Source organism: Pseudomonas sp. CC6-YY-74, from assembly GCF_002025205.1.
Classification (GTDB): Bacteria; Pseudomonadota; Gammaproteobacteria; order Pseudomonadales; family Pseudomonadaceae; genus Aquipseudomonas; species Aquipseudomonas paeninsulae.
Genome location: NZ_CP019947.1, coordinates 3,384,725 through 3,442,395, shown reverse-complemented (window position 1 = coordinate 3,442,395; position 57,671 = coordinate 3,384,725). Strand labels below are relative to the sequence as shown.

Here is a 57,671-nt window from a genome sequence, read left to right as displayed (position 1 = left end):
GACGACTGGAGGGGCTGGCCGGTTTCTACCGGTTGTCACTGGAAACCTTGGGTCGGTGCTGCTGGTTGCGAATAGCCCTAACTGTAGTGGTCAAATTCTGCCCAGGGTTGTGTGAAAACAACAAAGTGCTCCCCTCTGGGGAGGGTCTCAACTAGCCATGTATTTATGAAAGACTTCAGTCTTCGTCAATTTTTAAAGCGGCGAATTAATCTGAAACGATCAGATCACCCGCTCACATCTTGGTTTTTAGTCGCCGCAGCTCTCGCAGCGGCAATTCCCCGCATTCCAAGCGCACCTCTCCTGCGTTTGTCAGTAAATACCGGCGTGCCATACACGGGTTTGACCGCGCGAACATCATCAGTTGCGCCGTGTTCTTGGCCAGGATACGGAAGCGCACCGTCACATAGCCGAGCTGGCACAGCGTTTTGCAAGGTTGTTGTCGTGTCAGCCGTGGCTCTTATGTCGCTGTTCTCTGTGCCGGTTGCAGACTCTCTGGGTTGAGTGTGACAGCCCCGATAGCTCGCCAAGTAAATCAGGCTGGCCGAAACCTCGGCGCCGTGTATCTCCTACACGTACGCCTGAGTCCACGCCCTGTCATGTCAAAGGTCTTAAGCGAAAGGGCCTTGTCGTCGAGGCGCTGTCCAGGGCGTCTCGACGATCTGCGCCTGAAAAGCGCTAAGCAATCGCGCGGCACCTCGATTGCGCGAGAAGGCAGGTGGATCAACGGTTGTTGACAAGTTTACTGGAAGGGGGTTTCATTCAATATATTAAAGATATATTCTGAATATTACCTAACAAGTGAGCGTTGAGATGACCTACACGAGAAATCTTCCCGCGGGATTCAAGGCCGACCTGAACTGCTTTGGTCACTTTGACGTAGTGGTAGTGGGCGGCGGCCCTGCGGGCATTGCCGCGGCTGTCACCGCTGGCGAGCGCGGACTCAGCGTGCTGCTCATAGAACGCCTGGGATTCTGCGGTGGCGCTGCCGTGGCAGGCCTGTCCGGCACCATCTGCGGCCTGTACATGACGGTCCAGGACCCACATAAAGCAACGCCCGAACAGATTATTTTCGGCTTTGCCGAACGCTTTCGCGATGCGCTGTACCGCGAGGGCGGTCTGACCGAGCCGCAGATCTATGGCAAGACTTGGGTCGCCACCCATGACTGCGCTAAATACAAGAAAGTCGCCACCGACTTGCTGCGGGCGGCCAAGGTCACCGTGCTTTACCACACGCAGATGATCGATGTGATCGCCGAGGAGGAAGAGCTCAAGGGCATGGTGTTGCACACCAGCGCGGGGTTCACCGCGGTCTATGCCAAGAAGGTCATCGACGCTAGCGGCGACGCTGATGTGGTCTACAAGATGGGGCTTAAGACCACTAAGGGTAATAACGGAGTCATCCAGAACCCGACCATGATGTTCAAGGTAGGCAACGTAAATCTGCTGAAGTACCTGGCCTACTGGGGTGAGGACACCATCTCGCCGCCCAAGGTGGTGAGCATGTTGGAAGCTAGGGACGAATTGCTGCGCAAGAAAGTCTGGCTATTTCCCACCGTGAACCCGGGTGAACTGCTGGTCAATGCCACCAAGATCACCGGTTTCGACAAGCGCGCGTTAGATGTCACCAATCCGGTCGATCACACCGAGGCGGAGCAGTTTTCCATCTATCAGGCCAAGGCATTCTTCGACTTCATGAAGGCAAACGTGCCGGGCTGCGAAGACAGTTACTTCATTGACTACGCCACTGAAGTCGGCGTCCGCCAGACCCGTTCCATCGATGGAGTGGCGCGTCTAACCAATGACGATGTCATCAACAAACGCAAGTGCAGTGATGCTATCGCAAAAACATCCTGGCCGATCGAACTGCACTACGGCGCCAAGCCGAAGACCGAGTGGTTAATTGACGACTATTACGAAGTGCCATTTCACACCCTGGTGCCCAAGGTCGGTAAGAACATCATCGTCGCGGGTCGTTGCCTGAGCAGCGAACACGAGGCGCTGGCCAGCTGCCGGGTGACGGCGCAGTGCTTTGAGTATGGCCGAGCGGCTGCCCTGGCGGCTGAGCTGGCGATCAAGGAAGACCTGACGTTCCAGGTGATCGAAGGTGGACATATGGCCTATCTGATGCAGCAAGCCAATTAGTTGGCTTGCTGCTGTGGACTCATTTAACCCGTGGCAATTACAACAATAAGAGGTGACTTAATGAATATGAAAGCAGCGGATATTCCAATGGAGGCCGGTGTGCAAAAACGCGTCGTCAAGCCCATCGAAACTGATCGAAAAATGCAGATCATCAGCCTGCTGATCATCTGTGCCGTGGCGATGACTCTTGTGCTTTTCCCGGAGGACAGCGCAACCAGTATCAACTCCATTTTTAAGTGGATGACGCACACTTTCGACTTTATCTACCTTGCTGTCGGCCTTAGCGCGCTGATCTTTCTGGTGGTACTGGCCTGCTCCCGTTTTGGTGACATCAAGCTGAGTGCCGATAAGGATGCTGCCCCGGAGTTCACCAAATTCGGCTGGGGCTCAATGGTTTTTCTCGCCGGCATTGCGTCCGGTCTGATGCTCTGGGCAGGAACTGAGTGGGGCTATCATTTCGCCTGGACCCCTTTTGGCCTGGAGGCCAAGAGCAAGGAGATGTACACCGTTGGCCAGGCTTACGGCATCTTCCATTGGGGGCCGACTGCATGGGCCATCTATTGCGTGCCTAGCATTGCAATGTCGTATATCTATTATGTGCGGCAGAAACACATCTACAAGATCAGCGAGGCTTGCCGCGGTGCACTGGGCAATTTGGTCGATGGCCCTGTCGGTACGGTCATCAACTATTTGTTCATTCTCGGCGTGCTGGGGGCTTCCGCAACCTCTCTGGGTCTGGGTACGCCGATGATCGGTGGCGCCTTGGCTGAAGTGATGGGCGTTAGCAGCAGCGTGTATCTGGACATGGCGATCATCCTCACCTGCACCGCCGTGTTTACCGTCAGCAGTGGTTTAGGGTTGGCCAAAGGCATCAAGCGCCTCAGCACCTTTGCCACCGTGCTCACGCTTGCGATCGTGGTCTATGTCCTGCTGGTCGGGCCAACCAAGTTCATTCTGGGCCTGGGCATGGATTCGATCGGTTACGCGGCGGATAACTTCATCAAGATGAGCACCTGGACCGACAGCGTTAACGAGAGTGGCTTTCCGCAAGCGTGGACAGTCTTCTACTGGGCTTGGTGGGTTGCCTATGCACCGTTCATGGGCATGTTCGTCACCCGCATTTCTCGCGGTCGTACCATCCGCGAAGTGATTGTCGGCATGCTGTCCTACGGCACCTTGGGCTGTGCGCTGTTCTATGTCGTGCTGGGCGGTTATGGCATCAATCTGCAGCTCACCGAAACCCTGGCGATGTCCGAGTTGGTGAACACCCTAGGCGTTGCGCCGGCCATTATCGCGATGTTCAAGACGCTGCCTCTGAGTGGACTGGTACTGCTGGCGGTCGCTGTCTCCGGGATCGTCATGCTGGCTACCACCTTCGATTCCGCCGCCTATGTGATGGCCTGCGCGACCACCAAGGAATTGGGTGAGGGGCAAGAACCGCAACGTTCCAACCGCTTATTCTGGTGCTTTGCCATCGCAGTCCTGCCCGTGGCGTTGCTGTTCCTCGGCGGTTTGAAGACCATGCAGACGACCTCGGTAATAATCGGTTTGCCGCTGATGGTAATCCTGGTGCTGATGATGATCAGCACCGTCAAGTTCATCAAAGAAGATCACGCCTAAAATGACTCAGCCTATTGTGAAAAGCATTGAAATCTTCGCAATAGGCCCGGACGGAGAGAAGATCAGCTGGTCTTCGTTCCTCGGGCCGATGTACGAAGCGATGATCGTTGCCCGCCTGACCTTTGATAATGGACTGCAGGGGATAGCGGGCCTGACCACCTATACCGAACATGAGTTCGATCAGACGGCCTTCCACAGTCTGGCGCTGCTGGCGCCGTTCCTGTTGGGCAAAGGGCTATACGAGGCCCCGCAGATTGCCAGGGCCATGTCCGGCAAGTACGTGCCGCTCAAGCATCTATCCATGTCCTTGTTCGATATTGCCCTGCACGATGCCAAGGCCAAGGCGCTGAATCTGCCCATCTACCAGATGCTCGGCGCCGCCAAGCACAAGATACGGGCCTATGCCTCCAGCCCGGTAATGGCCACGGTCGATGACTACATCACCTACTGCCATCGGATGCTGGACCAGGGCTTCAGTGCCATCAAGATTCACCCGCGCTGTGTCTTCGCTGAAGACTCTGCGCTGGTCCATGCATTACAGGAAGAATTCGCGGGCAGAAATATTGGTTGGAGCCTGGATGTCGACGCCAATTACTCCTTCCAGGAGGCCCTGCAAATGGGCCGTTTGCTCGATTGCTATCAGTGGGAATTCTTCGAGGAGCCTTTGCCCGACTCGGATCTGGATGGCTACAAGAAACTGGCAGCGGCATTGGATCTGGATGTCATCAGCGGTGGCAACTCGCTGCCCAACCTGCAGTTGATCAAGCACGGCTTGCAGAACCATTGCTGGGACCGCAGCCGCTTCGATGTCACCAGCATTGGTGGCTTCATCGGCGCCACCCAGGTAATGGGCGTGACCCGCGCCCAGGGCTTGAAGGCCGAGGTGCAGTCCTGGGGCTATACCCTGACCCAGGCAGCCAACCTGCATCTGATGTTGGCCTATGACAACTGCGAATATTTTGAACAGGCCGCGCCTTACGAGAAATATGAAATTGGCGCCAGGCAGGTCTTCCGCCCCGACGCGCAGGGCTTCATCCACCCAACCGGTTTGCCCGGACTAGGCGTCGAGCTGGATTGGGACCTGTTGGAACCTTTCATCTACCAGAGGCGAACGTTCAGCCTGGATAGTGGGCGATGAGTGTCAGGATCGAGAGCGTCGAGGTCACCTGCCTGCAGGACCCGCAAGCGGACTTCGTCCGCTTTGAGGGTAGCTACCAGAATGCCCTGGTCGTGGTGCGCGGGGACAACGGCCTGTACGGCATCGGCGAAACGGACTCGCCACCGCAGGTGATCAAGGCGCTGATTGAGTCTCGACCCTACAATTACCTCTCCACAGGGCTGGCCAGCGTACTGGTCGGTGAAGTGCTGGATAACCCGGTCCGCTTGTGGAACAAGATGTACCAGAGCAGCAACTGGCATGGCCGCTACGGCGTGACCATCCATGCCATCAGCGCGCTCGATATTGCCTTGTGGGATCTGTTTGCCCGCTCCGAAAAACGACCGTTACACAGCTATTTCGGTGGAATGAAGCACAAGCACCTGCCGGCGTACGCCACCATCTACCCGATGCAGGCAGAGCAGGCACTGTTCCAGCAGCAAGTCAGCGCCTGTCTGGAGCAGGGTTTTAAGCGCATCAAGATCTGTGTAGAGCCGTGGTGGCAGGACGTGGAGCAGGCCATCGGGAATCTTCACTGCCTGCGTGAGTTTGTCGGCGCCGAGATCGAGTTGATGCTGGATGTGGCCATGGAGTTCACGCGTTTCGAGCAGCTGGAGCCGTTCCTCGGCACCTTGCAGGCGCTGGACTTCAAGTGGATCGAAGCCCCCTTCGATGCAGACAACCTGCAGGACCATCGTCGGCTGCGTTCCTCGACGGCAATCCCCGTGGGCATCGGCGATCTGGGCTTCACCACCTGCAAGGAGTTTCAACCCTACTTAGCGGCTGACGCGTTCGACATCGCTCAGCCGGATATCACCATGTTCGGCGGCGTCAGTGAGGTCATGAAGCTGCGTGATTTGCTCGCGCCCAAGGGCAAGCGAATCGTGCCCCACGCCTACAATACCGACCTGACCATTGCGGTAAACGCCCATTTTCTTTGTGCACAACAGCGGGTCGAGCCACTGGAGTATTCGACCAGCCCATCGATTCTTCGCCGGCAGTTGGTGGTCAACCCACTTCGCCTAGATGAGCAGGGTATGATCACGCTCGAGGACGGGGTACACGGTCTCGGACTTGAGCTCAACTGGGACTTGGTCAACGCATGCAGAACAACGTAGATAAACGAAGCAAAGCTGAAATTGCCCATGACGAACTTGAGGCGGCGATAGTCGATTGCCAGATTGCCCCAGGTTCGGTCATGACTGAAACCGAGATCAGCGAGTATCTAGGTCTGGGTCGCACTCCCGTTCGAGAAGCGCTGATGAAGCTTGCGAACGAGAACCTCGTGCGCCTGTCGCGCGCTGGTGTGGTGATCCCAGAGCTCAATCCGCTCACCATGCTGAAGTTGCTGGAGCCGCGAGTACTGATCGAGCGGTTGTGTATCGAGAAAGCAGTCGAGCGCCTTGTTGAAGAGGACAAGCCGCCAATCCTAGAGGTAATCCAGGTGCTTCAAAGCCTGGCGAGCGATGACCGTAAAGGTTTCATGGCATTGTTACGGCGCATGCACCACATTTTGGCGCGCTCTTCAAAGAACGAATTCATTCTCTCTACTATCAAAACTACTCAGGGTCTTTCCCGCCGTTTTTGGTGTTATTACGCGACGAGCGAAGATCAAGCCTACTGCACCCAGCTCTACATCAAACAGATGCAAGCCTTGGTCAATCAGGACAAAGACGTAGCCGTGGGTGCTTCTGCCGAACTCATGCACTACTTGCATGAGTTTACCAAAGCACATCTAGACCACTTTAAATGAACAGCGGTCTATCCGAAAACAGGTTGAAAAATAGTTAGGCGTTGTTGATCGCAGGTCACCGTTAAAATCCTGTCAGTGGATCTATCCAGTAATTTCTGCCAGTTTTGAGCGTAAGCTTTTGGCCGAATTTTGCCGTTTCTGACCGGCTGCTTCGGGTCGGTCCCGGTCGTTCGTGACCGGCAGCTACCGACCCGAAGCGGACTCTCAGAGAGGACTATGAAACTAGGGGCGATTCAGAGCAAGTCTTAATCTAACCGGTAATCTCTTTGAAGCTTACTGGTTAGATAATATTTTTTGTGTGTGAAATATCAAATAGTTTTTATCTGGATTAGCCCGCTGCTGTTTAACCACCCGAGATCTAAACTAAATCGAGTTGCGCCTGAGTCTGTGGCGCCTAAAAGTCGTTCATAGATCCTTCCAAGGGTTGGTAATCCGACTCCTCGATCAGCTCCCACCCCCGGGGCAATTACAACAACAGAACCTCCACTTCTCTGGAATCGTTCTCCTTCCACCACAATGATATCCAGCAACATTATACGTCTTGAATTTACAAGCAGTCTTGGTGAAATTTGGATAAGGCCAGAAGCTTGTAACATTAAGCTTTCTGCAATACAGAAATTATAACACCGTAAAATCTCTTCCTCTGAGTAGCCTTCATCAATCAAAATTAACCTTGCGCGCTCTAGCGATCCTTCAGCACGGAGTAGTGCATGCACAAAATCGAGAGGCGTTAAAAAGCCAATATTTTGTAACGTCCGGCGAAGTTTCACATGAGCCGTTCTTACTTGGATGAAGTCCGCAGTGGAGGGCATCTCAAGCATGTGCTTGAGATCTCGATAAAGACTCGAGTAATAGCCCGCACCATCCAAGTACTCAACAAATAGTGCCCTTGGGTATATTGCTCTAGTCAATACTCTAGATGAACGTGTTTGATCAACGACCTTGTGAGAAACACTGCCTGAATCACCAGCGTAAAACTGTGCTTGAATAAAAATGCGCGGTGACCAGCCAGGTGTTCTATACGGCAATACAAAATCATATGCTCGCGTTTTAGTAGGGTCGGCACTCAAGTCATCAATAATACGGCCCCCATTGTTATTCTCTTGTAGCTCAGCGGCGGCCTCAATAAGATCGTCTCGTTGCAGGTCGCTACCACTAATTACTACGTCATCAATATTGAAATCGATACCGGATTTTAAGCCCCACATTGTCATGCAGCTTCTGAGAATTTTCTCTGGCAGATGTCCACTCTGAGCTGCGACTGATCCGCGCACTTTAAAGGCAACGATAGGGGCCAACAGCTTGCCTTCAAAGCCAGGGTTTCTTACCTTTAGGGTAAAGTAACTAAATCCTAACGCCCAAAGTTGTTCAATGCTTTCATCGCTATTAAGTATACTATTGATGTAACCCTTTAGAAGCCAAACTGCTTCGGACTCTAGGTCAATTGCTCCAGGATATCTCGCTCGAAGAACTAATGCTTCGCCGATCAGCTTAGAGACTTTCTCCTGCTTAATTACTCGGCCTAGCTCTGCAAATTCAAAATTGACACGTCCATTTCCACGGCGGTTTACCATTGGGAAAACAGTTCTATTTTCGCTTTGAATTAGGTATACCGGAAATTGACACTTCATATTGTTATCAGACTTTCCAGTGACCAGGAAAAGCATTGATATCAATGAATCGAGTAGATCAATTGCAGCAGTAAGTGATAATTCAACTGTCTCAAATTCAGCTATAATTCGTTCTACTTGCGCGATGCAATAGATTGCCATCTGCTCAGGATTGCAATCTTCTACACGTTGAAATCCGTTGGTAGCGGCGCCGAGTGAATCTAGAATTAGGCTGATCTTTTCTAGTTCGCTGCGATAGGTTGCCGTGTCACTAACCTGCTGAATAGATGCAGTAATCCAATTTTCAAACTCGCTCAACTTCTCTTCTAGAGAAAGTTCTACTGATACCAGTTTCAATTTTCACTTCCTTGGACAAATACTTAAAAATTGCCTTTGCAAACGCGCGACCCACTGGTGGTGATACAGCGTTACCTACAAGCCTATAACCATCCACAAGTTCGCGTTCGCCACTTCCAAAAGTAAACAAGAAATCGTCAGGGAATCCTTGAAGGCGGGCACATTCCCTCAAGGAGAAAGGACGATTTGCCTCCGGGTGAAGGAAATATCTCGGATTGTGAAAATTTGTCAGCACTGTAGAGGAGGGAGAGTCCCAGCCTGGTCGTTTGTATAAGCCTGAGCAAAACATTGCCCCTTTTAAGTCAAACTTTCCTTCGACGTCTTTGAGGTAGCCTTTAGTCATAAGGCTATCTATATGACGGGTTACTGATTTTATTCCAGAAAGTTCTTTTATGACTTCGATTGAAAGAGGGTTTCCATTTGGAATGGAGCCATATTTTTTATGGCGTCTATTCTTCCCAATTGTTTCGAGAATATTTCTTTCTATGTCGTTGATATGACCGAAATATTCTGGTATATCCCAGGTATAAACGGACGTCGGGGAGTGCCTAACATTACAAAGTTTCTGACCAGGCCCAATCTTCGCGAAAATAGAACTCCAGGCAGCATTCCATGCATATGTGACCCTATGGTCCGCAATCTTAGAATCTAGCTGAATAAGATCCCCTATAGACTCTCGGATAGTCCTCGCTGGTAGCAGGGTTTGCTTATCCTGAGAGAAAAAATCCCCGAGGTCCGCAATCGCTGCTTCACCGTTTCGGCTCTGGCTTAAATGTGTAAATTCGGGCCAGTTAAAGTCATCAAATAAAAGGTCATCCCTAACCCCAATAAAGTATATCCTTCTTCTATGTTGAGGAACCCCGAATCCAACGGAATCAAACAGCCGATACTCAACTCTATAACCAATATCTTTAAAATCTCGGACTATGGCTTCTAGGTACGCGCCCTTAAAGTTTTGCGATAATCCGTCGACATTTTCTGCGAGAAACAATTTCGGTTTTAATCTATTTACGGCTGAATGCATTTCCAGATACAGCAGGTTTCGTATGTCATCATGTTTTTTTGGTCCAGCCTTCGAGAATCCTTGGCATGGGAATCCTCCAAGAATGATGTCGCACGATCCAATAGATTTCATTTCAGCATGGAATTCGTCAGAGGTGACGTCTCTAACATACGCCCTCTCGTCAATATTTTTTTTATAAACGGCCACAGCTGCAGGGTCATTATCACAAGCGTAAATCAAATCGTAATCAAGTTCTTTAAACCCGACATCAAGTCCGCCGCACCCAGCAAAAAGGCTTACAACGGTTGGTTTTTGAACTAAACTACTCATATTGACTTCGCTGCGTAATATAAACAAAAAAATAAATTTCCGCATTTTATCACGTACCAAATGACTGGGCAAGATCATGATTAGGCTTGACTATTTTAATAGGCTTCCGGCTCGCGAAGAGCATACGACATTGGTATGCGAAATTTTGAACAGGGGAGGTAAGTTTCAGTTGAAAAGCATTGTAAGCAAAACTGGACTCACAAGAACCCAGGTGTTGTGCACTTTGCAAGCACTTGTTAATGATAAGATAGTATCTTTTTCTGCTATTGGAAAAACAAAGTTTTACTTTATAGAGTCTGATATATGAGCAAGCATTTACTTTGAGATAATAATAGTCTGCTACAAAATGTAGTTATGGTTTACAGTGGTCTTACTTTGGTTTTTTGCTAGGTCTTCTGTCCGGGGATGGTAGTAGCGCATTAGCATGCGTGAGTCTTGGTGTCCTGTAATTTTCGTTAATTCATGCAGTGGAAATGTTTCAGCAAGTCGGGAAGTTGCTTCGTGCCTCAGATCATGAAATTTAAGGCCCATCAGAAAAAATCATCTTCAATTTCCTTCTGGAATTTATCTTTCTTCTTCCCCTCATTTTCCCAAAATTTTTCTAGGCCTTTTCATAGGCCAATCGAGCGTTGTTCAATGTTTCCCTGAATTCATACCTGAATTCATAGAATAAGTGCAACGCTTGAAACGAGAGACTGAGAGCCAGCCACACCGGTAGAATCCAGGCCCTCACACCAAAGGATTCAAGCGCAGATGACTACGCATTACCGGCAGCTGACTGAATCGACCCTGCTTTTGTAGGCGTATTGAATGACCGCTTCTGGCCGGCAGCGGGCACATCTGACAGGCGGTACCCGCCACTTGCCGCTCTTCGACCCGCCTCATCATCGCCTCGCGCACCTTGTCAGTGATCGGGCGACTCGGTGCTGAGCGCGAGTGATTTTAATCCACGATCTGTTCCACAGTGGTATCGACGGCCTTATCCTGAATACGCTCTTTCGGCGTTTTCTGATTACGTCGTGCTTGTCCGCGCTGGCGCTTCGCCTGCTGCTTCGCATGCAGCGCCTGAGCCGCCGTTACCATTCCAACTGCCTGACCGCTTAGGTCCAAGCGCGGCGCATTCTCCGTCATGCTTGCCCAATATCGACTTCCCCGGCACCAGGTAGCGATGCCCTGCTTGAGCTGTTCGCTGGATACTCCGAGCAGCTCCAGATGTTGCTCGGCATCCTTTAAAATACCTTCCTTAAGCGGAACCTTGGGGGCCGGATTGACCGGGAAGGTCAATGGAAAGTGCTTCTGCAATCGCCAGATCGCCTCCACCGCAGGATCTTGCTCGCGAGGCTTAGCCTGCTCAGAAGGCTTGCGTATAGGCTGCTTCGCACTATCAGTCTTTACCTGCACTTTTTCGGACCGTAGGCGGTCGCGTAGCTCAGCTAGTTGTTCAAAACCCATCGTTCAGTTCACAGCCTTATGATTGATTCATGGCGCAAGGTTATCCCATGCAGTCTTTTGACACAGCCGGGGCCGGCCATTGCTGCCTTTTCCCTCCGGCAGCAATGGCCGACAGCAGCCGGTCACGATGGAATGGAATCGGCCATAAGCGGCCGCTGAAAAAGCCCGGCACCGTAGGATGGTGTTGAGCACAGCGATACCCGTCATCGGCAGGTAAGCCGAGCAGGAGTACCGTCAGTATTAAGTGGCCTCTTCGGGTTAAGGGCGTCGCCCAATGATTCGGACGATTACGTGATGGGTATCGCTGCGATCAACCCATCCTACGAGCTTCGCCTCCTTTGATCGAGCAGGTTGGCCTGCCCGCTATTCGTTGTGGGGAGTTTTCGGGAGGTGCGCAGAGCCTTGGCCCAAAAACGTCACAAGATCATTCAAGTCCTCTTCGCCCATGGACCAGCGCGGCATCGATGTATCCATCTCCTTACCAGAGGGATCTTTGCCTTGGGTGATGGCCACTTTCAGCGCATCGAGCGTGTAGGCGTCATGATCTCCATGCCCTTGATCATGGGCATCGAATAGGGCGTCCGCAGTCAGCGGCGGTGTCTTGAGCCAGAACATTGGGTACATGCGCCGCCCGCCTTGCCGATTCTCACCATGACAGCTCACGCAGCCGCCCTGGTGTCCTTGAGCATGCATGTTGCCACCGCTAAAGGAGATCGCTGTTCCGGATTGGCTGCGGCCAGTGAAGTAGATCCGCTCACCGTTACTGGAGAATTTTTTGCCAGCATAATTGGAGCCATGCATCCCGTTCATGTCCATATCGCACCCTGCCAGCACGCTCAGCATCAGCCCTAAACCTAAGTACTTGATTGACTGCATTCGCACTCTCCTCGCAATTGTGTGGCAATCCGCGTCGAGCAGCAGATAGCAGCCAGTCTGTACGCTGCCTGTTCTCAACTTGTATAACCAGCCTAGGCCAGCAGGCAGATTTCCGGCAGCGCTGTGCGTTCACTTGTTGTCATTGCCCCGCTGTCGAGCCCTCTGGCCGAGGAAATTCCATATGGAATGCGGTCTGGCCATTGGATGAGGTGCACCAGATCTTGCCATGGTGCGCCTCGACGATGGAGCGCGTGATGGCCAGGCCCAGTCCTGCATTGCTGAGGCTGCCTTCGCGGCGGGCAGGATCCGCGCGGTAGAACCGGTCGAGCAAGCTCTCAAGGTGTTCCGGGGCAATGGTTTCCCCCGAATTTTCCACAACCAGCTGGGTTACCGAGCAGGATGGTAAGCAGGTCAGCCAGTTTCTGCTGGGACGTCGCCTTCAAAACCCAGACTGTCGAGATCGAGCTCATCCACAAAGACATCGACTACCCGTACTGGGTTGGTGTCTGCGACGTAGTCGTCGAGACTTTCGGGCAGTAAGGTCGTCTGGCTGCGACTTTCACCTTGGATGAAACGCTTCATGGGCAGTCCCTGCGATGAGTCCAAAGAAATCATAGCAAGGGAAGGGCCGCGTTTTTACGCAGTCTGGGCCGATTGTTGCCCGTCACGAAAGGCAGCAATGGGTCGGCTGCAGCCCTGGAAAGAGGCTGAAACCGACCGGAAGCAGAAGCTCGGTAATATCACCAGCCGCCGCGCCAATTGGCAGCAGGCGCCCTGATGGCCACACTCGGGGCAGATGAAGTTGGCTGGTCAACGTAGCTTGAAGAGCGCTTCGCGACACTGCTCCTCGTTTGCTTAGCGCTTAAGGACGTTAGTGACCGAAAGGCCGGGCTGGGATTGAGCCTGATTACGGGCCATGGGACACCTCTGACTGGTTATTCATAAAGTTAACCGTGGCAGGGGATTCCAATTATGCAGCTGAGCTTGGTACGTAATCAGGAATGCAAATGGGTCGTCAAGTCTGTGCAATTGCCCACCTCAACCTGCTCTGCTGCCGGGCCTAGCTTTTTCCTGCCTTTCGACGATAAAAAACATAATTTCGCTATTGGGCGTATCTGCACAGAATGCATCGAACACCCTCTGTGAAGGACACAGACATGTCAGATGAAAATATAGAAATAGACACCCTTATCGTCGGCGCTGGCCAGGCTGGGGTGGCCATGAGTGAGCACCTGAGCAATCTCGGCGTGCCGCATCTGGTTCTGGAACGTAATCGTATCGCCGAAGCCTGGCGTACAGGACGCTGGGATTCGCTAGTCGCCAACGGACCCGCTTGGCATGATCGTTTTCCGGGACTTAAATTTGACGATCTGAGCCCCGACGGCTTTGCGCATAAGGACCGGGTGGCCGATTACTTTGAAACCTATGCCAAGAACATCAAGGCCCCTATCCGCACCGGCGTGGAAGTGAAGAAGGTAGAACGCAATGTCGGTCGGCCGGGCTTTACGGTCGAAACCTCCGAGGGTGTGATTCAAGCCAGCCGCGTAGTGGCTGCAACTGGACCTTTCCAGCGCCCCGTCATTCCGTCAATTGCGCCCAAGGATGAAACACTCACGCAAATTCACTCGGCCCAGTACCGCAATCCTCAACAATTGCCTGAAGGCGCTGTACTGGTGGTCGGAGCTGGATCTTCGGGAGTGCAGATTGCCGATGAACTGCAGCGTGATGGCAGACAGGTGTACCTCTCGGTGGGTCAGCATGATCGTCCGCCTCGTGCCTACCGCAATCGGGACTTTTGCTGGTGGCTGGGGGTGCTCGGCGAGTGGGACGCTATGGCCATGAGGCCTGGCAGGGAACACGTCACCATTGCAGTGAGTGGTGCTCATGGCGGTCGTACCGTTGATTTTCGAGGCTTGGCCCACCGAGGAGTGACGCTGGTGGGGTTGACTCAATCCTTCAATGACAGCGTGGTGACTTTCCAAGCAGATCTGGCGGCCAATTTGGCGCGTGGAGATGAGAACTACCTGTCGTTGCTGAACGCGGCAGACGCTTATGTTGAGCGTAATGGTCTTGATCTTCCGCAGGAGCCTGAAGCGCGGGAAACCTACCCGGAACCTGCGTGCGTGAGCGAACCCATTCTTGAGCTGGATCTGGCCAAGGCTGGCGTGACCTCGATTATCTGGGCAACCGGTTTTGCACCAGATTACAGCTGGCTGAATGTAGACACTTTTGAACCGAATGGTAAACCAAGGCACCAGCGCGGTGTATCGTATGAATCTGGCATTTACTTCCTAGGCTTGCCGTGGCAGTCCAGACGCGGTTCGTCATTCATCTGGGGCGTTTGGCACGACGCCAAGTACGTTGCCGACCACATCGAGACCCAACGCCGATACCTCTCTTATCGTGATGTTTCGTAATGAGGGCATACTTCGCGATTGTGAATCGCCCCGAGTTTCGTGGAGGCCGTTCCGTTTTGGTCAGGCTGCTATAGCCTGACCTGCTTGTTGCCGGTAGAGGTTTACCTCAGCCTCTGCAGGCGGAATATAGCCAATGGCGCTCAGTAGATGTTCATTGTTGTACCAGTGCACCTACTGCAGGGTAGCCAGCTCCACCGCTTCACGGCTCTTTCATGATTGACGATAAATTAGCTCAGACTTGTACAAGCCATTGATGGTTTCAGCCAGGGCATTGTCGTAGCTATCGCCCTTGCTGCCGACCGAGGGCTCGACTCCAGCTTCGGTCAGTCGCTCGGTGTAGCGAATCGAGACTTACTGGCTACCGCGGTCGCTGCGGTGAATCAGGTCGCCTGTGCGATGTGGCTGGCGCGCATACAAGGGTTGCTCCAGAGCATCCAGCACGAAGTCGGTCTTCATGCTGGTACTGACACGCCAGCCTGCGCGCAAACACGCCGATCACGAAGGCCACATACAGCCATCCCGGCCAGGTCGAAACGTAGGTGAAGTCCGATACCCACAGCTGATTGGGGCGGTCGGTACGGAACTGCTGCTAAACACGATCCAGCGGGCAGGCTGACTGCTCACCTGCTACCGTTGACCGCACGATCTGGCCGCGCCTTATGCCCTGCAATCCAGCCTGACGCATCAATCGCTCAACCCTGCATCTGGCAGCTTTGATGCCTTCTCGCCGGAGCTGCTTCTAGACATTCATCGCGCCATAGCACTGCATGTTGGCATTCCACATGCGCTAGATTTACAGTTTCAGTAGTTCATCGCGGCGAACACGGCAACAACGCAGCGCAGGGTTACGCAGCCCCGCCGCATGCCTCCGGTAAGCGGACGGGACGATCCGCAAGACGCGGCAGATCGACTCGCCCCCGAGACGGTCACGATGCTGATCGACAAATGCCTTCAGGCCTTGGTGCGACGCAGGGGTGCCGGCCAGTCGGGCTCCGCTTGGGCAAAATACGCACTTGCCAGGCGTAGGATCTCGTTAGCCTTGCGCAGCTAACGGTTCTCTCGCTCCAGAGCCTTGATGCGTTCGCGTTCTTCACTGGTCTGACCCGAGCGCTGCCCAGTGTTGGTCTGATGGCGACGAATCCAACCATGCAGGGTTTGCGCGGCACAGCCAATCTTCGGAGCATTCGCCTCAATGGCTGCCTACTCGGATGGGTAACCGCTCAAGTGCTCTAGGATCATGCGCACGGCACGCTCACGGAATTTAGGGGGGTAGGTAGTGGACTTTCTCATGACCTCATCTTCTCAAGAGTTGAGACCTCCACGAAGCCCGGGGCGATTCAGTGCAATTTCGCAGGAGGGTTTCGCGCTTACGGCGCACTAAGCATTTTTTACGTTACCAAACACCATAAAAAACCTCGTTTCGCCTACTGTGGCGTATGGGGAGAATACCGTCACAGCCCACCTGAAAGAGCAAACGTGGATGACCCAGCCGACCCATACTCGCATTCGCATGTTCAACACCAAAGAGACCTACCCCAATCAAAGTCTGGATAACGACCTTTGCCAGGCCGTGCGTGCAGGCAACACCGTGTATGTCCGCGGCCAGATAGGCACTGACTTTGAAGGCAACCTCGTCGGCCTCGGCGACCCTCGGGCCCAGGCCGAGCAGGCGATGAAAAATGTCAAACAATTGCTCGAAGAGGCAGGCAGCGATCTGAGCCACATCGTAAAGACCACCACTTACCTGATCGATCCCCGCTACCGGGAACCGGTCTACCAAGAAATCGGTAAATGGCTCAAGGGGGTATTTCCGATTTCCACCGGACTGGTCATTTCAGGGCTGGGACAGCCGGAGTGGCTGATGGAAATCGACGTGATCGCGGTCATTCCTGAATAAAAAGGACGAACACACCATGACGTTTTCAATCGTCGCTCGTTGCGCCGAAACCGGGCAACTGGGCATCGCCATCAGTTCTTCCAGCATCGCGGTGGGCGCACGTTGCCCTTGGCTATGTCCCGGGGTCGGCGCCGTCGCCACGCAGAACATCACCTTACCGGCGCTTGGGCCTCAAGTGCTCGAGCAAATGGAGAGTGGATTATCCCCCGCCGACGCGCTGGACAAAGCGCTGACCAGTAATGGCTACACCCAGTTCCGCCAGCTGACAGCGATCGATCACCTGGGCCGGACCGCCCATTTCAGCGGCAGCGAAACGCTGGGCAAACATAATGCTCTGGCCGGGGAACAATGCGTGGGGGCAGGCAATATGCTGGCCGATGGAGCGGTGATCGAGACGCTAGTGCATACCTTTGAAAACAGTGGTGGGCAGTTGGCCGACCGCCTGCTTACGGCGATGCAAGCCGCCGTCGCTGCCGGTGGCGAGGCCGGTCCGGTTCATTCGGCCGCCATGGTGGTGGTTGGTGAACTGACCTGGCCGATTGTCGATCTACGGGTCGACTGGGCGGACGAAGATCCTATCGGGCAACTGGCGCAACTGTGGGCGGCTTACCGCCCGCAAATGCAGGACTATATTGTCCGCGCCCTTGATCCGACCAAGGCCCCAAGCTATGGCGTTCCAGGGGATGAGTAAGTGAGCAGAAGCCGAGAACTGTTGGGCTCGCTGATCGAGTTCGACACCACGAGCCGCGAATCGAACCTGCAACTGATCGAGTTTGTACGCGACTATCTGGCCCAGCTGGACGTGCCCTGCGAACTGATCTTCAACGTCGAGCGCAGCAAGGCGAACTTGTTTGCGACGCTGGGTCCGGACAACGTTCCAGGTATCGTGCTGTCCGGTCACACCGATGTGGTTCCGGTGGATGGCCAAGCATGGACAGTTGCGCCTTTTGCGCTGACGGAGAAAGACGGCAAGCTCTATGGTCGCGGCACCGCTGACATGAAGGGCTACATTGCCTGCGTGCTGGCTGCTGTGCCCAAGCTGTTGGCGGCACCGCTGCGCATGCCGGTACATATCGCTTTGTCGTATGACGAAGAGGTCGGTTGCCTGGGCGTACGCTCATTGCTTGCCGAGCTGGCGCAGCGGCCGCTCAAGCCCCTGTTGTGCATCATTGGTGAGCCCACCGAACTCAAACCGGTGCTCGGCCACAAAGGCAAACTGGCCATGCGCTGCGATGTTAAGGGTGTGGCATGTCACTCGGCCTATGCGCCGCAAGGTGTCAACGCCATCGAATATGCCTCACAGTTGATTGGCGAACTGGGCCGTATCGGCGCGCGGTTGCGCGCCCCTGAACGGCACGACTCGCGCTTCGATCCGCCTTTCAGCACGGTGCAGACCGGTGTCATCACCGGTGGCAAGGCGCTCAACATCGTCCCGGCGGATTGCCGTTTTGATTTTGAAGTGCGTGCGCTGCCTGCGCAGGATCCGCGTGAGGTGGCTGACCAGCTTGAGCGTTACGCTGAGCAAGAAGTTCTGCCGAAGATGCACGCCGTCAACGGGCAAAGCAGCATTCGCTTTTCCGAGTTATCGACTTATCCGGGGCTGGCCACCGATTCCCAGAGCCAGGCGGCACAGTTGATTGCGCAATTCTGTGGTTCAAGCGAATTCACAACGGTTGCCTTTGGCACTGAAGGCGGGCTCTTCGACGCCATCGGCATTGCGACGGTGATCTGCGGTCCCGGCAGTATGGACCAGGGGCACAAGCCCGATGAGTTCGTCAGTGTTGAACAGCTGGACGCGTGCGATGCGATGCTCGACCGCATCGCTCGCTCGCTCCACGCCTGAACTCAGGCCTCCGCCTTGGGGGCTAGCATTTCCCGACAATGATCGACAAACAGTTGCGCTGGTTTGGTCAACGGCGCGCGGCGCAGCCAAGCTGCCGAAAGCCCTGAGCCTGTTACTTGTTCTGCCAACGGCACGCACACCAGTTTCTGGCCGTCGTAGGTGTAATCGGAGTGCGGCCGCGTCACCAAGATAGAAAAGCCGAAACCGCGACCGACCATTCCCCTGACCATTTCGATGGACGGTGAGCTGAACAGGATATTCGGGCTCAATCCGCGTTCCTCGAAAATGCTAACAAAATAGGTGCGACTGGGTTGCACATCGAGCAACACCATGGGCTCCAGCACCAGATCGTTGAGCGAAACTTTTGCCTGATGGGCGAAACGGTGCCCCTCGGGTAGCAGGGCATAGGGTTGTTGCGGCGCCATCAAGTGCAGAGTGTCGATGGTGCTGTCCAGGTCGTGTTCGTAAAGGATCGCCAGATCGATGCCGCCCGACGTCAACGTCTGGACCAGCTCCTGCTGCTCGCCGTCGCGAATACGAATTTCCACTCCAGGCCAGCGATCCCGAAAGCCTGCGATCAGCCGCGGCAGATAGAGTGGCGCAACGGTTTCAAAACAGCCGATATCGATCTGCCCGGAAACCACATCGTTGTCGGCCAGGGCGTTTTGCTCGAACTCGTGAGCCACTCGCAGCAGTTCCTGCGCCTTGCGGTAAAACCGTGCGCCACTGGGAGTCAACGAGACACCTTGAGCGTGGTGGCGAATGAACAGCTGTACAGAGAAACTGTCTTCTAGGTTCTTGATGGCGGTGGAAACCGAAGGGTGTGCGATATATAGCTTGCGTGACGCCTCCGCTACGCTGCCGCACTCGACTGTGGTGACGAAGTATTTGAGCTGTCGCAGGTTGTAAGCTGCCATTTTACCTCTTCCCAGGCTTGTCCCGTGCCCCAAAGTAGAGCAGGAAGCTACGCATGACTCGCATGCGCTTTTACTCAAGGCAAATGCAAGTTCAATACAGGATGATCCGATTCGCCACAATCACTCCACAGATCGACATCTGTCTCAAAGCGATCGAGCCTGGCGCCTTTTGAAGTAGCGATAAGGTCGTGTCAGATTCGCACAAAAAAGGACGCGAGACGTACCAGAAGCGCTCATTCCTGGGCATTATTTTTATATGCTCAAGGCACATTTTTACTACTTTATTTATCCTTCCTGCTCGGCCAACATCCTTTCAATGACTCGCCGTACACACGAGTTATGCGCCGCAATCAGTCGTATTCGCGCCGTATAGCGCTTGCTGCAACGTCTTTTCGAGGAACCTTCATGACACAGTTGATCATTCCCACACCCGTGGCCGAACTCACCACAACGCTGCAGGCAAACTGTAGTCGGGATTTTGCCGATGCCCGGGGGATGCCGCCAGAGGTGTACACCTCTGCACAATTTCTCGAACTCGAAAAGCAGCAACTTTTTCGCACGCAATGGCTGTGTGTGGGCCGTGCCAGTCGTTTGCAGAATACCGGCGATTATCTGACTTGTGATTTAGCTGGCCAGCCGGTGGTGGTGCTTCGCGATAACCATCAGCAGATCCGCGCTTTTTCCAACGTCTGCCTGCATCGTATGTCGGTGCTGCTGACAGGCAGTGGCAATGTACGTTCGATCGTCTGCCCCTATCACGCCTGGGGCTACGACCTGGAAGGAAAGCTTCGCGGCGCGGCACAAATGGATCGCCAGAGCGGCTTTTGCAAAAGTGATTACCAGTTGCCCAGCGTGCGTTGTGAGGTTTGGCAAGGCTGGGTCTATGTGACGCTGGACGAACAATTGCCACCTTTGAATGAGCACCTAAGCGAGCTCGACGATCTGATCGGACACTACCACATGGAGGACTACGTCGAGACCTTCCAGGAAGAACACATCTGGGACAGTAACTGGAAGATCCTGGCCGAGAACTTCATGGAAAGTTACCACCTGCCCATGCTGCATCGGGCGACGGTCGGGCCGCACTCGCGGCTCGAAGAAATGGAATGCCCGCCGGGCTCTGAGGCGTTCAATTACCACTGGATCACCAAGGAAGCGTCGCTTGCGATTGGTAACGCGCACCCTGACAACCAGCACCTGGAAGGTCACTGGCGCAAGACCACAGCGCTGCTAAGCATTTATCCCAGCCATTTGATTACCCTGACCCCTGGCTATTTCTGGTACCTGATCCTGCAGCCGCACGGTGTGGATCAGGTGCACATCCGCTTTGGCGGCGGCCTGTCGCCAGAGTTCATGAACGATCCCAAGGCTGCCGAATACCTGAGTAGCCTTAAAACCTTGCTCGACGAAGTCAATGCTGAAGACCGCCTAGGTGTGGAGGCGGTAATGCGCGGAGTGCGAGCGCCGCTGGCGAAACCTGGCCACTTGAGCCACCTGGAACGTCCCAACTATGACTTTGCACGCTACATTGCAAAACGAGTGTCTCAACAATGAATGCTACTCCCATGATTAAGTCGCGCGCTGCCGTTGCCTTTGCCGCCAATCAACCACTGCAAATCGTCGAAGTGGATGTCGAGCCGCCGAAGGCCGGTGAAGTTCTGGTGCGCATCGTCGCCACCGGCGTATGCCACACCGATGCCTACACCCTGTCCGGTGAAGACTCGGAAGGCGTATTCCCGTGCATCCTCGGCCATGAGGGTGGCGGTATAGTCGAAGCGATCGGTGAGGGTGTGACCTCGCTGGCCGTCGGCGATCACGTAATCCCGCTGTATACCGCCGAATGCCGTACCTGCAAGTTCTGCACCTCGGGCAAGACCAACCTGTGCCAGGCCGTGCGCGCTACCCAGGGCAAGGGCCTGATGCCGGACGGCACCTCGCGCTTCTCCTACCAGGGCCAGCCGATCTACCACTACATGGGTTGCTCGACCTTCTCCGAGTACACCGTGCTGCCGGAAATCTCCCTGGCGAAGATCCCCAAGGAAGCGCCGCTGGACAAGGTCTGCCTGCTTGGCTGTGGCGTCACCACCGGCATCGGTGCGGTACTCAACACCGCCAAGGTGGAAGAGGGCGCCACCGTGGCGATCTTCGGCCTCGGCGGCATCGGCCTGGCGGCGATTATCGGCGCGAAGATGGCCAAGGCCTCGCGGATCATCGCCATCGACATCAACCCGGCTAAGTTCGACATCGCCAAGGAGCTGGGCGCCACCGAATTCATCAACCCGAAGGAGCACAGCAAGCCGATTCAGGACGTGATAGTCGAGCTGACCGACGGCGGCGTCGACTACTCCTTCGAGTGCATCGGCAATGTGCAGCTGATGCGTGCGGCGTTGGAGTGTTGCCACAAGGGGTGGGGCGAGTCGGTGATCATCGGCGTGGCCGGTGCCGGCCAGGAGATTTCCACCCGTCCATTCCAGCTGGTCACCGGGCGCGTCTGGCGCGGTTCGGCCTTCGGCGGCGTGAAAGGCCGCACCGAGCTGCCGAACTATGTGGAGAAGGCGCAGAAGGGCGAAATCCCCCTGGACACCTTCATCACCCACAACATGCCGTTGGAACAGATCAATGAGGCCTTCGACCTGATGCACGAAGGCAAGAGCATCCGTACGGTGATCCACTTCTAAGCATTTTCTCGGTGCCTCTTCGGATGTACCGCTTTTGTTCCACAACAACCCACCCGCAATGGAGACATTCATGTCGATCTTTACTCATGTAACTGTAGGCACCAATGATTTGGAAAAATCTCGTAAGTTTTACGACGAAGTGCTCGGCAAGATTGGCTTCAAGCGAATCGCTGACCTCGGCGATAACGGCTCGATCTGGGGCGTGGACAAGCCTTCCTTCTTCGTGCTAAAGCCTGCAAACGGCCAGCCTGCTACTGTGGGTAACGGCGTAACTGTCAGCTTCGAAGCTCCAAATCGCGCCGCCATCAACGCCTTCCACGAAGCAGCTGTTGCTGCTGGCGGCAAAGATGAAGGTGCCGCGGGCACTCGCGATTGGGCACCAAATGCCTATGCTGCTTACGCTCGCGACCTAGACGGCAACAAGCTTGCTGTGTACAGCTTCCAAACCGAGTAATTTGGTTTCAGCGGCGTCTCACGGGCGCCGCTTCCGTTCGCTTTCGCAGCAATTTTGGGAGCTGTAGTCATTGAGAGAGTGAATCATCAGTCGTTGTGCCGGCCAGTAAACACCTGGGTTTTTGAAAAAACCATCCTCAGTTTTCTCTTCGCACACAAAAACAAGAACATCGAATGCGCTAAAAATGACCTAGGGTAATTCGCCCATTTTTAGTACTTGCCAGAAGTAGATGTCAGGCCGAGAGGGTCAACTTCTGTTTGGGGTGATACCTCCCAGAGCCATGTTTGACCGTTCGTGATTGTATGTCCACACCCAGCGAGTTGCATGCTCCTGCACCACGGAGATGGACTCGAACAAGTAAGGCCCCAATCAGTCGTAACGTACCGTGCGGTTGTAGCGCTCGACGTAGGCATTCTGCTGTGGATTGCCTGGCTGGATATGCATCCAAGCGGATGCAGTGCTTTTCAGCCCACAACATTAGCTCGCTGCTGATGTACTCCGGGCCATTGTCGCTGCGAATAGTCTGTGGCTTCCCGTGCCACTCGATGACCTGATCCAGTGCGTGCACGAAGCGTTCTGCCGGAAATTACAGATCGATATCCATGGCCAAGGCTTCACGGTTAAGTCGTCGATCAGGTTGAACAGGCGGAAGCTGCAACCATCGGCCAACTGATCATGCATGAAGGCCATCGACCAGCATTGAATGATCGCCTCTGGTACCGCCAGCGGCTCGGGCTTCTCACGCACTATGCGGTTGCGCGGCTTGATTCGCAGGTTCAGCTCCAGTTCCCGATAGATCCGGTACACCCGCTTGTGATTCCAGCGATGACCTTTCACGTTGCGCAGGTACAGGAAGCACAAGCCGAACTCCCAGTTGCGCTGGTTGTGCGTAAGCCGAATCAGGTGGTCGGCGATCTTGGCATTTTCCGAGGACCACCGAGGCTGGTGGCGATCCCATTGTTCATCATGAAGAAGCCTATGGCGACTCGAACGATGCCTCCATTATGGGCAGCGCGCCCTAAAATAGCGCAGTTGGCTAAACGTGAAACAAGCCATATTTTTCCTTCGTAGTTGACATGTTTTTTAAGCTTTTACTTTCTTTAATTCCCAATTAAGGTTTGGGTCGTCAGCGAAAAGCATATTAGTCCCGAGGGCATCACATGACAGAAGATGCATCCATATCGGAACTGCTGATAGTTGGATTTGAACGCTCTCTCCCACTAGCTACCGAGTGAAACCGATGGAAGACAAGCGAAACAAAGTAGTTGCGGACATGGCAGCGCGGCTGCACGACATAGCGGCTCTTCCCGAGGTCGAAGCCCAGTGTCTTCCAGGGCAGTTCTATACCTGCCCGGAGTTCTATCAGTTCGAGGTCGAGACCTTCCTCAAAAAGGAATGGCATTGCGTCGGCCGGAAAGATGAAGTGGCGTCCCCGGGAGACTATTTCACGACCGTACTCTTCGACGAGCCGCTGCTGGTCATTAGGGGTGACGATGACGAGATCCGGATACTGTCCAATGTGTGTCGGCACCGGGGAATGCCTCTTGCAGAAGGACGAGGCTCGGCCCGGCGTTTGGTCTGTTCCTACCACGCATGGAGCTATGCGCGTGACGGACGGTTGTCTAACGCTCCGCGAATGCAAGACAAAGGCGTCAGTGCAGACAATTGCAGCCTGCCGGTCTTTCGAAGCGAGCTCTGGAATGGCTTTATCTACGTCAATCTGGACGACGACGCCGCCCCGCTGAGTAGTCGACTGCAGGGGCTGGAGGCGCTTCTCGGCAGCTACGATACCCGGGAAATGCGCATCGTCCACACCCAGGAAGAGATCTGGAATACGAACTGGAAGTGCCTCGTCGAGAACTTCATGGAGGCCTACCATCTATCGGTCGTACATCCGGAAACACTGCATCCCTATACACCGACCGGCCTGAGCCGGAAGTCGATGACCGATGACTCCTTTACGAGTTATTGCGCAAACTATCCCGAAACCGCCGAAGCGAGAGGGGTCGGAGCGCCAGGATTGTCAGGCGAGGAGCGGAAACGATCGACGTTGTTCTGTCTTTTCCCGGCCCAGATCGCGAGCCAGGCGGCCACACTGCTGGTTTCTCTGTCCATCCAGCCTCTCGCCGTCGACAAGATCATGGTCCGCTGGACGATGTCGACCTACTCGAACGAGCTTACCAGCGACGAGCTAGAGGTAAGGCTCGCCTTGTGGAACGAGGTCAATCGCGAAGACCGGCAAAAGCTTGAGCGTATGCAGCGCGCACTGTCATCGCGACACGCACCCTCCGGGCATCTGGCGCCTCGAGATTTCGAAGGCACGATCTGGGATTTCTATCGATACCTTTCGCGCAGCATCGCGAAACCCACGACGACCAGTGCCGACATCTGAAGGCTCTCTGTCTCATCTTCTTCGAGGAGTAACTGCTCATGCCCCGTGTAACGTGGAAATCCTCTGACGGCCCCACCGTATCCGCAGATATCGAGAGCGGCGTCAGCTTGATGGAGGCCGCCGTCAACCTGAATGTCGCCGGCATTTTTGGCGATTGTGGTGGCGCACTTTCCTGCGCCACTTGCCATGTAGTGGTCGATGAAGCATGGCACAACATTGTGCCGGGCCCGACGGATATGGAAAGTGAGATGCTTGAAGTGGTGGAGGTCGGTAGGACTGATCGCAGCCGCCTCAGCTGCCAGATCCGGGTAACCGAGCAGCTGGACGGTATCGTCCTCTATGTGGGGGCGTGAACATGGAGGAAAACATTGTCATTGTCGGCGCGGGTCAGGCCGCCGCGTCGTGTGCAGCTCGGCTGCGTACGCTATCGCCAGAATGCAGCATCAACCTCATCGGCGACGAGCCCTATCTACCCTATCAACGGCCGCCGTTGTCGAAGGCGTTTCTCACCGGTGATATCTCGATAGAGCGTCTCGCACTCAAACCGCACGATTGGTATGTCGCCCAGGCAATTGGCCTGAGGACCGGAAGTCAGGTCAGCAGCATCGATAGGCGCGAACGCCTGGTCATATTGGAAGGTGGAGAACAACTCCCGTACGCGAAGCTCGTATTGGCGACAGGCTCGCGTCCGCGCGTTCTTCCCGAGACATTGACGCGCAACGCCAGCCGCATCTACACCCTGCGCGGCATAGCCGATGCCGAAATGCTGAAGGGCGAGCTTCGTTCCGGCAGCCGGCTCCTAGTGATTGGCGGCGGTTATGTCGGTCTGGAATTTGCTGCGTCCGCTGCTAAGGCCGGCCTGCATGTCGTGCTTGTTGAAGCCGCCGAACGCATTCTCGGCCGGGTTGCAGCCTCCGAAACTGCAGACTATTTCCGCGAGCTTCACCTCAGCCACGGCGTCGAGATCCTCGAGAATGTTGGCGTTCTTTCGATCTGCGACACGGATGGAGCAAGGCGAGCCTCGCTTTCAAACGGCGAACAGATAGACGTCGATTTTGTCGTCGTCGGCATCGGTGCCATCGCCAATGATCGACTCGCTCTTGAATGCGGTCTCGAAACTCGAAACGGGGTTCTTGTCAATGAGAACGGCCAAACCAGCGATCCGCTCATTTTTGCGGCGGGAGATTGCGCGACCCTGTTCGGCGAAACGGTGACCGCCCGGATCGAGTCGGTTCAGAATGCAATCGAGCAAGGTGAGGCGGTTGCTCATTCGTTGCTGGGTCAGGATGCGCCTCCCAGAAAAACACCGTGGTTCTGGTCGGATCAATTCGATGCAAAGCTTCAGATAGCGGGTATCAACAGCGGTTTCGACCGTACCGAAGTCAAGGCCGGAAAGAGGGCCGGGGCACAATCCATCTGGTATTACGCGGGCGAGACGCTGATTGCCGTCGATGCAATCAATGATCCGGTCACTTATATGACTGTGCGACGTATCTTGGATTCGAGAACGTCAAAGGTGGACTGAATAGGTTAATCCAGTGGGTGAAATATATGCTCAACCGGATCGGGTATTTCATAGCTACAGTCGAAACCCGCGAGTATGACACTCGCATCTGAGCACTTGAATATACCCCAGCCATAGATCTCGACTGCTATCACGTATTCGAGAGCAGGGACTGGAAACGTAGCTGTTCGTGCAGCATGTCGAGGGTTTCTACACCCTCGCTGTTGGCAAGAAGAACTGGTTGTTTACCGGTTCTGAAAGGGCCAGGCGTCGTGCGGCATGAATGGTCGAACAATAGGACTGGATAAGTTCTCAGATAGACAATATGCGCCATTGGCACTTCTCATGTGGCGTGTTGATTTATAACTGGGAAATTTGAATTGGCCTGGTATTTTAATGGTGTCTAAGTAGTAAGAATTTAAATAGGCGGCCTTGATTTTCAAGGCTCTTAGGTCAATGGTGATGATGTAAGATATTTATATAAACCTAATTTGTCCGCGCTGGGAAAGAGGATCTAACTGCGATGAATGATAAATACAATATAGCTCGAGTCGGATTTTTTAAAGGCATTAATCCCACTATGGGGGTGTTATCTAAGATTTTAGTACTCGGCTTTTTGATTTTTACGATATATGATCCAAAATATGCCGGTGATGCATATGAGAGTTTAAAAAATACTATACAGTCAGCCTTTGATTGGTATTATGTTGGGTTGGTAGGTGTGATATTTTTACTTTGTATTTGGTTGGGCTCAGGAAAAAGAGGCAATATACGGCTTGGAGCAGATAACGAAAAGCCGGAGTTTAGCTACTTTGCATGGTTCTCAATGCTTTTTGGCGCTGGAATGGGCATTGCAATGCTATTCTGGAGTATTGCTGAACCAATTAACCATTTCCAGGGTAACCCCTTTCTTGGTATGGCTGGAATTGACCCTAAAACACCTGAGGCTGCTCAGGTTGCCATGAGAATTTCATTCTTTCATTGGGGGTTTCACGGCTGGGCAATATATGCTATAGCGGGGCTAGCAATGGCCTATTTTGCGTATCGTAAGGGCCTTCCCCTAACAATACGCTCTGCACTTTATCCCATTTTTGGCGATAAAATCTATGGCCCTATCGGTCATGCTGTCGATCTTCTCGGCGTTTTTGCCACAGTATTCGGTGTAGCTACCTCTTTAGGTCTGGGTGTATCTCAGATGAATGCTGGTCTTAACTACTTATTCGGGCTTGGAATATCTACATTAAATCAAGTGATACTGATTTTAGTTATCTCGGCATTGGCAACATTTTCAGCCGTTTCTGGAGTTGCTAAGGGGATTCGTATCCTCAGTGAGTGGAACGTAAAGATAACCACTTTACTTTTTGCTTTCTTTTTGATCGCAGGCCCTACGACCTACCTACTGGGATTACTCTCCACTAGCTTCGGTGATTATCTATGGAATATGATTCCTATGAGCTTCTGGGTGGATCCTAATCCGGAAGGGCAGTGGCAGGGCTGGTGGACTGTATTTTACTGGGGCTGGTACTTAGCGTGGACACCTTTTGTAGGTATGTTTATCGCACGTATCTCTCGTGGCCGTACTATCCGTGAATTCTTAATAGGCGTCATTGTAGTGCCTAGCTTGGTTAGCTTTCTATGGATTGCACTTTTTGGTGGTACAGCGTTACACATGGAGCTTTATGGTGCAGGAGGCATTGTTGACGCAGTAAATAACAATTTGACTACCGCGCTCTACGTAACAATTGAAAACATGGCTGTACACTGGTTATCTTGGCTGATGGCTGCATTGGCTACCTTGATGATCGTAACTTGGTTTGTTACTTCTGCAGATTCCGGAACTTTAATGGTGTGTACGTTGCTTTCGATTGGCGATAAAGAGCCTCCGCGTAAGTTTCGAATTATCTGGGGCATGGGCTTGGGGGCGGTAGCTGCAGTATTGCTGTTGGCAGGTGGTCTGAAAGCATTGCAAGCGGCGTCTATTGCTGCGGGTCTCCCATTCTCAATAGTGATGCTCATGATGATATATGGCCTTATGAAATCAATCATTTATCATCCAGAATACGAAAGCGATTCAAGTCACGCTTATTTGGAACCTACCTCATTAGAGGCAGGTGATCTTAAGGCTTCATAAGAAAACCTATCGACTGCAAGATTTTAATAGCAAAGATCGACATGCATCTAGCTCCTAGCTGCTAGGGTCTGTTGACGTTTCGATCCAACCTATTGATCTATAAGAGCAAACTCGTATCGTTGAAGAGCTGACCCAACAGCGATACGAGCTTGCAATGCCGCGATTACTGCTCAGCGATGAGCCCTGGTCGAAGCTGCGGAAAATTCTGCTGCATAAGCCCATCTACAACAAGCGTGACCTACGAATGACGGTTGAGGGGATGCTCTACCGGAGCACGCCGCATGTACCGACGCGTTCACCCACGCAGCAACCACCAATCAATGGTTTACATGTCGTAATGAGACGTCGATCGACGACGCGACCTTGCTTGTGAAATCAGCGATTTACGGCCATGGATGCTGACCAATCGGATGAGTTTCCTAAGATAGGTTCTGTTGACGTATCAGCGCAACCACAACAGAACAGCGGCGAAGGCCAGCATTGACTCCTCATCGAGGAACGCCGCTTCATCATGCTGGGGGTGCCTCGTTCGACCCTCTACAGAGCGTTGTTGCGCCCTACGTCGCTTTAATCGGCTTCGGTAAGCGAGGTAGCCTGGACGACCATTGGTGGAGAATACTTCGCGGTTTTCCACCCTACGCGGAATTGGGCGCTGGGTAGGGTGGACAACGTTCACTTGTCCACCAGCGTCTGCGACTGACCGCTCCTGGCCGGCAGCGGGCACATCTGACAGGCGGTACCCGCCACTTGCCGCTCTTCGACCCGCCTCATCATCGCCTCGCGCACCTTGTCAGTGATCGGGCGACTCGGTGCTGAGCGCGAGTGATTTTAATCCAAGATCTGTTCCACAGTGGTATCGACGGCCTTATCCTGAATACGCTCTTTCGGCGTTTTCTGATTACGTCGTGCTTGTCCGCGCTGGCGCTTCGCCTGCTGCTTCGCATGCAGCGCCTGAGCCGCCGTTACCATTCCAACTGCCTGACCGCTTAGGTCCAAGCGCGGCGCATTCTCCGTCATGCTTGCCCAATATCGACTTCCCCGGCACCAGGTAGCGATGCCCTGCTTGAGCTGTTCGCTGGATACTCCGAGCAGCTCCAGATGTTGCTCGGCATCCTTTAAAATACCTTCCTTAAGCGGAACCTTGGGGGCCGGATTGACCGGGAAGGTCAATGGAAAGTGCTTCTGCAATCGCCAGATCGCCTCCACCGCAGGATCTTGCTCGCGAGGCTTAGCCTGCTCAGAAGGCTTGCGTATAGGCTGCTTCGCACTATCAGTCTTTACCTGCACTTTTTCGGACCGTAGGCGGTCGCGTAGCTCAGCTAGTTGTTCAAAACCCATCGTTCAGTTCACAGCCTTATGATTGATTCATGGTGCAAGGTTATCCCATGCAGTCTTTTGACACAGCCGGGGCCGTTTTCTGCCCGTCACGACTGGTAGCAATGGGTCGGTTGCGGCCGGTCGCCATAGGTAGGAACCGGCCAGAAAAAGACGGTCAGAAGCGCCTGCGAAGCCAAGGCCAATTCACTACAGCCTCTACGTGGAGACAGCCGGGCAGGATTAACCCCGGTTCAAACGGTACGTGCCAGATATTGTTCGGTCGATACCACCTGCGCATAGGCGAATGCCAGAGCAGCCATGAAGGCGGCATGTACCTGAACGGCGGGAACATTCACACCCTCGAATTCCAGGTCGTGCGTGGCACATGCATCCGCGATAACGGTATTGGCATAGCCATAATCAGAGGCGGCCCTGACCATGGCATCCACACACATGTGGCTCATGTTGCCGGCGATCGTCAACTGCTCAATCGAGTTCTCGTCCAGAATCGCTTTCAAGGGGGTATCGCGAAAGGCATTGACGTGGTTTTTCAGTACCACGGGCTCACCGTCCAGGTTGATCACTTTCGCGTGTGTCAGAGCACCCGGGCTTCCCGGTGCGAAGAACGGCGCATCATCCATATCGAACTCATGACGAATATGCACTACTAATTCGCCAGAGGCGCGGGCATGGGCCAATAAACGCGCCGCGTTATCGGAGGCCGCATCTATACCCTCCAGCGGCCACTTCCCGTTCACAAAGTAATCGTTCTGAATATCCACCAACACTAAGGCTCGCTTACTCATGACACACTCCATCATCAGGCTTGATTGCAGGTAAAAAGCACTCAAGTACCCTATTGAATGCCCACTCCATTGTGAATTGGCGAAACCGACAATCTTGGTGGAAAAACTGACAATGACGAAAAGTGCCTCCCCAGCGCAGGTTGGAATCCTGGTCTACCCGGGTGCCCAGCGTGCGGCTGTGTATGGGCTGACCGACATGTTCACGGTCGCCAACAAGATGAGGCGTGAGCACCTGGCGCTCGATTTACCCGAGATAAGGACCTGCCATTGGCAGCTGGATGCTCAGGGGTTCATGGCCTGCATCGAGGACTCACATCCACAAACAGACCACACGCCTACCGTAATCATTGTCCCGCCTTGCTTGGGCGAGCAGCCCGACGCCCTGACGGCGCGGCCCTTCATTGCCAGCCTGAAACGCTGGCATGACGCCGGAGCGGTGGTGGGTTCGGTGTGCGCGGGCGTCTATCTACTGGCAGAGGCCGGCTTGCTGGACGGGCGTATGGCAACCACACACTGGAGTCTGGCTACCCATCTGGCGGACAGTTACCCGTCGATACAAGTCGACATCGACAAGATGATCATTGATGACGGCGACATTATTACCGCAGGCGGACTCATGGCCTGGACGGATCTTGGCCTGGCCCTGGTGGAGCGCCTGCTCGGCCCGACCATTGCCACTGAAACGGCACACTTTCTGGTGCTTGACCAGGTACGGGGCTCTCAGCGTTGCTTCAAACGCTTCGTCCCAAAACTGACCCATGGCGATGAAGCCATATTGAAGGTGCAGCACTGGCTGCATGCGCACAACGGCCTTACAAACGGCATTGCACAATTAGCCGACCTGGCCAGCCTCGGCGAGCGAACCCTGCTGCGCCGTTTTCGCAGCGCAACGGGCCACACGCCGACCGAATACTGCCAGGCATTACGCATCAGCAAGGCCTGTGAACTTCTGGAACTGACCAACCGTACCATCGAGCACATCGCTTGGGCCATTGGCTACAGCGACACCGGTGCGTTTCGCCGACTCTTCAACAAAGTCACCGGCCTGTCGCCGGCGCACTATCGCCGCCGGTTCGGGGTCAACGGCACAGTATGAGAGGCCGCCCTGCGGGCCAGAATCGCTAGGCGGGTGCGTCCACGCTAAACGGCAAAATCTTAGAGGTCTCGCTCCGCTTCCGACACCTCCAGGACGGGTCGTTGGTACTCAGCGGTAGATCGGCCGTTCATGGCCGGTAGTTGCCCGTCGTGACAGGCCGCAGTCGACCGATCCTGTTGAAAAGTCGGTTTTCTATTTAACGGCAGAAAAGTTCGCACCTAAGATTGAAATCTATACTTTATGCGGAAGGTTAAGGGTGTTGCCGCGGCCGGAAACTGATCCAAGTGTTCAACTGCTTCTGCTCATTTTTTGAGCAGGAGAACACAGGGTGATCAGTATGGAAATGATGGGGAAAATTCAGCGACAAGCTGTTGCTACATGAGATGACCAAGCGCACTGGGTTGGCGCGCACACGATTCGCAAGTGGATCAGGGTTCCGTAGACCAAGCAGCCGGTGTACCAACTCAATAAGCTCAGTGCTTTTCACGCAACGCTGGAGCAGGCGCTTAAAGCCTACTTGCTGTGCCCCAAACAGCAGCGGCGCAGTGTCAATGCGCTGTTGGCGCAAATCAAAGTCGAGGGTTACGACGGTGGCTACAGTCAGCTGGTCGCGTTCATCCGTGCCTAGTGCGGGGAACAGGGCAAGTCGTTGCATGCCGATGTGCCGCTGACTTTTTGGCTAAGCAGCGCACTTGATCAGGATAATGCCCAGCGTCACGGTTATTGCGGCAATCAGACGGCGGTGACCGAAGGGCTCCTTAAATAGCAGCGTGGCAATCACAGCGCCGATAATCACGCTGCTCTCCCGCAGGGCGGCGATTTTTGCCACGTTTTCCAGCGTCATGGCCCATAACACCAGTGCGTACGCCGCGCAGTAGGTCAGCCCGCCAAACACCGACATACGCCAGTGTTGGCGGGCGTGTCGGCCCAGCGCGGGGCCCCTTTGCCATGCGGCGAACAGGGGGATTGGTACGCTCAGCAGCAGCGTGAAATACACCAGGTACTGCAGCACGCTCTCTGAGGTACGCACGCCATGAGCGTCGATCACCGTGTACAAAGCCACGCACACCCCAGCCGCCAGCGCGTTGCGTGGCGCCTGCCAGTTCTGGGTTACGTGCAGCAAGCTGAGCACCCCGAGCGATAACACCACCACGCCGAGGATGCCCAGGCCCGGTAGCGACTCCCCCAGCCAGAAGGCGGCAAATACCACGACCAGTAAGGGTGGTAAGCCGCGAACCAGCGGGTATACCTGGCCGAAGTCGCCGAAGGTGTAGGCACGGATTAGAAAGTAGCGATAGAACAGGTTGACCAAGGTCGACAGGCCAATCACTACCCATATTTCCAATGAAGGCAGGTCAACGAAAGGCAGCAAGGCCAAGGCCACGACAAATGCGACACCATCGACCATTGCCATCGATGACAAACGATCACTGCTGGACTTGACCACCGCGTTCCAGCTGGCGTGCATAAACGCAGAAATCAAAACCAGTAGGGTGGCCAGGTTGGCATCTGACATAGGATCAGCTCGCTGAAAAGACCCGCGCAGCATGCACAGCATATGTGCATCAAGCCAATCGATTAGGCGGTTGTCAGGTATCAGTAAAACTTATTTATCGGCTGAAGCCCAACGCTGAATCAAACGCTAGGTAAGGCTGACCGTAACCGCGTTTGACGCTGTCTTCGCGGGCTACTGCATCAAATACTCGGAGCTGGAATAAGTTCATTTGTAGCGGTCAGGCTGACAGCTGAAATAAGAAAACAACCTGATTGCCGGCTGGAAATTGCAACCTACTGCACGTCCAGAAAGCCACCGCACGAGTAATCACCCTACAAGGTGCTGCGCGCTGTTGCAGGGCAACCGCGCTGCATGGATAACCTCAAAAACCGATCACAGCCGATAAAAATGTGGGCCTGGGAAAATTTCACCGCCGGTTAGTCCGGCGGCCTCACCGCAAAAGTCGCCGACTTAATCAGTGAGGCTCGACCGCACCACATCAAGAAAGGTCTCGATGACTCGTCGCGCGCCTTGGCTGCGCAGACACACCAGGGTCTCGGTCATATAGCGCTGGCAATCCTCAATCGGCAAGGCGCGCATGCTGCGGCTGCTGCCGAACTCTGCTGCTGAGACGATGCCCACCCCCAGCCCGGCGGCGACCATCTCGAACACCGCCTCGCGGCCCTCTACCTCGATAGCCGGACGCAACCTTGCGCCGACGCGCAGCATCTCGTCTTCGATGCTTTGCCGAGTTGTTGAGCCGCGCTCGCGCAACACCAGCGGTGTGTTGTCGAGGTCGGCCAGCACAATAGATTCGCGCTCGGCCCAAGGATGTCCCGGGCCGACAAAGGCCACCAGCGGGGCCGTGCTGAGTACTTGGGTTAACAAATTGGGGTCTTCGATCGGCCGGCCAAGCACAGCAAAGTCGGCCTTGAACTCGAACAGCCGGGCCAACGCCTCGTCGGTATTGCCGGTCACCACGCTGAAGCGAATGCCCGGGTAACGCTCGTTGAACCGGGCGATAAATGGCAGCACATGCACCGGCGAGTCGACCGCCAAGGTCAGACTGCCGGCTTGTAAGGCCTGTGAGCTGGACAGCAACTCCTGTGCCTCGGCTGCTACGGCATACAGGCGTTGGGTGATGCCCAGCAACTGCTCGCCCAGGTCAGTCAGCTGCACCGAACGCTTAGTGCGGTTGAACAGCAGCACACCGAACTGCTCTTCCAACTTGCGCACTTGGTCGGAGACCGCAGGCTGGCTGAGAAATAGGCGCTCCGCTGCGCGGGTAAAACTGCCCTGTTGGGCCACCGCATGAAAGGCCCGTAGCTGCGCGTGTGATACCGCCATGAACACTCCATTAATAATCTGAGCTTATTTTAGAAATACTATAAATCGATTTTATTTATTAACAATAACTTGTTTTTATCTATTCCAGCACGGCGTACCGCCGCCTCAACACACGCTGGAGACGATCATGAGCAAAGCTGAATTCCCCATCGCCCGCCCTGCCCTTAACGCACCTGCCCTAGGCGAACCGTACCTGCTCACACCAGGCCCACTGACCACCTCGCTGGCCACCAAGCAAGCCATGCTGAGTGACTGGGGTTCTTGGGACGCCGATTTCAACCGCATCACTGCGGAAATCCGTCAGGGCTTGCTCGCAATGGCCGGTGTGCATGACGACAGCTACGCCTGCGTGCCACTGCAAGGCAGCGGTACCTTCGCCGTGGAAGCTGCGCTGGCCACCGCCATCGCGCGTGATGGCAAAGCGCTGGTGCTGATGAACGGTGCCTACGGTAAGCGCGCCACGCAAATTCTCGATTACTTGGGCCGCGACTATATTGCCCTGGACAAGGGCGACTACCTGCCGCCGCAGCCGGAAGAGGTTGCCGAATTACTCGCCGCCAACCCCGACGTCACTGACGTGTTCCTGGTTCACTGCGAAACCAGTTCGGGCATTCTCAACCCGCTGCGCGAGATCGCTGAGGTGGTCAAAGCTCATGGAAAGGGCTTGATCGTCGACGCCATGAGTTCCTTCGGCGCGGTACCGCTGACTGTCGATGAGATCCCCTTCGACGTCATGGTGTCCTCGGCCAACAAGTGCATCGAGGGCATCCCAGGCTTCGGCTTCGTCGTCATTCGCCGCACATTGCTGGAGCAGTCTAAGGGGCGTGCCCACTCCCTGAGCCTGGACCTGTTAGAGCAGTGGCAGTACATGGAGCGCACCGGCCAGTGGCGCTTTACCCCGCCGACCCATAGCGTCGTGGCCTTCCGCAAAGCGCTCGAACAGCACGTGGCTGAAGGTGGAGTCGCAGGCCGGCAGATGCGTTACACCAATAACCGTAATGTCTTGGTCAGCGGCATGCGCGACTTAGGCTTCCAAACCCTACTGGAAGATCGTTGGTTGTCGCCGATCATTACCACCTTCTTCAGCCCGGCCCACCCGAACTTTGAGTTCAAGCGTTTCTACGACGAACTCAAGGCCCGCCAGTTCCTGATCTACCCCGGCAAGTTGACCACCGCTGAGAGCTTTCGCATCGGCTGTATTGGCCAGATTGACGAACGCATTGTGGCTCAGTTACTGCGCGCCATCGCTGATGCCCTCGCGGTTATGGGCGTAGATACGTGCCAACCCGCTGCCTGAGAAATGCGCCCGCCATCCACCTTGAGTACCTGTAATACGGAGCCGACTCGCAGAGTTCGATCCAGCGTAGTGACACCGCCCGTCGTCGAGCGGTGTCACTACGCCACGCAGCAGCGTAGGAAAGAAACTGTGATTCGTTGGTCCCGATTCATCTGGATATACCCGTTCGCGAGAGCGGTGAAAGAAGTGCTTTTAACAACAACAAATTGCACGTCATTGAACTGCAAGCACATTAAATTCAGAGGACCGCAGCATGAATCATTCGATAAGCCCCTCACCCTTCAACCTCGGCAGCCTTAAGCGCTGGCGACTACAGATATTTGCCATCACCTGGTTGGCTTACGCCGCGTTCTACTTCACCCGTAAGGCCTTCTCAGTGGCCAAGCTGGGCATCGGCGATGACCCAGATTTCATGATGGAAAAATCCGTCATGGCCAACCTAGACGCCCTGTACTTGGGCGCCTACGCCATCGGTCAATTCACCTGGGGCATTCTCGCCGACCGCTTTGGTCCACGGGTCGTGGTACTTGGCGGTCTGCTGATCTCGGCCGCCGCTGCCGCGATCATGGGCACCTTCGCCACACTGCCGATCTTCGCCACCATGATGGTGGTTCAAGGCTTGGCTCAGTCCACGGGTTGGTCCGGGTTGTGCAAAAACATTGGCAGCTTCTTTTCCACCGAGGAGCGCGGTCGCGTACTTGGCTGGTGGTGCACCTGCTATGCCTTCGGCGGCCTCGTGGCTTCGCCCTTCGCCGGTTGGATGGCCTATGAGGTCTATGGTGACTGGCGCGCGGCCTTTATCGCCACCGCCGTGGTAGTCGCCTCAGTTGCCGTATTGTTCTTCATCTTCCAGCGCAACACACCACAGGACGTCGGCCTGCCCCCAATCGAACCTTTGGCCGAAATGGCCGACGGCACTGTCCCGGCGCATCCCAGCTTCCTCTCCTGCCTGAAAACTATCCTCAAGAACCGCACGGTGCTGGTGCTTGGCCTGGCCTACTTCATGCTCAAGCCGGCGCGTTACGCCATCCTGCTGTGGGGTCCGGTGATGGTTTACGAGCGTATGCCGGAGATCGGCAAAATCGCGGCCGCCGTGGTGCCGACCGCCTTCGAGCTCGCCGGCCTGGCCGGTCCGATCCTAATCGGCCTGATTTCAGACAAGGTGTTTGGCGCCCGCCGCTTTCCCGCCTGCGTAATCAGCCTGCTGGCATTGACCGTGAGTCTGGTGCTCTTCGTACCTGCCATGAACACCGGCAGCGTGATGGTAGTGGTTGCCTTGCTGTTCATGATGGGCCTAACCCTGTACGGACCGGACTCCATGATCAGCGGCGCCGCTGCTATCGACTTCGGCAAGGAAACCTCCGGCACCGCCGCGGGCTTCGTCAACGGTTGCGGCTCGATCGGCGCAGTGCTCGGCGGCCTGCTGCCCGGCTACTTCGACACCGAAACGGTATTCCTCTGCTTCACCGCCTCCGCTGTGGTCGCCATCCTGATAATGCTGCCGTTCTGGAACAGCCGACCAAGTGCCAAGCCAAACAGCGAACCCTTTATCCCCAGCCGTGACATCAGCAACGCACCGGTCAAGGCCTGAACCCACTAACCACTCGCCCTCTTTCGGCAATTAATTGGAGTTACTCACATGAACTATCAAACCCCCGACCAACTGCAAGCCATTATCCTCGACTGGGCCGGTACGGTCGTCGACTTCGGCTCCTTCGCGCCGACCCAGATTTTCGTTGAGGCCTTCGCCGAGTTCGGCGTCGAGGTCAGCTTGGCTGAAGCCCGCGGCCCGATGGGCATGGGTAAGTGGGATCATATCCGTACCCTGTGCAATGAACCGCAGATTGCCGAGCGCTATCGTGCCGCCTGCGGCCGCCTGCCTACTGACGAAGATGTGACTGCCCTCTACAAGCGCTTTATGCCGCTGCAGATCGAGAAGATCGCCGTGCATTCGGCGCTGATTCCCGGCGCCCTGGACACCATCACCGCTCTGCGCAAAACAGGCCTGAAAGTTGGTTCCTGCTCTGGCTATCCGGCCGTGGTCATGGAGAAGGTGGTGCAGTTGGCCGAACGCAATGGCTATGTTGCCGACCACGTTGTCGCGACCGATGAAGTACCCAACGGCCGTCCGCACCCAGCTCAGGCCCTGGCTAACGTGATCGCTCTGGGCATCAGCGACGTCGCCGCCTGCGTCAAGGTCGACGACACTTGGCCGGGCATTCTTGAAGGCCGCAGCGCCGGCATGTGGACTGTAGCCCTGACCTGCTCCGGTAACGCACTGGGCCTCACGTATGAACAGTTCCGCGCACTGCCGGAAGAGAAACTGGCACAGGAGCGCGCACGCATCGGCCAGATGTTTGAGCCCTCACGCCCGCATTACCTGATCGACACCATCAACGATCTCCCTGCAGTGCTTGAAGACATCAACGCTCGCCTCAAGCGCGGTGAAACTCCGCAGGGCGCCTAACCCAGGTGCGCGGGGGCCGCAGAGGCCACTCGCGCCGCCTGTTTTGCACATCTTCTCTAGCGCGGTCGCGACCATCAAAATGGCCGGCCAGCGCCCCCGACTAATACGAGAGGTCGTCCACCATGATTTACGCCAAACCCGGTACACCAGGCGCACTTATTAACCTAAAACCGCGCTACGGTAATTTTATCGGTGGCGAGTTTGTCGCCCCCGTCAATGGCCTGTACTTCACCAACACCAGCCCGGTGGATGCCTCGGTGATCGGCGAATTTCCCCGCTCCACTGCTGAAGATATCGAGCTGGCTCTGGACGCTGCCCACGCCGCCGCCGATGCCTGGGGCAAGACCTCGGTGCAGGATCGTTCGCTGGCATTGTTGAAAATTGCCGACCGCATCGAGGCTAACCTCGAACTGCTGGCCGTCGCTGAAACCTGGGACAACGGTAAGGCTGTGCGCGAGACGCTGAACGCCGACGTGCCGCTGGCCGTTGACCACTTCCGTTATTACGCCGGTTGCATCCGCGCCCAGGAAGGCAGCGCCGCCGAAATCAACGAGCACACCGCCGCTTACCACTTCCACGAGCCGCTGGGCGTGGTTGGGCAGATCATTCCGTGGAACTTCCCACTGCTGATGGCCGCCTGGAAACTTGCCCCGGCCCTGGCCGCCGGTAACTGCGTGATCCTCAAGCCGGCCGAGCAGACGCCGCTGTCGATTACTTTGTTCGCCGAACTGGTTGGCGACCTGCTCCCACCGGGCGTACTGAATATCGTCCAGGGTTATGGCCGCGAAGCCGGCGAAGCCCTGGCCACCAGCAAGCGCATCGCCAAGATCGCGTTCACCGGTTCCACCCCGGTTGGTTCGCACATTTTGAAATGCGCGGCCGAAAACATCATCCCGAGCACCGTCGAGCTGGGCGGCAAATCGCCGAACATCTTCTTCGAAGACATCATGAGCGCCGAGCCTCAGTTTATTGAAAAGGCCGCCGAAGGTTTGGTCCTGGCCTTCTTCAACCAAGGTGAAGTGTGTACCTGCCCGTCGCGGGCGCTGGTGCAGGAGTCCATCTACCCGGCGTTCATGGCCGAGGTCATGAAGAAGATCAAGCAGATCAAACGTGGCGACCCACTGGACACCGAAACCATGGTCGGCGCCCAGGCGTCTGAGCAGCAGTTCGACAAAATCTTGAGCTACCTAGAAATCGCCCAGCAGGAAGGCGCAGAGCTGCTCACCGGCGGCGCAGTGGAGCGCTTGGAGGGCGACCTGGCCAGTGGTTATTACATCCAGCCGACCCTGCTCAAGGGCAACAATAAAATGCGCGTATTCCAGGAAGAGATCTTCGGCCCAGTGGTCAGCGTGACGACCTTCAAGGACGAAGCCGAAGCCCTGGCCATCGCTAACGACACCGAGTTCGGCCTTGGCGCTGGCCTGTGGACCCGCGACATCAACCGTGCCTACCGCATGGGCCGGGCGATCAAGGCAGGTCGGGTGTGGACCAACTGCTACCACCTGTACCCGGCGCACGCCGCCTTCGGTGGCTACAAGAAGTCCGGTGTTGGTCGTGAGACCCACAAGATGATGCTCGACCATTATCAGCAAACTAAAAACCTGCTGGTCAGCTACGACATCAACCCGCTGGGCTTCTTCTAAGAGCCAGCCCCGACGGCAGGCGTCGTCGGGGTCAGTGGCTTCTCTGGATTGCCGCCAGCCATGAAACCGCGCCGCTCTCGAAGCGGCGCGCGAGTATGTCAGGTCGCGGTGTCGTCTGGGGTGCTGATGAGGTACGCGCTTTTGCCTCGCGGACCTCATCCGCCATCCACTCAGCAAGGTTGTCCTCTCAGCCGTTTCAGGCGTTGACCTCGCTGTTGCGTACTGGCCGTTGCAAACACCGCTATCGGCGGTTTGCACGGGACGGTTCTGACAATGCCAGGTTGTCTGAGCGCCACGACAGGTTGGTCCAGCGCATACAAAAACAATTATTCCAGCTAGGTATTAAAGATGAGTGCGACTTCTCCGTATTCCGTTCGCCCCGAGGTTTTGCTCAATACGCTGACTGACGAGACGACGTATAAAACCATGTACCAGCAGTCGATCGTCAACCCAGATGGGTTTTGGCGTGAGCAGGCTCAGCGCCTCGACTGGATTAAGCCGTTCACCAAGGTCAAGCAGACCTCATTTGACGATCATCACGTCGATATCAAATGGTTCGCCGACGGTACCCTCAACGTTTCCTACAACTGCCTGGATCGGCACTTGGAAGAGCGTGGCGACCAGCTGGCGATCATCTGGGAAGGCGATGATCCGTCCGAGCACCAGAACATCACCTACCGCGAACTACACGAACACGTGTGTAAGTTCGCCAATGCCCTGCGCGGCCAAGATGTGCACCGTGGCGACGTGGTGACCATTTATATGCCGATGATTCCGCAAGCAGTAGTGGCGATGCTCGCCTGTGCCCGCATCGGGGCGATCCACTCAGTGGTATTCGGTGGTTTCTCGCCGGAAGCCCTAGCGGGCCGAATTATCGACTGCAAATCCAAAGTGGTGATCACTGCCGACGAGGGCATTCGTGCGGGCAAGAAGATCCCGCTCAAAACCAACGTTGATGATGCACTGACCAACCCGGAAACCAGCAGTGTTCAGAAAGTCATCGTGTGCCAGCGCACCGGTGGTGAGATCAAGTGGAACCCGCATCGCGACATTTGGTACGAAGACCTGATGAGCGTGGCCGGCAGCGTTTGCGCCCCGAAAGAGATGGGGGCCGAGGAAGCGCTGTTCATCCTGTACACCTCCGGTTCCACCGGCAAGCCCAAAGGCGTGCAGCACACCAGCGCCGGCTACCTGCTGTATGCCGCGCTAACCCATGAGCGGGTATTCGACTACCGGCCGGGTGAGGTTTATTGGTGCACCGCTGACGTCGGCTGGGTCACGGGGCACAGTTACATCGTCTACGGCCCGCTGGCTAACGGCGCGACTACGTTGCTGTTCGAGGGCGTGCCCAACTACCCGGATATCACCCGCGTCGCCAAGGTCGTCGACAAGCACAAGGTCAACATCCTCTACACCGCCCCAACGGCAATCCGCGCCATGATGGCGTCGGGCACCGCCGCCGTTGACGGTGGCGACGGCAGCAGCCTGCGCCTGTTGGGTTCGGTGGGTGAACCGATCAACCCGGAAGCCTGGGACTGGTACTACAAGAACGTCGGCCAATCCCGCTGCCCGATCGTTGACACCTGGTGGCAGACCGAAACCGGCGGCATCATGATCAGCCCCCTCCCGGGCGCGACCGCGCTCAAGCCAGGCTCGGCAACCCGTCCGTTTTTCGGCGTGCAGCCCGCGCTAGTGGACAACATGGGCAACCTGTTGGAAGGGGCCGCCGAGGGCAACCTGGTGATCATCGACTCCTGGCCGGGCCAGGCGCGCACTCTCTATCGCGATCACGATCGCTTCGTCGACACCTACTTCAAAACCTTCAAGGGGATGTACTTCAGCGGCGACGGTGCGCGCCGCGACGAGGACGGTTACTACTGGATTACCGGGCGTGTCGACGACGTACTCAACGTGTCTGGGCACCGCATGGGCACCGCCGAGATCGAAAACGCAATGGTGGCCCACCCGAAGGTCGCCGAAGCGGCGGTGGTGGGTGTACCGCATAACATCAAAGGGCAGGGCATCTATGTCTACGTCACCCTGATTGGTGGCGAAGCGCCGAGTGAGCAATTACGCCTGGAACTGAAAAACTGGGTACGCAAAGAGATTGGGCCGATTGCCTCGCCGGATGTCATCCAGTGGGCACCGGGCTTGCCGAAGACCCGCTCGGGCAAAATCATGCGGCGCATCCTTCGCAAGATAGCCGCGGCGGAATACGACGGCTTGGGGGACATCTCCACCTTGGCGGATCCAGAGGTGATTATTCATTTGATTGATACGCACAGAACCATGAACGTCGCCTGACCGACATTAGTGCCAACCAGACCCCGCCCGGCAACTTGCGAGCGGGTTTTTGTATTTCTCATTTAATCAGCCGTGGAGACGCCCAGCGTGTTGCCGGGCAGGTGCTCCAGGCTCAGAGACCAAGCGGGTGCAAGCTCGAGGGCTGCTAGGGACGCTTGCGCTGGCCAGGCCTTCGGCGGGCGAGACCTGAGGCATCGGCGAAAACCCGTGAGCCTTTTTCCATCCCTCCGAGAAACATCAGCTCGGCAACCTGCCTAGGTTGCAATAAACAAGCTCAACTTATTTATGAAATACGATAAATCGATTTTTCTTATTCGCTTCAAGTTGCTTCTATAACTGCGCGCCTCACGCTTCGCCAGCCACCCGACAGCACTGGAAGAAATCATGAATATCGAACGCTTTGAAACCTCTGCGCGCCGCTCCGATATGGTGCTGCACGACAACACCCTGTACATCGGGGGCCAGGTCTCCGCAAATACCCAGGGTGACATCGAAGCCCAGACCCGCGAGATCCTCGGCAATATCGAAGCGATGCTGCTCAGTGTCGGCAGCAACCTCAGCCGGGTGCTCTCGGTACGCATTCTGCTGGCTGACAGAGCTGACTATGCAGGGCTCAACCGGGCCTGGGACGGCTTCTTCCCAGAAGGCCATGCGCCGACTCGCGCCTGCACTTTGGCCGAACTGATCAACCCGGACTGGCGAGTGGAAATGATCGTGGTTGCCGGACGCTGATCAAGCTCACGACACGCTTACAACCTAACCATTCGGAGGCCTCGCGATGAGACCCTACTGGCTCGACCGAGCACTGCAAGAAGACACTTCTGCTCCCTGTGCATCACTGCAGCAGGACACCCAGGCTGATGTCTGCATCGTCGGTGGTGGTTATACCGGCTTGTGGACGGCGATCATGCTCAAGGAGCAGAACCCCGAGCTCGATGTGGTCATCATCGAGGCCGACATTTGCGGGGCCGGGGCCAGCGGCCGGAACGGCGGCTGTGCGCTGTCTTGGTCGGCCAAGTACTTCACCCTGGAGCGTCTGTTCGGGGTGGAGGAAGCCATCCGCCTGGTCAAAGCCTCAGAGCAGAGCATCTATGCCATCGGCGATTTCTGCCAGAAGTACGGGGTGGATGCCGACTACCGCCTCGACGGCACACTCTATACCGCGACCAATCTCGCTCAGGTCGGCGCCACCGACGGAGTTATCGCTGCGTTGGAGCGCAACGGCATCAACTCGTTCAGCAGGCGTCCACTGGCCGACGTGCAGCGCATGGCCGGTTCTAATAAACACCTGGAAGGCTGGTTCTCACCGGCGGCGGCCAGTGTGCAGCCCGGCAAGCTGGTACGCGGCCTGCGACGAGTTGCCCTAGCTCTAGGCGTGCGCCTGTATGAAGGCACGCCCATGACCAAGCTCAACGAGGGTTTGCCAGCCACCGTGGCCACGGCCCATGGGCAGATCAAGGCGGATCGCGTTGTACTGGCGATCAACGCCTGGATGGCGAGCACCTTCCCGCAGTTCGAGCGCAGTGTGGCGATCGTTTCCAGCGACATGATCATCACCGAGCCACGTCCGGATCTGCTGAAGAAAATCGGCCTGACCAGCGGCGTGACGGTGCTCGACTCGCGGATTTTTGTGCACTACTACCACAACACCCCAGACGGCCGAATCATGCTCGGCAAAGGCGGCAACACCTTCGCCTATGGCGGGCGCATGCTGCCGGTATTTGACCAGCCGTCGCCCTACGAGGGTCTGCTGCGCAAGACCCTGAGCGATTTCTTCCCGGCTTTCGAGGGGGTCGGCATCGAGTCAACCTGGAACGGCCCGTCGGATCGTTCGGTCACTGGTTTACCGTTCTTTGGTCGGTTGGAACAGGCCAGCAATATTTTCTATGGCTTTGGCTACTCGGGAAGCGGCGTTGGCCCCTGCCACATGGGCGGACAGATTCTCTCCTCGATGGTCCTCGGCCTGGATAACGAGTGGACTCGCTCGCCCCTGCTCAATGGTCCTCTCGGTTATTTTCCGCCCGAACCGATTCGCTACCTCGGCTCGCTGATGGTGCGCAACGCTGTCCGCCGCAAGGAGCAGGCCGAAGACCACGGCAGACGACCTCGCTTGCTGGACATCAGGCTGGCGAAATTTGCCGCGGCGGCCGGCAAAGCGGATAAGGGTTAACGGTCTGGGCTGCATATGTGAAGTGTGCTAATGCGCCAAGTACCAGGCCAATAAACCGAATGCTCGTTTGGATTGCGCGTCCAACTGCTTTAGGCGCATAGGTTCGTTTGCAGGCAGCAGGACTGCCTGTTATGGGGCTGGCTGACTTGATCAGATGCTCCAGCAGTTCAGGCTCATCAATCATGCGTAGCGGAACCATTCGGCATCTCCCGTCCAAATTAGGTTGCTCATCAGCAAGTTCGGCCTTTCTATGCCCAAAAGGGAATTGCTAGGCCGGATTTGGTCGCGCCGTTCCGAAATCGGAAATGCAGGGCCGAACTGGGAGGCTATGCATCCAGATTTGGAAATGAAAGGCCGAATTGGGAAGTACAAAGAGGGTGTGTGGTTCGTGTTTGTGCGGAGAGAAAGCAGTTAATTACCGTGTAAATACCGAATTTCCTGCGAAAACGACCAAGTTTCCCATGTGACGTTTTTAGCTATTTTTTCTGTGAGATACTTTATCTCAAGGCAGGGTTTTGCGAGCAAAGGCGTTGTACGTCACTTCGTTCCTTCCAACGCGACTCGTTTTTCAGCGCTGCGCTTGAAAAAGAAAGGCGTGTTTAAAGCGTCAATAGCATTGACATAAAAATAATAAAAAGGTGCTCATCATGGATAGAAAAACAGCGAGGCTATGCCTCCGAATTACTCCCGGCGACAAGACACTCATCTTCGTCAAAGCGAACGATCTTCACCTCAGTGTTGCCGATTGGCTCATTCGAGCAGCGCTGGATCGCGAAATTATTCCTCCGAAATCTGCCTGGGACGCTGAGTCGATCAGTCAGTTGTCTCGTATCGGCAACAATCTCAACCAGCTTGCCTACTGGGCTAACTCTGGAATGTTGGTGGACGACTCCGTCTTGCGTGAAATCGCAGTCGAGCTGCATGCGTTGCGAGGTTTGGCAGATGATCTTTAAGGTTCGCAAACATCACTCGCAGCAGCATTTGCGCAACCTGGTTAGGTATCTGCTGTCACGGAAAGGTAAGTCCAATGAGCGCGTGCTACGGCACGAGTCCCTGAATGCGCTACCGATGTTACCGGGGGAGAGCCCACTCAACTACGCGAAGCAGTGGTCTGCGGCATTGTGGAATTTCACCACTCAAGAGCGGTGTGGGAAGCCGCCGCCGGAAGATTATTTCGTTCACTCGGTGATGAGTTTTTTCCCTGGAAATGCCGAGCATGCGGCTGATCAGCTCACTGCAGAACAAGCAATCGCATTGGCTAAAGAAGCCATGGTCGAGGTGGCACCCGGAGAGCGGCAGGTACTTTATGTCGTGCACGGTGATAAAGCGCATCTGCATGTCCATATTGCATTTTCTGTCGTCGAACGGGGTGGCCGGATTTGGAATCCCCACCACGATTTCCGCCTTTGGGAGTCTGCGGCGGCTCGGCTCGAAGTGAAGTACGGTTTGTACCAGGGTAACTGTTGGTCGGCCTGGGGGCGAGCCAGTCTTGAAGAAGTCGCCAACCAGCAATGAACTCAATATGGCAATCCGCACCGGTAAGCCTTCTGATCGGATGCTATTGCAGGAGCTGGTTTCCGCGGCTCTTGCAGGTAAACCGTCATTTCCTACGTTCTGGAATCGTTTGCTGGATGCTGGTGTTACCCCTATTCCCAGTGTTGCGACTACAGGTCGAGTGTCCGGCATCTCTTTCCAATATGGGCAGGGTCTGCCAATGAAGGGCAGCGATATGGGCAAGGGGTTCTCATGGCCAGCACTCGCCAAGCAGCTCAACTTTGCAGCTTCGCAGCATCTTCATCTGGTGAAGCCTTTTGCTTTGGCGCGAGAGCCTGTGGGCGGTGAATTACACGTTGGTTTTGGCGTAGAGGTTCTGCCAATTACAACGCCAGCGATTGGTCAGCCGGTATTGGCGCGGTTTATTGCCAAACCGGTCGACGACCAATGCACTGATTGGGTATGGCGCAACAAGCCGAAGCGTATTGCGTTCGTGGAGAGGCCCAAGGTGTATCTCGCTTGTTCGGGCCATCCGCTTGTTCACGAAGCGATTGCGGAGCGAGCCAAGCAGCGTGGGGTAAAAACCATGGCTGTAATGGGGTCAGAAGAGTTTCGAAAAAGGATGTGGTTCGAGCTGTCGCTACGTGAGATTGCGGTGGCTGGATACCAGCCAACAGAACAAGAAAAACAAGGCCTGGAGTGGTGGATACATGAGCAAACTAAAGCAGGCGGAGCAGATTGCTCAGCAGACGTTGGAGAGCCGAACGGAGACGCTGTCGTTGGTGTTGGCAATCAAGCTGGACAAAATGCGACAGGACAAGGTGGCGACCAGCGAGGAATTGGCGGCAGCGATGTTTCCAGTGCTCCAGGCTATGACGACACTGGCAGTGGAAAACCAAGCGCTGCTGAACGACATGCGCTCTCTGATGAACAACGAAATAAAGTTGATACGCGCGGAGATGCGCGAATTACGCGCCACGATGACGAACCTCCAGTTCGTTATCACCGAGAGCAATCACCCGGGCAGGAGCTGAGTCCAGAGATCCTGCCTGCTGTTCAAGCTCGCCGGGTAGCTCGAATGGGCGTGGCAGCCCTGTTACGGCAGGGCATAAATCGGACTTACCAGCAGGCTGATTGGAAGGCGACCATCGAAATGTTGTGGGAGCTTAATCGCCAGTTCAGCAAATGGGCGATCAGCTACGGCCATCCAAATGAGGAACCCTTTGGGCAAATTTCTCATCCAGATCAAGTAACGAAGGACTGGGCGCAATTACTGGTACTGAATAGCCACAGCTGCAACGTCCGTCTGGCGCTCGTATCAGCGCAAAGCTGGCTGCATTTGGTTGGTGTGACTGCGGAAGATTTGGCGTGTATGGACAGGTATGGCATGTCGCCGGCGATCAGGTTCACTTCGGGCGGAGTGCCCGAGGCTTTTGTGCATGTGAGTTATGGTTGTGAAAGCCGTTATGTCATGCAACGACTGGCAGAAAGGATTCAGCCTGGACTCAATGCTGTGGTCAGTGCACGGATTGGTAGTGTTTCTTTTCCCCTGCCGGGATTTGACCACTGGGAGGAGGACGGTACGCTCCAGCGCTGCTCAGATGTCGGCTTCGATGGCGACCTGATTGGCGCGCAGTTGTCGGAGCCGTTGCGTGCAATCAAAGCAGAGCTGAACAGGGAGCAAGGTGGGGTTTCTGTGTGTCACACCGAACAGATCCAAGTGCCGGAGACGTTGCTGCCAGGCCCGCTCGGGATTACGCAAAAGCGGGAGAGGGATACACCCGCAGGGCCGGCTAGCCCAGGAGGGTAATGAGCGGCTATCGCTTTCGAATTGACTGTAAAGCAGTCCTCAATATTCATCAGCAAGCTGATGAGCATCCTACTGGCACATCCGCACCCTATGCCACTCCCAGCATATTAAGCTCGCGTTTCACCGTATCAAGTAGCTCATCTACTGACGAAGCCTCATCAATGACGAGATAAGAGAGAGCAAAAAGCGTCAGTGGATGTACCTCTAGTTTCACCGCCAACTCAGTCACCTTACCCCACGTAGGTTCCCTCACGCCTCGCTCGAGGCGACTGAGGTGCGCCTGTGTCGTGGTAGTGGCGAAAGCGTCCTGGGGAAGTCCTCTCGCCAAACGCATTCGTCGCAGCGCAGGTCCGAATAAATACTCTCGTTCCATTTTTCGGTCTTTTCAAAAAGAAAAGATAGGGCCACAATGCGGCCATGTCGGCTATGTCGCCGACGACATATATTGTGCTTTTCAGGAAATTATATGTTCGAGACTTTTCCGGATACCGAAATTCAGCTATCTCCTTTCCTAAGGAGCAACACTGTGTCGTGGGAGTACGTGGTCCAACCTATTTTTGTGCCTTGGTTTTACGTCTCCTGGGTCGTCACCCCGTGCGGTGAGGATCCGCAGATGGAGATGCGTCTATTACCCAACATCTATGCGTTGAAACACCACATAGAGATACAGGATGAGGAAACCTTCATTCTGGACACTCAACTTGTATCGCCTGGCCATCTCAACGGCTCGGGCATGTACCAGATGCAGCCACTTGCCAAGGTTATTGCATACACAGAAACCATCATGGGTGCCGGAGCCCACAAAGAGTTTGCTTACGAGCTCAAGGATGGGGCCCGCTACCCACGCTACCTGGATTGGGCAAGCCTTGAGTCGATTGACGTGGTGTACGACAGCTCCATGATCCATCTGCCGATCCTTGAAACGACAGGAGACGAAGACGAGGAGGGCGAGGAGCAATGAACGACGAACTCGACATCGAGTTGACCTCACGCTATCCAGTCGTTTATCCGCCTATTAGTAACTCTGGGCTCCATGGCTTCGAGTGCGGTAGCGGATGGTTCCACTTGCTTGACGCGACCGGCTGCCTAATCCAGCGGCGGATGGATGCAGCCAAGTCCGAGCCATTCGTTGCTCATCAGATCAAAGAGAAATTTGGAGAGCTTCGCGTCTACTACTCACATGGCGACGCTTATGTGTCCGCGGTGATTGACGTGATAGAGGGCTTGTCAGGTAGGTTCTGCGAGATATGCGGCGACCGTGGAGAGATCCACGAAGACCAAGGATGGCTATCTACACGGTGCGCCAGGCACCTAGGCACATCAGCAGGCAAGACTGTCCAAAGAGAAGGGCAGGAGGCACCGCAAACGGGAGCATCGCCGTTGCACTCCCCATCGATTGCCGATGTCATCGATAGTGCCCTATCCCTGTTTGGAGGCAATCCGACTCATGTGATCGGCTGGTATACACGCCAGGCGCATGCACTTGGGGGAATCGCTCCTGTCGATTTGTTAAACCATCCGGCGGGTCGAGCCCAGTTGCTGAGGTTAATTGGCCAGATAGAGCACGGCGTTTATACCTAAGGAAGAACACAATGCAAATCGAAGTGGCCAGCCGACCTGGGCTCTGAGTCTCGAATCATTACGCCGATCAACAACACCTTGGAAAGCCTAGGGTTCTTCATTAATACCGATGGGAACTGAGAAACTGGCCTCAATAAGGGGCACGGTATAGGCCGAGGTGTTCGGGATGAGCGGGGGCCAATTGAACCGCTTCGTTAGCGCGCTCTGGGTGTTAGGGCAGAAATTGGTGCCCTCGCCATCCGAAGAGTCATGACATCGTTTTGATCGAAAAAAACGGGACATCACCAGTACTTCTCAAGGTCCAGTGGCGCCCGAGCGTCCAACCAACCAACCAACTCATCGACGCGATCAGGGACGTGCGTGGGATTTTCTGAGCACGAGGCCGCGTGTCGTCCCCATAAACTCTTCGTCCAGGGACAGCGAGCAGCCGATGTCGACGCACAGTTCCTGGAGCACCTCGTTGAGGATGTAGATGCCTCCGTCGCCGTCCCAGATCTTTGATCTCGATGTAGTGGGTCTCTATACGCGGCTCCTTGAGTTGTTCGTCAGGTCGAGACCAGATGAAGCGTCCACGGGGGAGGCGGTGACCACTGCCTACAAGTCCACTGCATCATATCAATCACAGTGAGCAGCAGAGCCGCGAGCTGAGATACCCCGCGCGCAGTGCAGGGTGTTCCTGGCATATCGGGGAGCCAGTACACCTCCCTTCTGGCCGGACGCGTTCATGGGGATCTGAGCAGCAGACTTCCCTGGCCGCTAGTAAATTCAACTGTGTTGCTGCATGCCAGGCAAGAACTGAGCTTCCTATCTAGGTATCTTGTTTCTGTCAGATTCCTACCCCAAATCTACCCCAAGCCGAATTTCAGGCACAAAAAAGGGCTACGTCTTCACGTAACCCTTTGTTTTGTATGGTGCCGGCACCAAGAGTCGAACTCGGGACCTACTGATTACAAGTCAGTTGCTCTACCAGCTGAGCTATACCGGCATTTCAGGGGCGCCATTATATCCATTCATCTGGCCGAGTAAAGGCGTCTGCGCATTGTTTACTCTGATTATTTTCAAGCCGCACTCAGTCTGAAGTCGGCAAGGCGTGGGCGGCGTTCTCGGGCATGTCTTGGGCGCGGACTGCGTGCTCGGAAATGCTTCCGGAATTTTTCTTGCTTAGCGCATCCAGGGGATGGGGTTGGGCATTTCTCACATTCATAGGGGTACGCATCGCCGGGGTGAAAGCAGGCCATTCTGCGACCTAAAATAGCGCGCCTAGGAGGCTCTCCTGCAACAGCGGTACGCCGCTATGGAGGGGGCTCCGGGCTGATGAGTGTGGCTAATCAGGTCGTTTAATGCAGTTCTGGCGATTAGCTGCGAAATCCTTATGCACAAGCTGACGTTGTTTGGCGAGAGTACACATGTTTTTTGCGAGGTATTTCTCTGCTTTTTATAAGTACATGTTTTAATTGATATTTATTTGCTGCTCAAAAAACGAGCAAGCGCCGTGAGAGCCGATGGTAGAGGCGTTTGGTGGGGTTGCTCAGAAACTATCAACACAGTTATCCACAGATAATGTGGACAACTTGTGTGAGCTCAGCGGCGTTCAGCGTTCGGCGAGCAGCAGCAGGTTGCGCGGGGTGAGCTGGCGCGGGCAGAAGCTGCCGAGGCGCACGTTGTAACCCTGATCTTGCAGGTAGAGCGCACGGTCGAGGAGCAGCCACAGTTCCAGCGGGCGGCGGAACAAGCCGCGCAGCAGCTCCAGATTGCGCACCTGGGCCAGTCGTTGCCAGCCTTGGCTCTGCAGTTGTTGCCAGTCTCTTGAAGTGTCTGGTGCGGGCAGTTGTTTCAGGGCGGCGAGGTCCGTGCAGTAGTCGGCGAAATCTTTAGCCAACCAGGTCGTCGGCAAGGACGGTGTGGGCAGGTACTGGTCGATGCCGCGCAGTTCACGTTGCAGCACGTCGAATGCCAGGCGCCAGGCCATGGAGCGATCGCGCTGGCGGCGTACGCGAGCGCCGGCGGTGACGGTTTCGCTAAGGGGTAGGGCCAGGTCATCCAGCGAGAGTCGCAAGGCTGATGCCTGGGCCGCTGAGGAGAGCGCCTGGTAATTGGGGGTGGTGATGCGGTTGTAGCAGCACGGCGCTATGGCCAGCTGCTGGCAGTCGGCCGCGCTGGCGAGTTGCATTAGGCGTACATGCAGGTCGCCGCAGGCATGCAGGGCGACCGGGGTGTGTTCGCTGCGGAGTTGGGCGCCGGCATCGGCGTCGAGTACATCCTGCTGCAGATGCCGGGCGTTGAGGTGCAGGCGCTGGCTGAGCAGTTGGCCGCTGTGTACCAGTTCGGGGTTGTGCTCCAGGCAGGTCAGCGGGCGCCCGTCATGTGCCAGCAGACGCCCGAGATGGCCTTTGCCGGCGCACCAGTCGAGCCAGTGTTGGGCAGGTTGGTGAAACTGCAGGCAGCCGGCGAAGGCCTGGATCTGTTGCCATTTACGGCCTGGTACGTCGACCGAGAAGCGGGCCGGCAGTGGCGGCGATGGCAGTGGCGTGAATGCGCCGACTCGGCTCAGGGTCTCGGCTTGCGCGGCGAGGCCGGGAAAGGGCGCGGGGGCTTCCAGCAGGTGCGGCTGGTTGTGGCTGGCTTCGGCCTGCTCCAGGCTGCGCGATCTGAGCCAACGGGCGAGTTCTGGATGCTGGCTTTCCCACGGCAGTTGCTGGTGGGTGAATGGCCGCGGTTGCCATAGTGCTTGGTGCTGCAGCAAAAATGCATCCAGCGCCTGGAAGCGCTGGAGCAGGCTGTCGCCGCTGAGGGGGGAGTCGTTCATGGTCGTGTCGTCAAGCCTAGATGGGGCCGTGAGTGCCCCATCGCGTCAGCGGCCCTGGCAGGCGTCGACCCTTAGCCAGTTTTCCAGCAGCTTGAAGCCACGGACCAGGATGAAGGCGATCAGCAGGTAGAACATCCCGGCGGCGAAGAAGATCTCCACTGGCAGGTAGGTGCGGGCGATGATGGTGCGCGCCATGCCGGTCAGTTCCAGCAGGGTGACGGTGCTGGCCAGGGAGCTGGCCTTGAGCATCAGGATCACTTCGTTGCTGTAGGCCGGCAGGCCGATGCGTGCGGCGCGCGGCAGGACGATATAGAGCATGGTCTGCCAGCGGGCCATGCCCAGGGCGCGCGCCGCTTCCACTTCGCCCGGTGGCACGGCCTGAATCGCACCGCGCAGGATCTCGGCGATATAGGCGGCGGTATGCAGGGTCATGGTCAGGATGGCGCACCAGTAGGCGTCGCGCAGGTAGAACCAGAGCGGCCCTTCGCGCACGGCGTCGAACTGGGCCAGGCCGTAATAGACCAGAAATAATTGCACCAGCAGCGGTGTGCCGCGGAAGAAGAAGATGTAGCCGTAGGGCACGGCGCGGACGAACCAATGCTTGGAGGCGCGGGCGATGCCCATGGGTATCGCCAGGATCAGGCCGGCGACTACCGCGATGGCGACCAGCTCCAGGGTCAGTACGGCGCCTTCGGCCAGGCGCGGCAACCACTTGATGATGACTTCCCAGTTCATGAGGTGCTCCTGATGAAGCCACGGCCGGCACGCTGTTCAAGGAAGTGCAGGCCGATCATGGCGAGCACGGTGAGGCCCAGGTAGATAAAGGCCGCCACTAGGAAAAAGGTGAAAGGTTCTTTGCTCGAGGTTACGGCGATCTGCGAGCGGCGCATGATTTCTTCCAGGCCGATCACCGACACCAGGGCGGTGTCCTTCATCAGGATCATGAACAAATTACCCAGGCCGGGCAGGGCGATGCGCCACATCTGCGGCAGGATCAGGCGCCAGAAGATTCGCGGTACGGACAGGCCCAGCGCCTGACCGGCTTCGCGATGACCTTTGGGGATGGCGAGGATCGCGCCACGAAATACTTCGGTGGCATAGGCACCAAAGCAGATGCCCAGGGCGATGGTGCCGGCGGCGAAGGCGCTCAGTTCGAGGCTGTCGATGCCCAGCAGGTCGGCCAGGTTGCGCATCAGTTGCACGGTGCCGAAGTAGATCAGCAGGACCCAAAGCAGTTCGGGTATGCCGCGCACGATGGTCGAATAGGTGCCGCCAAGCCACTGCAGCGGCTTGTACGGCGAAGTCTTGGCCAGTGCGCCGAGCAGGCCGAGCACCAGACCCAGGCTCAGCGCACAGAGCGCCAGCTTGATGGTCATCAGGGTGCCGGCGGCCAGGGCCGGGCCGAATCCGTAGAGGTCTAAATTCATGGGGGGTCAGAAGCCTGCATCGCCCGTGAGGGCGACGCAGGGCAGGCTGCTCAGTAGATGCTGAACGGGAAATATTTATCGTTGATGGTCTTGTAGGTGCCGTCTTCGATGATGGCCTGCAGCGCGGTGTTCAGCTTCTCGCGCAGTGGGTCGCCCTTGCGCACGGCAATCCCGATCTTGTCGTTGTCGAATACCGGCTTGCCCTTGAACTCGAAGCTTTTGCCGGCATCGCTCTTCAGCCATTCCCAGTTGACGAAGGTGTCGGCCAATACGCCGTCGAGGCGACCCGAGGACAGGTCGAGGTAGGCGTTTTCCTGGGTGTCGTAGAGCTTGATGTCGACGACGCCGTCCAGGTTGTCTTCCAGCCAGGTGCCAGCGATGGTGGCGCGCTGAGCACCGATCACCTTGCCTTTGAGGCTGGCCTTGTCGGATTTGAAGTCACTGTCTTTCGGCGCAATGAATTGCAGCTTGTTGGTGTAGTAGGGCTCGGTGAAGTCAACGGCCACCTTGCGCTCATCGGTGATCGACATCGAGGCCACCAGGAAGTCGAACTTCTTGGCATTGAGGGCCGGGATGATGCCGTCCCAGTCGGAGGTGACCACTTCGCACTCAGCTTGCATCTTGGCGCAGAGGGCCTGGCCGATGTCCACGTCGAAACCACCAACCTGGCCGCTGGCGTCGATCAGATTGAAGGGTGGATAGGCCCCTTCGGTGCCCATCTTGAGTTTTTCGGCAGCGACGGCGCCGGTACCGAACGCCAGGGTGGCTGCCGCGGCCAACAGGATTTTCTTGTAATTCAGCATGCGAGAGTTGCTCCGTGTTTAGTCATTGCTGGACATGAATTGTTTGCAGCGCGCCGAAGCCGGGTTGTCGAACACTTGCTCGGGTGAGCCTTGTTCTTCCACCAGGCCCTGATGCAGGAACACCACTTCGCTGGAGACCTGGCGGGCGAAGCCCATCTCGTGGGTGACCAGGAGCATGGTGCGACCTTCATCGGCGAGCGCGCGGATCACATTAAGCACTTCTTGGACCATCTCCGGGTCGAGGGCCGATGTCGGCTCATCGAACAGGATCACTTTCGGCTGCATGGCCAGGGTGCGGGCAATCGCCGCACGCTGCTGTTGGCCGCCAGAGAGCTGATTGGGATAGACATGACGCTTGTCGGAGATGCCGACCTTGGCCAGCAGCGCCTCGGCCCGTTCGATGGCCTCGGCCTTGCTCAGGCCGAGCACCCGGCGCGGCGCCTCGATGATGTTGTCGAGCACGCTCATGTGCGGCCACAGATTGAAATTCTGGAAGACGAAGCCCAATTCGCTGCGCAGGCGGTTGATCTGCTTGCCATCGGCGGCGACCAATTCGCCCTGCTTGCCGGGTTTGAGCTTGAGCTCCTCGCCGGCGACGATGATCTGACCCTGGTTGGGGTTTTCCAGCAGATTGATGCAGCGCAAGAAGGTCGATTTGCCGGAGCCGGATGAGCCGAGAATCGAGATCACGTCGCCATCGTGGGCGGTGAGGGAGATGCCTTTGAGCACCTCGAGGTCGCCATAGCGTTTATGCAGGTCGCGAATTTCCAGCGCGGGCGTGGCCTCGGCCATGGGGGGTCCTCTTCTTATTCGGTTGCGCTCCGGCGTTGCATGGCCTTCCTGGCGAGGCGTCAAGCTAGCATAGCGTTCGGAACGGCGCCATGCCGACCGGGTGGCTAAAGCAGCGGTGCCCCGCAGGTTGTCGCATCCTTAAACCAGCCTGTCGCGCAGGCACAAAAGTCCGCTGGTCCGACCGGGCTCCTTGCCTGCTGGGGGTGCCCCGGCGCCGGTAAGTTCAAGGCCTGGCCCGAGTCGCTTCATTGGTCCCTGGGGTACAATCCGTTGGGTTTCCTGCGGGCGTTCTGTTTGCCTCGGGAGGCTGCAATTTGGCGCATAACCGGCGCAACCGGCTCTGCCCGGTGGATGTGCAGCCTATGGGCGCTCACCACCCGCACGGGCCATCACGCCGGTGCGCTGCCGTCCATGGCTTGCAGTGCAGCGGCATCGCAGGTTACCGCAGCTGTCGAGCGCAAGTGCACCAATTGATCATCGGGGACTGGGCGTCCAAGCAGATAACCCTGGATTTCATCGCATTTGTGCGTCCGCAGAATTTCGAGCTGGCTGGCATTTTCCACGCCTTCGGCGTTCACGCGGATATCTAGTGAGTGCGCAAGCGAGATGATCGACTTCACGATCAGGTTCACCTTGGGGTCAGATGCCAGGTGTGCGGTGAACGAGCGGTCGATCTTCAGCTTGTCGAATGGGAAGCGCCAGAGATACGCCATGCTCGAATAGCCTGTGCCGAAATCGTCCATGGCGATCTGCACGCCCATCGCTGCAAGGCGCGCCAGGGTCTGGGTGACCAGCTGGGTATTGTTCATCAGCATCGATTCGGTAATTTCCAGCTCAAGGCGATGGGCCGCAAGGCCGCTGGCGTCAAGCGTTCGGGCAACCACTTCGACCAGATCGCCTTGCTGGAACTGCGCGGCGGAAAGATTGACGGCGACGCTCAGCTCATCCGGCCACAGGGCCGCCTGCGCACAGGCGGTACGCAGCACCCAGCGGCCCAGCGGGTCGATCAGGCCGGTGTCTTCGGCGAGCGGGATGAATTGATCTGGCATCTGTGCGCCGAGGGTCGGATGCTTCCAGCGCAGCAAGGCCTCATAGCCCTTGAGGGTCGTGCCGTCCGGTGCGAATTGCGGCTGGTAGTGCAATGTGAACTGCTCCGTACCGATCGCGGTGCGCAGTTCGCTGGTCAACATGCGGCGCGCTTCCAGTTGCTTGTCGAGCTCTTCGTCATAGAAACTGAAGGTGCCGCGCCCAGCGGCTTTGGAGCGATACAGTGCCAAGTCGGCCTTGTGCATCAGGTCCTCTTCAGTGGTCCCATCGACGCCGAAGACGGCGGCACCGACCGATCCATTGCAATGGATGGTATCGGTGCCGAGATCGTAGGGGCGGGCGAGGAGTTCCACTACCCGTTCCGCGAGCGTGCTGACATCGTCGATGGCGGCCACGCCGGTCTGCAAAATCGCGAACTCATCGCCGCCCAGTCGCGCGACTCGGTCGCCGTGGCGAACCAGCGAACGCAGGCGCTCGCCGACCTGGCGCAGGACCTCGTCGCCGGCACCGTGGCCGAGTGTGTCGTTCACTTCCTTGAAGTGGTCAAGATCGATGCACAGCACCGAGAACACCGGCCCGCCAGCCTCATGGCGCCACACGGCCTCATGCAGTGCCTCGTTGAAACTCATCCGGTTCAGCAGTCCCGATAGTGCGTCGTGATGAGCCAGGTAGCGCATCCGCTCATCCGCCAGGCGCTCAAGCTCAATGCGCCGCAGGATTATCAGGCCGATGATCAGCCCGATCGCGCTTAGCAAGATGAACAGCGCCCCGGCCACGAGCGTGAACGCCCGCTCGATGCGTGCGGTACGGTCGGCCTGGTCGACGTAGACCTCGACCACGCCGATTATCTGGCCGTCGCGCCTGATCGGCACGTAGGCCTCGCTGTAGACGGCGGGGCGGTTTGCATTGACTGGATTTCTTTCCAGCAGGATGACGTTGTTGCCGCCCAGGACCATATTGCGAACATTGTCATTGCCATGCCCGATAGAACTCTTCGTGGGCTGGCTGTCGGCGGGGTTGTCCAAGTCGTCCGAAACTAGGACGGTGTGCCCCTCGCGGTTGAACATCTTGAAGCGGAAGACCTCCTGCACGCGCTGAAAGCGCTTCAAGTCCTCGTGCGCCCTATCGGTGAGTTCGCCCTGCATCAGCAGCGTATCGAGGTCGCGGACGCTGCCACCGACGAATTCGGCCCAGAATAGGGCGGTGTGTTCAGCGTCGCGTTCGAGCAGGGTCGTGGAGGCATAGCGCATCACCGCCGCCATAATGATTACCACCAGGAGCAGACTGACGAAAACGGTGGCGCTCACCAGCCAGATTTTGTTGTTTTTCATTGTGTCCCCCGAAAAAATCTTGGCTTCCGAGCCTGCGCCACGATGTAAGGTCTCTCGCGGTATCGCCTTCATGTGTAGGGGGCGGTTCTATACCTGTCAATAGAGC

Annotated in this window: 46 protein-coding genes, 1 tRNA gene, 7 pseudogenes and 1 other annotated feature; of the genes and pseudogenes, 31 read left to right on the top strand and 23 right to left on the bottom strand. The window is 56.2% G+C overall.

The genetic code is table 11. The features are described 5' to 3' along the window. Positions 1-232 precede the first annotated feature (232 nt). A pseudogene (locus B2D37_RS23170) lies at positions 233-415 on the bottom strand (hypothetical protein); the annotation flags it as partial. A gap of 395 nt (positions 416-810) precedes the next feature. Here B2D37_RS23170 and B2D37_RS15655 point away from each other — a divergent pair. The 5 genes from B2D37_RS15655 to B2D37_RS15635 are packed head-to-tail and all read left to right on the top strand — an operon-like array spanning position 811 to position 6,671. Further along, positions 811-2,142, top strand: coding sequence for an FAD-dependent oxidoreductase (locus B2D37_RS15655; protein ID WP_079203556.1), 1,332 nt, complete (start codon positions 811-813; stop codon positions 2,140-2,142). A 60-nt stretch (positions 2,143-2,202) separates the two neighbouring features. Continuing rightward, complete coding sequence (locus B2D37_RS15650) at positions 2,203-3,762, top strand: BCCT family transporter (protein ID WP_079203555.1); 1,560 nt, start codon at positions 2,203-2,205, stop codon at positions 3,760-3,762. 1 nt (position 3,763) lies between these two features. After that, on the top strand, positions 3,764-4,900 hold the full coding sequence (locus B2D37_RS15645; RefSeq protein ID WP_079203554.1) for a mandelate racemase/muconate lactonizing enzyme family protein: 1,137 nt from the start codon (positions 3,764-3,766) through the stop codon (positions 4,898-4,900). Next, entirely contained in the window at positions 4,897-6,036 is a 1,140-nt protein-coding gene (locus B2D37_RS15640; RefSeq protein WP_079203553.1) for a mandelate racemase/muconate lactonizing enzyme family protein, read from the top strand. The genes B2D37_RS15645 and B2D37_RS15640 overlap by 4 nt, the downstream gene beginning before the upstream one ends. Then, on the top strand, positions 6,021-6,671 hold the full coding sequence (locus B2D37_RS15635; protein WP_079203552.1) for a GntR family transcriptional regulator: 651 nt from the start codon (positions 6,021-6,023) through the stop codon (positions 6,669-6,671). Before B2D37_RS15640 ends, B2D37_RS15635 begins: the two co-directional genes overlap by 16 nt. 308 nt (positions 6,672-6,979) lie before the next feature. Here the strand turns inward: B2D37_RS15635 and B2D37_RS23165 are convergent, their stop codons facing one another. The 7 genes and pseudogenes from B2D37_RS23165 to B2D37_RS23160 all read right to left on the bottom strand — a co-directional run. Next, entirely contained in the window at positions 6,980-8,638 is a 1,659-nt protein-coding gene (locus B2D37_RS23165) for a hypothetical protein (RefSeq protein ID WP_154067102.1), read from the bottom strand. Then, entirely contained in the window at positions 8,586-9,971 is a 1,386-nt protein-coding gene (locus B2D37_RS15630) for a DNA cytosine methyltransferase (protein ID WP_177345233.1), read from the bottom strand. The genes B2D37_RS23165 and B2D37_RS15630 overlap by 53 nt, the downstream gene beginning before the upstream one ends. Positions 9,972-10,310: 339 nt before the next feature. After that, entirely contained in the window at positions 10,311-10,502 is a 192-nt protein-coding gene (locus B2D37_RS23780) for a tyrosine-type recombinase/integrase (RefSeq protein ID WP_256573087.1), read from the bottom strand. A gap of 411 nt (positions 10,503-10,913) precedes the next feature. Continuing rightward, positions 10,914-11,423: a ProQ/FinO family protein gene (locus tag B2D37_RS15620; RefSeq protein ID WP_079203550.1), complete on the bottom strand. Its 510-nt coding sequence runs from the start codon at positions 11,421-11,423 to the stop codon at positions 10,914-10,916. Positions 11,424-11,786: 363 nt separating this feature from the next. Next, positions 11,787-12,299 (bottom strand): cytochrome c, encoded by a 513-nt coding sequence (locus B2D37_RS15615; protein ID WP_079203549.1) that lies wholly within the window; start codon positions 12,297-12,299, stop codon positions 11,787-11,789. 139 nt (positions 12,300-12,438) lie between these two features. Continuing rightward, positions 12,439-12,681 (bottom strand): annotated as a pseudogene (locus B2D37_RS15610) (ATP-binding protein); the annotation flags it as partial. Between the two features lie 32 nt (positions 12,682-12,713). Then, positions 12,714-12,881: pseudogene (locus B2D37_RS23160) on the bottom strand (IS5/IS1182 family transposase); the annotation flags it as partial. 575 nt (positions 12,882-13,456) lie between these two features. Here B2D37_RS23160 and B2D37_RS15605 point away from each other — a divergent pair. Then, entirely contained in the window at positions 13,457-14,716 is a 1,260-nt protein-coding gene (locus B2D37_RS15605) for an NAD(P)/FAD-dependent oxidoreductase (RefSeq protein WP_079203548.1), read from the top strand. A 60-nt stretch (positions 14,717-14,776) separates the two neighbouring features. Here B2D37_RS15605 and B2D37_RS15600 read toward each other — a convergent pair. Further along, a pseudogene (locus tag B2D37_RS15600) lies at positions 14,777-16,006 on the bottom strand (IS3 family transposase). Continuing rightward, positions 15,597-15,728, bottom strand: a sequence feature (AL1L pseudoknot). It overlaps the preceding pseudogene by 132 nt. Positions 16,007-16,196: 190 nt before the next feature. Here B2D37_RS15600 and B2D37_RS15595 point away from each other — a divergent pair. From B2D37_RS15595 to argE, 3 genes are read left to right on the top strand one after another with little or no spacing between them, the layout of a single operon-like run. Then, complete coding sequence (locus B2D37_RS15595) at positions 16,197-16,613, top strand: RidA family protein (RefSeq protein WP_079203547.1); 417 nt, start codon at positions 16,197-16,199, stop codon at positions 16,611-16,613. Between the two features lie 16 nt (positions 16,614-16,629). Further along, the gene (locus B2D37_RS15590) at positions 16,630-17,304 is read left to right on the top strand and encodes a DUF1028 domain-containing protein (protein ID WP_079203546.1); all 675 of its coding nucleotides are present in this window, start codon (positions 16,630-16,632) and stop codon (positions 17,302-17,304) included. Next, positions 17,305-18,456 carry an acetylornithine deacetylase gene (gene argE, locus B2D37_RS15585; protein ID WP_079203545.1) on the top strand — a complete coding sequence of 384 codons (1,152 nt, stop codon included), beginning with the start codon at positions 17,305-17,307 and terminating at the stop codon, positions 18,454-18,456. A gap of 2 nt (positions 18,457-18,458) precedes the next feature. Here the strand turns inward: argE and B2D37_RS15580 are convergent, their stop codons facing one another. Further along, entirely contained in the window at positions 18,459-19,373 is a 915-nt protein-coding gene (locus B2D37_RS15580; RefSeq protein WP_079203544.1) for a LysR family transcriptional regulator, read from the bottom strand. Between the two features lie 405 nt (positions 19,374-19,778). On the opposite strand from B2D37_RS15580, the gene B2D37_RS15575 reads away from it, so the two are divergent. From B2D37_RS15575 to B2D37_RS15565, 3 genes are all read left to right on the top strand, one after another. After that, a complete protein-coding gene (locus tag B2D37_RS15575; protein ID WP_079203543.1) occupies positions 19,779-20,927 on the top strand; it encodes an aromatic ring-hydroxylating dioxygenase subunit alpha in 1,149 nt (382 codons plus the stop codon). Between the two features lie 11 nt (positions 20,928-20,938). Then, positions 20,939-22,051, top strand: a complete 1,113-nt coding sequence (locus B2D37_RS15570; protein ID WP_079203542.1) for an S-(hydroxymethyl)glutathione dehydrogenase/class III alcohol dehydrogenase — start codon at positions 20,939-20,941, stop codon at positions 22,049-22,051. Between the two features lie 70 nt (positions 22,052-22,121). Continuing rightward, a complete protein-coding gene (locus B2D37_RS15565; RefSeq protein ID WP_079203541.1) occupies positions 22,122-22,505 on the top strand; it encodes a VOC family protein in 384 nt (127 codons plus the stop codon). A gap of 246 nt (positions 22,506-22,751) precedes the next feature. Here B2D37_RS15565 and B2D37_RS23775 read toward each other — a convergent pair. Beyond that, positions 22,752-23,456: pseudogene (locus B2D37_RS23775) on the bottom strand (IS3 family transposase); the annotation flags it as partial. Positions 23,457-23,745: 289 nt separating this feature from the next. Between B2D37_RS23775 and B2D37_RS15555 the strand changes: the two are divergent. The 5 genes and pseudogenes from B2D37_RS15555 to B2D37_RS23140 all read left to right on the top strand — a co-directional run. Then, positions 23,746-24,897, top strand: a complete 1,152-nt coding sequence (locus B2D37_RS15555) for an aromatic ring-hydroxylating dioxygenase subunit alpha (RefSeq protein ID WP_256573086.1) — start codon at positions 23,746-23,748, stop codon at positions 24,895-24,897. A 38-nt stretch (positions 24,898-24,935) separates the two neighbouring features. Continuing rightward, positions 24,936-25,250 carry a 2Fe-2S iron-sulfur cluster-binding protein gene (locus B2D37_RS15550; protein WP_079203540.1) on the top strand — a complete coding sequence of 105 codons (315 nt, stop codon included), beginning with the start codon at positions 24,936-24,938 and terminating at the stop codon, positions 25,248-25,250. A gap of 2 nt (positions 25,251-25,252) precedes the next feature. Continuing rightward, the gene (locus B2D37_RS15545; protein ID WP_079203539.1) at positions 25,253-26,422 is read left to right on the top strand and encodes an NAD(P)/FAD-dependent oxidoreductase; all 1,170 of its coding nucleotides are present in this window, start codon (positions 25,253-25,255) and stop codon (positions 26,420-26,422) included. Between the two features lie 502 nt (positions 26,423-26,924). After that, a complete protein-coding gene (locus B2D37_RS15540) occupies positions 26,925-28,532 on the top strand; it encodes a BCCT family transporter (protein ID WP_079203538.1) in 1,608 nt (535 codons plus the stop codon). A gap of 154 nt (positions 28,533-28,686) precedes the next feature. Beyond that, positions 28,687-28,827, top strand: a pseudogene (locus B2D37_RS23140) (IS5/IS1182 family transposase); the annotation flags it as partial. Between the two features lie 533 nt (positions 28,828-29,360). Here B2D37_RS23140 and B2D37_RS15530 read toward each other — a convergent pair. Continuing rightward, positions 29,361-29,870, bottom strand: coding sequence for a ProQ/FinO family protein (locus B2D37_RS15530; protein ID WP_079203536.1), 510 nt, complete (start codon positions 29,868-29,870; stop codon positions 29,361-29,363). 230 nt (positions 29,871-30,100) lie between these two features. After that, complete coding sequence (locus B2D37_RS15525) at positions 30,101-30,655, bottom strand: cysteine hydrolase family protein (RefSeq protein WP_079203535.1); 555 nt, start codon at positions 30,653-30,655, stop codon at positions 30,101-30,103. Between the two features lie 112 nt (positions 30,656-30,767). On the opposite strand from B2D37_RS15525, the gene B2D37_RS15520 reads away from it, so the two are divergent. Both B2D37_RS15520 and B2D37_RS15515 read left to right on the top strand, forming a co-directional pair. Continuing rightward, on the top strand, positions 30,768-31,751 hold the full coding sequence (locus B2D37_RS15520) for a GlxA family transcriptional regulator (protein ID WP_079203534.1): 984 nt from the start codon (positions 30,768-30,770) through the stop codon (positions 31,749-31,751). Positions 31,752-32,079: 328 nt separating this feature from the next. Further along, positions 32,080-32,454, top strand: a pseudogene (locus tag B2D37_RS15515) (IS21 family transposase); the annotation flags it as partial. Here B2D37_RS15515 and B2D37_RS15510 read toward each other — a convergent pair. Both B2D37_RS15510 and B2D37_RS15505 read right to left on the bottom strand, forming a co-directional pair. Beyond that, positions 32,431-33,267 (bottom strand): EamA family transporter, encoded by an 837-nt coding sequence (locus B2D37_RS15510; RefSeq protein WP_079203533.1) that lies wholly within the window; start codon positions 33,265-33,267, stop codon positions 32,431-32,433. The pseudogene B2D37_RS15515 and the gene B2D37_RS15510 sit on opposite strands and share 24 nt — an antisense overlap. A gap of 450 nt (positions 33,268-33,717) precedes the next feature. Further along, positions 33,718-34,593: a LysR substrate-binding domain-containing protein gene (locus B2D37_RS15505; protein WP_079203532.1), complete on the bottom strand. Its 876-nt coding sequence runs from the start codon at positions 34,591-34,593 to the stop codon at positions 33,718-33,720. A gap of 127 nt (positions 34,594-34,720) precedes the next feature. Here B2D37_RS15505 and B2D37_RS15500 point away from each other — a divergent pair, with 127 nt between their 5' ends. From B2D37_RS15500 to B2D37_RS23135, 10 genes are all read left to right on the top strand, one after another. Further along, on the top strand, positions 34,721-35,890 hold the full coding sequence (locus B2D37_RS15500; RefSeq protein WP_079203531.1) for a 2-aminoethylphosphonate--pyruvate transaminase: 1,170 nt from the start codon (positions 34,721-34,723) through the stop codon (positions 35,888-35,890). A 253-nt stretch (positions 35,891-36,143) separates the two neighbouring features. Next, the gene (locus B2D37_RS15495; protein ID WP_079203530.1) at positions 36,144-37,481 is read left to right on the top strand and encodes an MFS transporter; all 1,338 of its coding nucleotides are present in this window, start codon (positions 36,144-36,146) and stop codon (positions 37,479-37,481) included. Between the two features lie 48 nt (positions 37,482-37,529). Next, positions 37,530-38,357: a phosphonoacetaldehyde hydrolase gene (gene phnX, locus B2D37_RS15490; RefSeq protein ID WP_079203529.1), complete on the top strand. Its 828-nt coding sequence runs from the start codon at positions 37,530-37,532 to the stop codon at positions 38,355-38,357. Positions 38,358-38,479: 122 nt separating this feature from the next. Then, on the top strand, positions 38,480-40,000 hold the full coding sequence (locus B2D37_RS15485; protein ID WP_079203528.1) for an aldehyde dehydrogenase family protein: 1,521 nt from the start codon (positions 38,480-38,482) through the stop codon (positions 39,998-40,000). 348 nt (positions 40,001-40,348) lie between these two features. Next, positions 40,349-42,304: an acetate--CoA ligase gene (acs, locus tag B2D37_RS15480; RefSeq protein WP_079203527.1), complete on the top strand. Its 1,956-nt coding sequence runs from the start codon at positions 40,349-40,351 to the stop codon at positions 42,302-42,304. A gap of 384 nt (positions 42,305-42,688) precedes the next feature. Further along, positions 42,689-43,036 carry a RidA family protein gene (locus B2D37_RS15475; protein WP_079203526.1) on the top strand — a complete coding sequence of 116 codons (348 nt, stop codon included), beginning with the start codon at positions 42,689-42,691 and terminating at the stop codon, positions 43,034-43,036. Positions 43,037-43,082: 46 nt separating this feature from the next. Next, positions 43,083-44,474, top strand: a complete 1,392-nt coding sequence (locus tag B2D37_RS15470; protein ID WP_079203525.1) for an FAD-dependent oxidoreductase — start codon at positions 43,083-43,085, stop codon at positions 44,472-44,474. Positions 44,475-45,121: 647 nt separating this feature from the next. Further along, positions 45,122-45,427, top strand: coding sequence for a plasmid mobilization relaxosome protein MobC (gene mobC / locus B2D37_RS15465; RefSeq protein ID WP_079203524.1), 306 nt, complete (start codon positions 45,122-45,124; stop codon positions 45,425-45,427). Continuing rightward, positions 45,417-45,989 carry a relaxase/mobilization nuclease domain-containing protein gene (locus B2D37_RS15460; protein ID WP_177345231.1) on the top strand — a complete coding sequence of 191 codons (573 nt, stop codon included), beginning with the start codon at positions 45,417-45,419 and terminating at the stop codon, positions 45,987-45,989. Before mobC ends, B2D37_RS15460 begins: the two co-directional genes overlap by 11 nt. Further along, positions 45,964-47,778 (top strand): hypothetical protein, encoded by a 1,815-nt coding sequence (locus tag B2D37_RS23135; protein ID WP_154067099.1) that lies wholly within the window; start codon positions 45,964-45,966, stop codon positions 47,776-47,778. Before B2D37_RS15460 ends, B2D37_RS23135 begins: the two co-directional genes overlap by 26 nt. A gap of 88 nt (positions 47,779-47,866) precedes the next feature. Here B2D37_RS23135 and B2D37_RS24220 read toward each other — a convergent pair whose 3' ends face one another. After that, a complete protein-coding gene (locus B2D37_RS24220; protein ID WP_079203520.1) occupies positions 47,867-48,151 on the bottom strand; it encodes a helix-turn-helix transcriptional regulator in 285 nt (94 codons plus the stop codon). Between the two features lie 93 nt (positions 48,152-48,244). Between B2D37_RS24220 and B2D37_RS15440 the strand changes: the two genes are divergently transcribed. Next, entirely contained in the window at positions 48,245-48,739 is a 495-nt protein-coding gene (locus B2D37_RS15440) for a hypothetical protein (RefSeq protein ID WP_079203519.1), read from the top strand. Continuing rightward, positions 48,736-49,359 carry an MbcA/ParS/Xre antitoxin family protein gene (locus B2D37_RS15435; protein WP_079203518.1) on the top strand — a complete coding sequence of 208 codons (624 nt, stop codon included), beginning with the start codon at positions 48,736-48,738 and terminating at the stop codon, positions 49,357-49,359. Before B2D37_RS15440 ends, B2D37_RS15435 begins: the two co-directional genes overlap by 4 nt. Positions 49,360-50,268: 909 nt before the next feature. Here B2D37_RS15435 and B2D37_RS15425 read toward each other — a convergent pair. The 7 genes from B2D37_RS15425 to B2D37_RS23990 all read right to left on the bottom strand — a co-directional run bounded on the left by B2D37_RS15425 (position 50,269) and on the right by B2D37_RS23990 (position 57,565). Then, positions 50,269-50,344: transfer RNA gene (locus B2D37_RS15425), tRNA-Thr, on the bottom strand. Between the two features lie 606 nt (positions 50,345-50,950). After that, positions 50,951-52,165 (bottom strand): methyltransferase, encoded by a 1,215-nt coding sequence (locus B2D37_RS15420; RefSeq protein WP_079203517.1) that lies wholly within the window; start codon positions 52,163-52,165, stop codon positions 50,951-50,953. 45 nt (positions 52,166-52,210) lie between these two features. Further along, on the bottom strand, positions 52,211-52,900 hold the full coding sequence (locus tag B2D37_RS15415; protein ID WP_079203516.1) for an ABC transporter permease: 690 nt from the start codon (positions 52,898-52,900) through the stop codon (positions 52,211-52,213). Then, the gene (locus B2D37_RS15410; protein ID WP_079203515.1) at positions 52,897-53,592 is read right to left on the bottom strand and encodes an ABC transporter permease; all 696 of its coding nucleotides are present in this window, start codon (positions 53,590-53,592) and stop codon (positions 52,897-52,899) included. The genes B2D37_RS15415 and B2D37_RS15410 overlap by 4 nt, the downstream gene beginning before the upstream one ends. Before the next feature lie 50 nt (positions 53,593-53,642). After that, on the bottom strand, positions 53,643-54,395 hold the full coding sequence (locus tag B2D37_RS15405) for an ABC transporter substrate-binding protein (RefSeq protein ID WP_079203514.1): 753 nt from the start codon (positions 54,393-54,395) through the stop codon (positions 53,643-53,645). Between the two features lie 18 nt (positions 54,396-54,413). After that, positions 54,414-55,187: an ABC transporter ATP-binding protein gene (locus B2D37_RS15400; RefSeq protein WP_079203513.1), complete on the bottom strand. Its 774-nt coding sequence runs from the start codon at positions 55,185-55,187 to the stop codon at positions 54,414-54,416. A 389-nt stretch (positions 55,188-55,576) separates the two neighbouring features. Beyond that, the gene (locus B2D37_RS23990; protein WP_177345230.1) at positions 55,577-57,565 is read right to left on the bottom strand and encodes a bifunctional diguanylate cyclase/phosphodiesterase; all 1,989 of its coding nucleotides are present in this window, start codon (positions 57,563-57,565) and stop codon (positions 55,577-55,579) included. Positions 57,566-57,671 lie beyond the last annotated feature (106 nt).

Excerpts from the sequence above, each read along its gene's own strand:
- B2D37_RS15655 (WP_079203556.1), top strand. The coding sequence starts at position 811 with ATGACCTACACGAGAAATCTTCCCGCGGGATTCAAGGCCGACCTGAAC.
- B2D37_RS15650 (WP_079203555.1), top strand. The coding sequence starts at position 2,203 with ATGAATATGAAAGCAGCGGATATTCCAATGGAGGCCGGTGTGCAAAAA.
- B2D37_RS15645 (WP_079203554.1), top strand. The coding sequence starts at position 3,764 with ATGACTCAGCCTATTGTGAAAAGCATTGAAATCTTCGCAATAGGCCCG.
- B2D37_RS15640 (WP_079203553.1), top strand. The coding sequence starts at position 4,897 with ATGAGTGTCAGGATCGAGAGCGTCGAGGTCACCTGCCTGCAGGACCCG.
- B2D37_RS15635 (WP_079203552.1), top strand. The coding sequence starts at position 6,021 with ATGCAGAACAACGTAGATAAACGAAGCAAAGCTGAAATTGCCCATGAC.
- B2D37_RS15630 (WP_177345233.1), bottom strand. The coding sequence starts at position 9,971 with ATGAGTAGTTTAGTTCAAAAACCAACCGTTGTAAGCCTTTTTGCTGGG.
- B2D37_RS23780 (WP_256573087.1), bottom strand. The coding sequence starts at position 10,502 with ATGGGCCTTAAATTTCATGATCTGAGGCACGAAGCAACTTCCCGACTT.
- B2D37_RS15620 (WP_079203550.1), bottom strand. The coding sequence starts at position 11,423 with ATGGGTTTTGAACAACTAGCTGAGCTACGCGACCGCCTACGGTCCGAA.
- B2D37_RS15615 (WP_079203549.1), bottom strand. The coding sequence starts at position 12,299 with ATGCAGTCAATCAAGTACTTAGGTTTAGGGCTGATGCTGAGCGTGCTG.
- B2D37_RS15605 (WP_079203548.1), top strand. The coding sequence starts at position 13,457 with ATGTCAGATGAAAATATAGAAATAGACACCCTTATCGTCGGCGCTGGC.
- B2D37_RS15595 (WP_079203547.1), top strand. The coding sequence starts at position 16,197 with ATGACCCAGCCGACCCATACTCGCATTCGCATGTTCAACACCAAAGAG.
- B2D37_RS15590 (WP_079203546.1), top strand. The coding sequence starts at position 16,630 with ATGACGTTTTCAATCGTCGCTCGTTGCGCCGAAACCGGGCAACTGGGC.
- B2D37_RS15580 (WP_079203544.1), bottom strand. The coding sequence starts at position 19,373 with ATGGCAGCTTACAACCTGCGACAGCTCAAATACTTCGTCACCACAGTC.
- B2D37_RS15575 (WP_079203543.1), top strand. The coding sequence starts at position 19,779 with ATGACACAGTTGATCATTCCCACACCCGTGGCCGAACTCACCACAACG.
- B2D37_RS15570 (WP_079203542.1), top strand. The coding sequence starts at position 20,939 with ATGATTAAGTCGCGCGCTGCCGTTGCCTTTGCCGCCAATCAACCACTG.
- B2D37_RS15565 (WP_079203541.1), top strand. The coding sequence starts at position 22,122 with ATGTCGATCTTTACTCATGTAACTGTAGGCACCAATGATTTGGAAAAA.
- B2D37_RS15555 (WP_256573086.1), top strand. The coding sequence starts at position 23,746 with ATGGAAGACAAGCGAAACAAAGTAGTTGCGGACATGGCAGCGCGGCTG.
- B2D37_RS15550 (WP_079203540.1), top strand. The coding sequence starts at position 24,936 with ATGCCCCGTGTAACGTGGAAATCCTCTGACGGCCCCACCGTATCCGCA.
- B2D37_RS15545 (WP_079203539.1), top strand. The coding sequence starts at position 25,253 with ATGGAGGAAAACATTGTCATTGTCGGCGCGGGTCAGGCCGCCGCGTCG.
- B2D37_RS15540 (WP_079203538.1), top strand. The coding sequence starts at position 26,925 with ATGAATGATAAATACAATATAGCTCGAGTCGGATTTTTTAAAGGCATT.
- B2D37_RS15530 (WP_079203536.1), bottom strand. The coding sequence starts at position 29,870 with ATGGGTTTTGAACAACTAGCTGAGCTACGCGACCGCCTACGGTCCGAA.
- B2D37_RS15525 (WP_079203535.1), bottom strand. The coding sequence starts at position 30,655 with ATGAGTAAGCGAGCCTTAGTGTTGGTGGATATTCAGAACGATTACTTT.
- B2D37_RS15520 (WP_079203534.1), top strand. The coding sequence starts at position 30,768 with ATGACGAAAAGTGCCTCCCCAGCGCAGGTTGGAATCCTGGTCTACCCG.
- B2D37_RS15510 (WP_079203533.1), bottom strand. The coding sequence starts at position 33,267 with ATGTCAGATGCCAACCTGGCCACCCTACTGGTTTTGATTTCTGCGTTT.
- B2D37_RS15505 (WP_079203532.1), bottom strand. The coding sequence starts at position 34,593 with ATGGCGGTATCACACGCGCAGCTACGGGCCTTTCATGCGGTGGCCCAA.
- B2D37_RS15500 (WP_079203531.1), top strand. The coding sequence starts at position 34,721 with ATGAGCAAAGCTGAATTCCCCATCGCCCGCCCTGCCCTTAACGCACCT.
- B2D37_RS15495 (WP_079203530.1), top strand. The coding sequence starts at position 36,144 with ATGAATCATTCGATAAGCCCCTCACCCTTCAACCTCGGCAGCCTTAAG.
- phnX (WP_079203529.1), top strand. The coding sequence starts at position 37,530 with ATGAACTATCAAACCCCCGACCAACTGCAAGCCATTATCCTCGACTGG.
- B2D37_RS15485 (WP_079203528.1), top strand. The coding sequence starts at position 38,480 with ATGATTTACGCCAAACCCGGTACACCAGGCGCACTTATTAACCTAAAA.
- acs (WP_079203527.1), top strand. The coding sequence starts at position 40,349 with ATGAGTGCGACTTCTCCGTATTCCGTTCGCCCCGAGGTTTTGCTCAAT.
- B2D37_RS15475 (WP_079203526.1), top strand. The coding sequence starts at position 42,689 with ATGAATATCGAACGCTTTGAAACCTCTGCGCGCCGCTCCGATATGGTG.
- B2D37_RS15470 (WP_079203525.1), top strand. The coding sequence starts at position 43,083 with ATGAGACCCTACTGGCTCGACCGAGCACTGCAAGAAGACACTTCTGCT.
- mobC (WP_079203524.1), top strand. The coding sequence starts at position 45,122 with ATGGATAGAAAAACAGCGAGGCTATGCCTCCGAATTACTCCCGGCGAC.
- B2D37_RS15460 (WP_177345231.1), top strand. The coding sequence starts at position 45,417 with ATGATCTTTAAGGTTCGCAAACATCACTCGCAGCAGCATTTGCGCAAC.
- B2D37_RS24220 (WP_079203520.1), bottom strand. The coding sequence starts at position 48,151 with ATGGAACGAGAGTATTTATTCGGACCTGCGCTGCGACGAATGCGTTTG.
- B2D37_RS15440 (WP_079203519.1), top strand. The coding sequence starts at position 48,245 with ATGTTCGAGACTTTTCCGGATACCGAAATTCAGCTATCTCCTTTCCTA.
- B2D37_RS15435 (WP_079203518.1), top strand. The coding sequence starts at position 48,736 with ATGAACGACGAACTCGACATCGAGTTGACCTCACGCTATCCAGTCGTT.
- B2D37_RS15420 (WP_079203517.1), bottom strand. The coding sequence starts at position 52,165 with ATGAACGACTCCCCCCTCAGCGGCGACAGCCTGCTCCAGCGCTTCCAG.
- B2D37_RS15415 (WP_079203516.1), bottom strand. The coding sequence starts at position 52,900 with ATGAACTGGGAAGTCATCATCAAGTGGTTGCCGCGCCTGGCCGAAGGC.
- B2D37_RS15410 (WP_079203515.1), bottom strand. The coding sequence starts at position 53,592 with ATGAATTTAGACCTCTACGGATTCGGCCCGGCCCTGGCCGCCGGCACC.
- B2D37_RS15405 (WP_079203514.1), bottom strand. The coding sequence starts at position 54,395 with ATGCTGAATTACAAGAAAATCCTGTTGGCCGCGGCAGCCACCCTGGCG.
- B2D37_RS15400 (WP_079203513.1), bottom strand. The coding sequence starts at position 55,187 with ATGGCCGAGGCCACGCCCGCGCTGGAAATTCGCGACCTGCATAAACGC.
- B2D37_RS23990 (WP_177345230.1), bottom strand. The coding sequence starts at position 57,565 with ATGAAAAACAACAAAATCTGGCTGGTGAGCGCCACCGTTTTCGTCAGT.